Origin of the sequence: Lolliginicoccus lacisalsi (assembly GCF_014841105.1) — a bacterium.
Classification (GTDB): Bacteria; Actinomycetota; Actinomycetes; order Mycobacteriales; family Mycobacteriaceae; genus Lolliginicoccus; species Lolliginicoccus lacisalsi.
The window spans coordinates 1-56,532 of record NZ_JACYWE010000003.1 but is presented as its reverse complement, the minus strand read 5'-3'; the positions used below and the strand labels follow the sequence as shown (position 1 = coordinate 56,532).

The following is a 56,532-nucleotide window of genomic DNA, read 5'->3' as shown; positions in this document are numbered from 1 at the left end:
CGCGCGCGAGGGCTTCGACACCACCATTCTTCTCGACTACACCGTCGGAGTAGCCGCGAGCAGCATCGACACCGCTCTGGAGCAGTTGCGCGGCGAAGGAGTTGCTCTCGACGGACGACCGGGCGCCGCGGCCGGGGTGGCGCGCTGAGCACTGCGCCACCGGCGCGCCCCCGACGGCTTTAGGGACCAGCCCCCGCCACGGGTACCCTCGGTGCGTGCCCGAACCGGCGACCACCTCCACCACCACCCTGCTGCACCATGCCGTCACCGCGCTCGGCGGGACCGAGCGGGACGGCCAGGTACGCATGGCCAACGCCGTCGCCCACGCCATCGACATCGGCGAGCACCTCGCCGTGCAGGCTGGCACCGGAACCGGCAAATCGCTCGCCTACCTCGTCCCCGTCATCGAGCACGCGGTGCGCACCGGCAAGACCGCCATCGTCTCCACCGCCACCATCGCCCTGCAGAAGCAGCTCATCGACCGCGACCTGCCCCGCCTAGTCGAGGCCCTCGCCCCGCACCTCGGCCGCACGCCCGAGTTCGCGATCCTCAAGGGCCGCAACAACTACCTGTGCCTCAACAAGCTGCACAACACCCCAGACGAGCCCGACGACGAGCCCGACGAGCTGTTCGATGCGTTCGCCGTCTCCCGCCTCGGCCGCGACGTCCGCCGCATCCACGACTGGGCCGAGACCACCGACATCGGCGACCGCGAGGAGATCACCCCCGGAGTGATGGACCAGGCGTGGCGGCAGGTCAGCGTCACCTCCCGCGAATGCCTCGGCGCCGCCCGCTGCCCCATCGGCGAGGATTGCTTCGCCGAGCGCGCCCGCGCCCAGGCCGCGCACGTCGACGTTGTCGTCACCAACCACGCGCTCCTCGCGATCGGAGCCCTCTCCGACGCGCAGATCCTCCCCGACCATGATGTGGTCGTCATCGACGAGGCGCACGAGCTCGTCGACCGCGTCACCGGGGCAGCGGCCGCCGAGCTGACCGCCCGCACCATCGTCGCGGCCGTCCGCAAGTGCGCCAAGCTCATCGACGAACGTGATTCCGATCAGTTGCACTCCGCCTCCGACAACCTCGGCGACGTCCTCGACAGCATCCCCGCCGGGCTGTGGGAAACCCTGCCGCATGGCACCGAGTACGCCCTCGCCGCCGTCCGCGACGCCGCCTGGAACGCCCGCACCGCCGTCGGCCCCATGCGATCCGCCGGCAACGCCGAGCCCGAGGCCCTCGGCGCCCGCGCCGCCGCGCTCTCCGCGCTCGACGAGATCCACGACACTGTCGTCCGCATCCTCGAGAACTTCGGCGAGCCCGACGCCGCCAAGCGCCGCGACGTCGTCTGGATCACCGCCGACGACCGCCGCGGAGCCATCCTGCACGTGGCCCCCCTCTCCGTCGCTGGGCTGCTACGCTCCAGCCTCTTCGCCGACGCCACCGTCATCCTCTCCTCCGCCACCCTCGCCATCGGCGGAGCCTTCGACGCCCTCGCCCGTACCTGGGGACTGCCCGTCACCAGCAACACCCCCGGCGAGACCACCCGCGACGCCGACCCGGCGCTGGCCACCGGGAAAGAAGCACCGAGCGACACCCAGGCGCTGCGCTGGTCCAGCCTCGACGCTGGCTCCCCCTTCGACCATGGCCGATCCGGCATCCTCTACGTCGCCAGCCACCTGCCCGCGCCCGGCCGCGACGGACTGCCACCCGCCTACATCGACGAGATCGTTGACCTCATCACCGCGAGCGGCGGACGCGCCCTCGGCCTGTTCTCCTCCATGCGAGCCGCCCGCGAAGCTACCGAGCAAGTCCGCGAACGCATCGACACGCCCGTGCTCTGCCAGGGCGAGAACGCCACCGGCCAGCTCGTCCGCGAGTTCGCCGCCAACGAGGAGACCTCCCTCTTCGGCACCCTGTCCCTCTGGCAGGGCGTCGACGTGCCCGGCCCCTCCCTCTCGCTAGTCATCATGGACCGCATCCCCTTCCCACGCCCCGACGACCCCCTGCGGAGGGCCCGCCAGCGTGCCATCGAGTCCCGCGGCGGCAACGGCTTCATGAGCGTCGCCGCGTCCCACGCCGCGCTGCTGCTCGCCCAGGGAGCCGGGCGGCTACTGCGCTCCGTCGACGACAAGGGCGTCATCGCCATCCTCGATCCGCGCTTCGCCACCGCCCGCTACGGCGGATTCCTGCGCTCCACCCTGCCGCCGTACTGGTCCACGATGGATCGCAGCGTGGCACTCGGTGCGCTCGCCCGAATCCGCGACTCGCGAGGCTAGCTGGGCTAGCTGGGCTAGCTGGGCTAGCTGGGCTAGCTGGGGGCGGCTGGTGGCCACTTCGGCCGCAAAAGCACGGGAAACGGTCAAACGCGATAGAAGCTGACCTGGGATTTCCGCAGCTTCTATCGCGTTTGCAGCCGACGGGCCGACGGGTCGGCGGACGGCGTTTGCAGCAGACGGGCCAGCAGCCCGCCGCGCCCGACGGGCCAGCAGCCCGCCGCGCCCGAGGCCTAGATGCGCACGTTGCGGCCGAGGAAGAACCACAGCAGCGGACCGAGCAGCGGGAACACGAAGATCAGCAGGATCCACACGATCTTGCCCACGCCACTGAGCACGGTGGACGACAACACGCTGACGAGGGCGGCGATGAACAGCACGAGCGCGGCGATCGCCACGACCGCGAGGAGGATTACCAGCCCGATGCTCACCGCGTCGCCGGAGTCGACCTGGGTTGCTTGAGCAAGGATCAGCGTTGTTGTCATGCCCTAGACACTATCGGCGCGGGCGGCTGGTTTCGTCAGCCTCGGGTCGGATCTTGTGCTCATCCTCAAGTAGCAGTCGCCGCCGCTGAGGACGGCCCGGCGCGAGTGCTCGCGAACCGGGCCCTTCGCCCGCAAAAGCACCGGAAACAGCCAAACGCGATAGAAATCGACCAGCGATCTCCGCCGCTTCTATCGCGTTTGCGAGCAGGGGCGGCGCGGAGGGCAAGCGGAGAGCGGAGGGCGAGCGGAGGGCAGGGGCGGAGAGCGGAGAGCGGAGGGCGGCAACAAGCACGCGCGACCAACCGGCAGGCCTACCGCCCCCAGTGAGCGATGACGGTGGCCGATCCGGGCGCGATCTCGGTGAACCCGGCATCGCGCACGACGATGCCCTGCCCCGCCCGGGCGGCTTCGAGAAGCTCTGCCCACCGCGCGGGCCCTGCCTCGATGATGGTGCAACCGTAATCGCGGCGCGCCCATTCCCATGCTTGCTCGGCGGTGAGGGTGGCGCCTAGCAGCATGCTCGCGTGGCCGGCCTGCGCCGCGGCCTTGCCGACGGTCATGCCGAGGGCGGTATTGATCGCAAGGACCGGCTGGGAAGGCCCCAAACGCTTGGTGGCCTCGGGCTCCGGCGGGATGTCAGTGCCGCTGATCTGTAGCTTCTTGATGCGCGGGTCGAGGTCACCGATGCGTCCGGGAACGAGTGCGCGGGCGTGAGCGGTCCCGGCAGTGCTGGTTACACCGGGCACGGATTGCGCGGCATCCCAAGCGGTCCCTCGTGCACGCCGGGCGACCTTGCGGATCCGCGCGCCCATCCAGGCGTGGAGCGGATCATGCCAGGGCCCGCCAAGGCCGGTATCGGGGTGCAGGCATACGGCGATGGCGGAGGCTGCGGCGGCGGCGAGGATCTCGTGCCGGGGTGGTGGATCGGCGCGCGGGATGTGCAGCACCATCTGCATGGCCTGCACCTCGGCGGGGTCGTCGGGGTCGGGCCGATCAATGTGGCGCGCGCGGGGGTGGCAGTGCTCGGCGAGGGCGGCGTGGCGCTCGATGAATCCCGCGTCAATGAATCCGGCGTCGAGGAAGCCAGGGGTGGTCATGGGAGCGGGACGCGCCGGACGACTCCCTCGGCCGCGTCGGCGTGCTCGATCTCGTCGCGGGTGATGCCGAGGATGAACAGGATGGCATCGAGGTAGGGGTGGGTAAGGGATGCGTCGGCGACCTGCTGCAGCGCCGGCTTGGCGTTGAACGCGATGCCCAGCCCGGCGGCCTCGATCATGTCGATGTCGTTGGCGCCGTCACCGACGGCGACGGTCTGCTCGATGGGCACGCCGCGCTGGTCGGCGAATGTCTGCAGCGCGACAGCCTTGGCGGCCCGGTCCACGACGTGACCGACGACGCGCCCGGTGAGGGTGCCCTCGATGATCTCGAGGGTGTTGGCCTCGACGAAGTCGAGCTCGAGCTCGTCGGCGAGGGGCTGGATGACCTGGCGGAACCCTCCGGAGACGACACCGCAGCGGAATCCGAGGCGGCGGAGGGTGCGGATGGTGGTGCGGGCGCCGGGGGTCAGCTCGAGCTGCTGCGAGACTGCCTCGATGACGTTGGCGTCGAGCCCGGCGAGGGCGGCGACGCGCCGGTGCAGGGATTCGGTGAAGTCGATCTCGCCGCGCATGGCCTTCTCGGTGACCGCGCGGACCTCGGCTTCCCGCCCGGCGTGGGCGGCAAGCATCTCGATGCCCTCGCCCTGGATGAGGGTGGAGTCGACGTCGAACACGATGAGCCGCTTGGCGCGGCGAGCGAGACCGCCGCGCTCGACGGCGATATCGACGCCTTCGGCGGCGGAGAGCTCGACGAGGTGGTGGCGGAGGGTGGTGTCGTCGTCGGCGGTGCCGCTGGGGGTGGAGACGTGCAGCTCGAGCCCAGTGAGGGGATAGTCGGCGACGCCCCGGATGGTGTCGATGTTGACGCCGATGCTGGCGAGCTCGCGGGCGATGACCTTGAAGGCGCGGGCGGTGACAGGGCTGCCGAGCACGACGATGGCGTGGGTGGACAGGCTGCGTCGCTCGGTGTGGTCGGCGCCGATCTCGACATCGACGTCGAAGCCGATGGAGGCCATGGCTTGCTCGACCTCGTCCTGGAGCGATTCGGCGTCACCGGGGGTGGTGAGCAGGACCCCGAGGGTGAGGCGGCTACGGATGACGACTTGCTCGACGTCGAGGAGGTTGGTGTCGTGCCGCGAGAGTGCCCCGAAGAGGACGGAGGTGACGCCGGGCTTGTCCCGCCCCGTCACAGTGATCAGGACTGTGGTTTCCCGCGTGGTCACGGTCGTCTCCCCTTTCAGCGCAGTTCGCGCGCCCCTTGCGTGAAGCCTTGCGGTGTTCCACCGCAACGGCCCTGCCAGCGGGCTGTGCAGGCAGGGCCGTTCTGGTGCGAGGTGCTACTTGTCCTCGGGTGTTGCCTTCGGACGGTATGGAGGCGGGGCGTGGCGGTCAGCTTCGATGAGCTCGTTGGCCTTGTGTCCGTGGCCAGGGCCGACGTGCGCCTCGTCGCGCATCCGCTCGATCATGTGCGGGTAGTGCAGCTCGAAGGCGGGGCGCTCGGACCGGATGCGGGGCAGCTCGGTGAAGTTGTGGCGCGGCGGCGGGCAGGTGGTGGCCCACTCGAGGGAGTTGCCGTAGCCCCACGGATCGTCGACGGTGACGACATCGCCGTAGCGGGCGCTCTTGAAGACGTTCCAGATGAACGGCAGGGTCGAGGCTCCGAGGATGAACGCGCCCACGGTGGAGATGGTGTTGAGCGTGGTGAAGCCGTCGCCGGGCAGGTAGTCGGCGTAGCGGCGGGGCATGCCCTCGTTGCCGACCCAGTGCTGCACGAGGAACGTGGCAGGGAACCCGATGAAGGTGGTCCAGAAGTGCCACTTGCCGAGGCGCTCGTCGAGCATGCGCCCGGTCATCTTCGGGAACCAGAAGTAGATGCCGGCGTAGGTGGCGAACACGATGGTGCCGAAGAGCACGTAGTGGAAGTGCGCGACGACGAAGTAGCTGTCAGAGACGTGGAAGTCCATGGGCGGGCTGGCGAGCAGCACGCCGGAGAGGCCACCGAAGAGGAAGGTGACGAGGAAGCCGACGCTGAACAGCATGGGCGTCTCGAATGTCAGGTGACCTCTCCACATGGTGCCGATCCAGTTGAAGAACTTCACGCCGGTGGGCACCGCGATGAGGAACGTCATGAAGCTGAAGAACGGCAGCAGGACCGCGCCGGTGGCGTACATGTGGTGCGCCCACACCGCGATCGACAGCGCCGCGATGGCCAGCGTGGCGTACACGAGGCCGGTGTAGCCGAAGATCGGCTTGCGGGAGAAGACGGGGAAGATCTCGGAGACGATGCCAAAGAAGGGCAGCGCGATGATGTACACCTCTGGGTGGCCGAAGAACCAGAACAAGTGTTGCCAGAGGAGCACACCACCATTTGCCGGGTCATATATGTTCGCCCCCAGCTGCCGGTCGGCTAGCAGGCCCGCGAGGGCCGCGGTGAGCAGCGGGAAGGCGAGCAGGATCAGCACGCTGGTGACGAGGATGTTCCAGGTGAAGATGGGCATGCGGAACATCGTCATGCCGGGCGCGCGCAGGCAGATCACGGTGGTGATCATGTTGACCGCGCCCAGGATGGTGCCGAGGCCACCGACCGCGAGGCCGGCGATCCAGAGGTCACCGCCGGGGCCCGGCGAGTGCAGCGAGTTCGACAGCGGGGTGTAGGCGGTCCAGCCGAAGTCGGCGGCACCACCGGGGTGAAGAACCCGCTCACGACGATGAGAGCGCCGAGGGTGTACAGCCAGTAGCCGAACGCGTTGAGGCGCGGGAACGCGACGTCGGGCGAGCCGATCTGCAGCGGCAGGATGTAGTTGGCGAACCCGAAGACGATGGGCGTCGCGTAGAGCAGCAGCATCACGGTGCCGTGCATGGTGAAGAGCTGGTTGAACTGCTCGTTCGACAGGAACTGTAGTCCTGGAACGGCCAGTTCGGCGCGCATCAGCAGCGCCATGACCCCGCCCACGAGGAAGAAGAAGAACGACGTGGTGAGGTACATGAGGCCGATCAGCTTGTGGTCGGTCGTCGTGAAGATGTCATAGATCAGGGAGCCCTTCGGCCCCTGCCTGGGCGGATACGGCCTGTCTAGGACTGGCTTGGGCGCAACGGCGGTCACTGATCCTCCTGACTGCGGCGTCCAAGACCCGGGCTCTTGTCGGGCGAGGGACTATTGGCTGTCGCTACCAGAGAATCCTAGACCGTCGAGATCCGAGTGTGTGCACCGGTCCTACTCTTTGTCGTAAATGGTGCCGGGCTGGTGCCCCGCTGCGTGTTCCGGGGGGCGGATCGCACCAGGATACCGTCGGCTGGCGGCGGCGCGGAACGGGCGTGGACCGATGCTGCCGACGCTCGATTCGCGTACACGTACTCCCCCGGCGCGGGCCGGATCGGTGTTGGGTGACCCCCGGCGGTTTCCCGCCGCTCCGAACTCGTCAGGAAGATTGCTCATGCCCCATCGCACGCTACGCCGCAGCTCCGCGCTCGCCCTTGCCCTCGTCGGACTCGCCGTGCTCGCGGGATGCGGCTCCCCCGCGCCCACCACCGAGCAGGATCCCGCCAGCGACGCTGGCTTCCCGCGCTCCGTCGAGCACTTCCGCGGCTCGACCGACATCCCCGCGCGCCCGGCACGCATCGCCGCCCTCGACTCCTCCTACGCCGATGCGGTGCTTCTCCTCGACGCTCAGCTCGTCGCCCACACCGACTATCGCGGCGAGGGCCTGCCTGAGTACCTCGGGGACGATCGCGAGCGGGTCGCTGCCGACGCGACCTCGATCGGGGAGCTCTCCGATCCGAGCCTCGAGCAGCTCGCCGCCGTCGCGCCCGACCTCATCATCTCCGCCGAGGTCCGCCACGGCGAGCTCTACGAGCAGATGTCGAGCATCGCTCCCACGGTGTTCTCCCAATCCACCGGACCGACGTGGAAGGACAACATCCGGCTGCTCGGCGAGGCGATCGGGAAGGAGGATCTCGCCGATGCCGAGCTGACCGCCTACGAGGAGCGCGCCCGGAAGGTGGGCGAAGCGATCAACGCCAAGCATGACAACCCCGTCGTCTCGATCATCCGGTTCGCCGGCGAGCCGACCGCGCGCCTATACCGCACCTCGTCGTTCAGCGGCATCGTCCTGGAGGACGCCGGGATCGCGCGGCCGGATTCGCAGCTCGCCGACCCGAGCGATCCCTCGAGCATCATGAACTCGATCAGCCCGGAGAACCTGAACCTCGCCGAGGGCGATGTGATCATCGTGTCCACCTACGAGCCCGATGACGACGCCGATGCCCGCACGGTGCGCGAGTCGGCCGAGGCTTTCACGGGCAACCCCCTGTGGCAGACGATGGAGGGGCGGCGCGTCAGCGTGCGCGACGAGATCTGGATGATGCCGGTGAGCGTGCAGGGAGCGCACGCGATCCTCGATGATCTCGCGGAGATCTTCGACGTGGACCCGTACCGGGAGGACTGAAGCCGGGCGCGGAGCGGGGCGCCACCACGGTCCCCGCTCCCCCGCCGCCGGGCTAGCGGCGCGCGTACTCGAGGAACCGGTACCGGATGCCCGTCCGGGAAATGCTCCATCCCTCGGCGGGCTCCGCGGCGACGACATGCCATTCCGCACCGATGGTCGGCGCGAACGCATCGCCCTCGACGTCGAGATCGATCTCAGTGACGTGCAGGCCCGTGATGCCGTGCCCGGCGTCCTGCTCGAGCGCCTGGGCATAGATCTGCGCGCCACCCATGACCCATGCATCGGGATAGCGGCTCGCGGCGGCCTCGAGCGAGCCGGCTACGTGCGCCCCCTCGGCCGCCCACGCTGGATCACGGGTGACGACGATGTTGGCGCGGCCGGGCAGGGGACGGAACCGCTCGGGCAGGGAGTCCCAGGTGCGCCGGCCCATGATCACCGGGTGCCCCCGGGTCAGCTCCCGGAAGCGCTGCATGTCCTCGGGGACGTGCCAGGGGATGGCGCCGCCCGCGCCGATCGCGCCGTCCCGTGCCTGGGCCCAGATCAACCGCATGCCGCTCCCCTAGACCGCGACCGGCGCCTTGATGCCCGGATGGTGCTGGTACCCGTCCACGATGAAGTCGTCGAACTCGTAGCCGAAGAGCGTCGCCGGCTTGCGGGCGAACCGCAGCCGCGGGTACGGGAACGGCTCCCGGGCGAGCTGGGTGCGCACCTGCTCGACGTGGTTGTCATAGATGTGGCAGTCCCCGCCGGTCCACACGAACTCCCCGGGCTCGAGGCCCAGCTGATGGGCGACCATCTCGGTGAGCAGCGCATAGCTAGCGATGTTGAACGGCACGCCGAGGAACATGTCCGCCGAGCGCTGGTAGAGCTGGCAGGACAGCGCCCCGTCGGCGACGTGGAACTGGAAGAACGCGTGGCAGGGCGGGAGGGCCATGTCCTCGAGCTCGCCGACGTTCCAGGCCGAGACGATATGGCGCCGCGAGTCCGGGTTGTCCCGCAGCGAGTCCATCACCCGGGACATCTGGTCGATGTGCCGGCCGTCGGCGGCGGGCCAGGAGCGCCACTGCACGCCATACACGGGCCCGAGATCGCCGTCCTCGCGCGCCCACTCGTCCCAGATGCTTACCCCATGCTCCTGCAGCCAACCGACGTTGGCGTCGCCGCGGAGGAACCACAGGAGCTCATAGGCGACGGAACGGAAGTGGACCCGCTTGGTCGTGATGAGCGGGAAACCCGCCTTGAGGTCGAAGCGGATCTGGCGGCCGAACACGCTGCGCGTTCCCGTTCCGGTGCGATCGCTCTTGGCGACTCCATGCTCGAGGACGTCACGGAGCAGATCCTCGTAGGGCGTGGGGATGGCGGTTGGTGCAGGCACGGCACCACAGTATCGGAATCGCGGTATCGGACGGCAAACTAAGCTGTGCCCCGTGGCCATTCCTGAGTTCATCCTCCAGCTCCGGCAGCATGTGGGCACGTCGCTGCTATGGCTGACCGGAGTCAGCGCCGTGGTGCGCAACGAGCACGGCGAGATCCTGCTGGCCCGCCGCGCCGATAGCGGCGAGTGGGCGGTGATCTCCGGCATCCTCGAGCCCGGCGAGGAAGCAGGCCCCGCCATGGCGCGCGAGGTCGCCGAGGAAGCTGGCATCGAGGTCGTCCTCGAGCGCATCACCAGCGTCACGACAAGTCCCGTCATCACCTACCCCAACGGCGATCAGGCACAGTACGTCGATATCTGCTTCATCGCCAGGCACGCCGCGGGAACCCCGCGCCCGGCCGACGGGGAGAACACCGATATCGGCTGGTTCCCGCCCGATCGCTTGCCCCCTGATCTCGCAGCGACCTCCCGCGAGCGCATCAGGCTGGCGCTCTCCACCGGTCCGGAGACATGGTTCCAGGAACCGCGGTAGCATTTTGGCAGAAAAGAAATAGCACCGTTTCCTTGAGAACGCTCCGGCCTCAAAGCGCGGCCATTCGGCCGTTTTGCCCTACTATCCCTCCGTGCGCCTAGACGCATACGAATTGCTTTCACCAGACCCGATCCTGGCGCCATCGAGACCAGCGATCCGCACGAGGGAGACGTTGACATGATTACCCCGGAAGAGCTCGAGAAGCTCCTCGACCCCGTGCCCGAGACGATGCTCGGAACGCTCCGCGACCGCGCGCTGGAGGCCGAGCGCCCCGGCGCGAAGCTGAAGGATCCGGTAGCAGTGCAGGTGTTCCGCAGCCTGGACTACGACTGGGAGAAGTTCGGCGCGACGGCACAGCCGAACTGGATGCGGGCGCTCACCTTCGACCGGGTCTCGCGCGAGTTCCTCGCCAAGCATCCCGCGGGCACGATCGTGTCGCTCGGCGACGGCCTCGATACGGGGTTCTTCCGCATCGACAACGGCACGGTGCGCTGGGTCTCCGTGGACGTGGCCCCGGTCGTCCACCTGCGCGACCGGCTCATCCCCGCCAATGACCGGCTCGTCAACGTCCCCGTCTCCGCCTTCGACCTCGCATGGATGGACCACGTCACCGATCCCGGGGACGGTGTGCTGATCCTTGCCCAGGGCGTGTTCCAGTACTTCACCGAGGACGATGTCACCGGGCTGCTCCAGGCTTGCGGGGAGCGCTTCCCCGGCAGCGAGGCCACCTTCGATGTGGTGCCGGAGTGGTTCGGCCGCAAGACCCGCAAGGGCTGGAAGAAGCGCGACGACTACCAGATCCCGGCGATGTACTTCGCTTTGGACCCGCATGACCTGGATCTGCTGCGCACCAAGGTGCCCGCGGTCGCGAAGGTTCGCACCGAGCGCATGGTGCCGGGGCACGGCGTCTTCGGCCCCGCGACGATGAAGCTCATCTACTCGATCGGGAAGCTGCGCAACGCGTGGCCAGCTATTGCCCGAGTGACATTCAGCGGCTAGCGCTGGAGGTTCCCGGGCTGCTGGGCGTGGATGTTCCAGCGGTGCCGCGACGGCAGGTGATGCTCCCCCATCCCCAGGTGCTCGGGCGCGCCGGCATCGAGCTGGCTCGCCCGGGCACCGAACGCCCGGGCCCAGGGCGCGGCCGAAAGGCCATGCGCGAGCACGCTCAGCATCACCGTGGTGGTGGCAACGAGCAGGATCGTCGCGGCGTTCGCGATTCCCGCCTGCTCCACCACGAGCAGCGCGAAGAGGATCGAGGCCAGCCCGCGCGGGCCGAACCAGCCCAGGAACAGCACCGATTCGAGGCGCAGGCCCGATCCGGCAAGGGCTATCGCCACCGCGAGCGGGCGGACGAGGAGCAGGCTCGCCATCGCGAGCGCGAAGGCCCGCCACTCGACCTCGCCGAGCTGATCGCCCGCGACAACAGCGGCGAACACCGTGAACGTGATGATCGTGAGCAGCTCGCCCTCGCGCGACGCGAAGTCATCCACATGGCGGCACTCGCGGCGCGCGACAGTACCGAACGCGAGGCCCGCCATGAAGGCGGCGATGAACCCATTCCCGCCCACGTACTCCGCACCGGCATACGTGGCCGCCGCCAGCCCCACCACAGCAAGCCGCTGGTAGGTGGAGGTGACCCAGCCAGCGGACGACGCGCGCTGCAGCAACCAGCCACCGCCCGCGCCGATCGCGATGCCCGCCAGCACTCCCCAGCCCACCTGGGCGGCAGCGAACTGCGCCCAGTCCGTGGTGGTGCCCTGCGCGCTCTGCCCGGCCAGCGCCACGAGCACCAGCACCACGGGCAGCGCGATCCCGTCGTTGAGCCCGCTCTCGACGTTGAGGGTCTGGCGGATGCGCACGGGGACCTGTTCATCACTGACCACGGCCGCGCCGAGCGCGGCGTCAGTAGGCGCGAGGATCGCAGCGAGCAGCGCGGCCTGCCACACGGTGAACTCGTTGAACAGCAGGAGGGCGACGCCCGTGCCGAGCAGGATCATCACCGGCAGCCCGATGCCGAGCAGCCGCAGCGGCAGGGAGTACTCGCGGCGCAGCACCGCGAGGTTGATGCGCGCGGCATCGGTGAACAGCACCAGGACGAGGGTGGCCTCCGCGAGCACCCGGATGGCCTCGTGGTCCGCGGCCTCGTCGATCGCGCCGATGCCCGTTGCCCCCATCGCGAGGCCCGCAGCGACAAAGAAGATGGGAGCGGTGATCGGTGTGCCGCGCAACCGCCCCGAGACCAGGCCGAACAGAACGATCAGCGCAGCGATCAGTAGGACGGCGGTCACCGGTTGCTCCTCGTTCCGGCTGGACTAGAAGTCCCAGTCGTCGTCCTCGGTGTTGACTGCCTTGCCGATGACATAGGAGCTGCCGGAGCCCGAGAAGAAGCCGTGGTTCTCGTCGGCGTTCGGCGACAGCGCCGAGAGGATCGCCGGATTAACATCCGTCTCGTCCTTCGGGAACAGCGGCTCGTAGCCAAGGTTCATCAGCGCCTTGTTGGCGTTGTAGCGCAGGAACTTCTTGACATCCTCGGTGAGGCCCACTCCGTCGTAGAGATCCTGGGTGTACTCGACCTCGTTGTCATACAGCTCGAACAGCAGCTCGAAGGTGTAGTCCTTGAGCTCCTGGCGACGCTCGGGGCTCACGAGCTCAAGGCCCCGCTGGTACTTGTAGCCGATGTAGTAGCCATGCACGGCCTCATCACGGATGATCAGCCGGATCATGTCCGCGGTGTTGGTGAGCTTCGCCCGCGACGACCAGTACATGGGCAGGTAGAAGCCGGAGTAGAAGAGGAACGACTCGAGCAGCGTGGAGGCGACCTTGCGCTTCAGCGGATCATCGCCACGGTAGTAGTCCATGACGATCCGCGCCTTGCGCTGCAGGTTCGTGTTCTCCTCCGACCAGCGGAACGCATCATCGATATCGCGGGTGGAGCACAACGTGGAGAAGATCTGCGAGTAGCTCTTCGCATGCACCGACTCCATGAACGCCACGTTCGTCAGCACGGCCTCCTCGTGCGGCGTCAACGCATCCGGGATCAGCGATACCGCCCCGACCGTGCCCTGGATCGTGTCGAGCAACGTCAGGCCGGTGAACACCCGCATCGTCAATTGCTTCTCGAAATCCGTGAGCGTGCCCCAGGAAGGGATGTCATTGGACACCGGCACCTTCTCCGGCAGCCAGAAGTTGCCGGTGAGGCGATCCCACACCTCGGCGTCCTTCTCATCGGGCACGCGGTTCCAGTTGATGGCCGAGACCCGGCTCACGAGCTTGATCGGAGCACCGCCGGCGGGGCTGTGTGCATCAGAAAGAGCCGTCATGATCCCCTACTCCCAATAAGACTTGAACCTCGAACCAACTGGCCCCGCGCGGCGCGGGCGCCCGGACCATCGAGGCTACCCGCGAAGACTACCCGCGCGCCGGGCTCTGCTCAATCGTGCCACGCATGCCCGCGCCCCTATCCTGGTGCCATGGGCGAGCACGGAAGCAGCCGCGTCCGCGTGGACGCATGGCTATGGGCAGTACGGATCACCAAGACCCGCTCCCAGGCCGCGACATCCTGCCGCGGCGGCCACGTCCGGGTCAACGGAGCGTCGGCGAAGGCAGCGCAGCTCATCGGGCCCGGCGACGAGGTGCGGGTATGGCACCACGGGACGCTGCGCGTCCTCGAAGTGGTGGTGCCGCTCGCCAAGCGCGTGGGGGCCCCGGTCGCGCAGCGCGCCTACCTCGATCGCAGTCCCGCTCCCCCGCCGCGGGAAGTCCTCGCCTCGGTGCCGCGGCGGGATCGGGGCGCGGGCAGGCCCACCAAGCGGGAACGCCGCCAGCTCGACCGGTTGCGCGCGATGCCAGGAGACGAGCTGGATTCCGGGTGACCCCGCTGGCTGGCCGGGTGGCGGTGCTGGGCGGCCGCGCTGGGGCCGTGCCACCGCAAAAGCACTGGAAACCGGTAAACGCGATAGAAGCCGACCTGGTTTTTCCGGCGCTTCTATCGCGTTTGCTGCCACAGCGGCACCGGGCCACAGCGGCGCCGAGCCACGGCGGCGCCGAGCCACAGCGGCGCCGAGCGACAGCGGCACCGGGACCAAAGCGGCACCGGGACCAAAGCGGCACCGGGGCGCCGGGCGCCGCGACCGCCAAGACCGCCAGTGGCTATCCCGGGGTGTCGCGGGTTGCGGGCTCCGGCGCGCCGGACCCCTGGAGCCGTGACAGGCGCGCGGCCCGGTGCGCCGGGGCATGCTCGGGCTTTTCCTTCTTCTCGGGCGAGAGCGGCAGGGTCACCGCGAGCACGATCACGGCAAGGTAGATGGACTTGTTGGCGACCCAGGGCGAGAAGAGAATGTCCCAGAAGGACTGGGCGCACACCAGCATCACCACGATGGAGTATTGGCCGCGCATGCGGATGAAGCCCAGCGCGAGGGTCACGAGCAGGGCGATGGGGAACAGCACGGCGAGGACGCCGCCCTGGATCCAGGTCTCGAAGAAGATCGAGTGGATCGAGATGCGCCCGCCGGGCCTGACCCAGTACTGCATGTAGTCGTCGGGGCTGGACATGCCGAGGTATTCGGCCAGGCGCACGCCGGCGTAGATGGTGTTCCATCCGAGGGCTTGCTCGCTGCCCCAGCCGAGGATAGGACGCTCGAGGATCGCCGCGATAGCCAGCGGCGGCTCGGTGCGGCCGTCGAGCAGGGCGAATCCTCCGCCATCGCTCTGCGCGAGCGTCTTGAGCCGCACGGATTCACCGAAGACGCCGGAGAGGATCAGGCTCGGCATGATGGTGCCGAAGCCGAGGAGGCCGAGGACGCCGATCCAGACGCGGGTCCGGGTGAGGCCCTTGCGGCTGCTGCGGAGGAAGTCGAAGAGGGCGACGCCGAAGCAGATCAGCGCATAGGCCCGGCTGTTGAGGTACATGCCGTAGATGCCGAACCCGACGAGGGCGAAGGTCACGGCGTAGCGGGAGACGTTGAGCCGGCGCAGCAGGTAGAGCACCAGCATGGTGGCAGGGAACGCGATGCCGAACTTCCAGAGGGACTCGACGCTCTCCGCGGTGCGGGCATTGCCGACGACGACGTAGTAGGCGACTGTTCCCAGGGAGAGCCAGGCGAGCAGGTGCACGGCCTCGTCGGAGGTGCGCACGATGCCACTGAGCCCGATGACCATGACGGCGAAGACCAGGAAGTGCTGCAGGGCGACAATGGGAAAGCGGGTGTCATGCCAGACCGCGGAGGAAGCGAGGGCAACGAAGCCAAGCAGGGCGGCGAAGATGCACATGCGGGCGAGTGGGTGCCGGGGCAGGCGGGTCTGCATCAGCGCGAGGACTGTCACCGGGATGACCGCAAGCGGGGTTCCCATCCCCACGATGGGCACGTTGGCGAGAAGGCCGATGATGCGGCGGGGCCTTCGCTTGCCCGGGTCCTTCTCGGGCGGGACGGCGAGGATTCGCTCAGGCCCGGGGGCACTCTCCTCGCACGACGCGGCTTGCCGGCAGCTCGGGAGGATACCGCGCTGCATCAGCCGTTGTAGCCGTTTTGCCACGTTTGCCGGAATCGATGAATGTCAATCCTGTTGTACACCAACACTTCCGGCAAACCGGACTGGGCTTGCTTCCCGCTTCAACTAAAGAGGGCAAAAGACCCACATCGCCACGCTATTGTCGTCGTGTGACCGACAATCCGCTGCGCATCCTGCTGCTGGGGCTGCACTACGCCCCCGAGCAGTCAGGCAATGGCCCCTACACCGCGGGGCTCGCGGCAGCGCTCGCCGCTCGTGGACATCATGTCACTGTTCGCACCGGCTATCCGCACTATCCCGCGTGGCGCATCACCGAGGGCTACGCCGGCCGTCGCATGACCGAGCACCTCGACGGCGTGACCGTGGAGCGTTTCCGGCCGCACATCCCGGACCCGCTCGATCCGCTCGACCGGGCCCGGATGGAGGCCAGCTTCGGCCTCGCCTCGAGCCTGGGCCGCTGGCATCGGCCCGATGTGATCCTCTGTGTCAGCCCGGCCCTGCTCGCCACGGCCGTGAATGTCGCCCGGGCACGGGCGACGCCACGCCGGCCCGCTATCGGCGTCTGGGTGCAGGACCTCTACGGGCTCGGCGCGCGGGAGACCGGGACCGGTGGCGGGCGCGCAGCTCGCGCGCTGGGCGCCATCGAGGCCCGTACGCTCCGCTCAGCTGACGGGGTCGCCGCGATCCACCAGCGCATGCGCGATCACATGGTGCGGGACCTGGGCGTCGACGGCGACCGGGTGCGAGTGATCCGCAACTGGACTCACCTGGTCCCCATGGAGCTCCCGCCCCGCAGCGAGGCACGCGCCGAGCTGGGGTGGGATCCCGGCGAGATCATCGCGCTCCATGCCGGGAACATGGGTGCCAAGCAGGGGCTCGACAACGTCATCGAGGCAGCGCGCGCGGCACTGCGGACCGCGCCGCGACTGCGATTCGTGCTGCTCGGCGATGGCAACCAGCGCCCCCGGCTCGAGCAGCTCGCCGAGGGAATGCCCAACGTGACGTTCGTGCGGCCCCTGCCGGAGCGCGGGTTCCGGCTGGCGATGGCCGCGGCCGATGTGCTGGTGCTCAATGAGCTGCCGGGGCTATCGGACATGGCGGTGCCCAGCAAGCTCACCTCGTACTTCACCACGGGCCGCCCCGTGGTCGCCGCCACCGACGCCGCGAGCGTCACCGCGGACGAGATCCGCGCATCGGCGGCGGGCATCCAGGTCGATCCGACCGATCCCGCGGCGCTCGCCCGTGCCATCGTCGAGCTCGCCACCGATGCGCGGCGCGCCAGCAGCCTGGGCAAGGCAGGGCAGGAGTTCTGCCGCCGGGAGCTCTCGCAGGAGCACGCCATCGACCAATACGAGGGCTGGCTGCGCGATCTCGTCGCCCGGCGCCGCCCAAGCCACCCTGATCTGACCGGGCCGACCGCCCCCCACCTGCGAGGAGCAGAATGACCAAGCGCGCACTCATCACCGGAATCACGGGCCAGGATGGCTCCTACCTCGCCGAGCTGCTGCTGGGCAAGGGGTACGAGGTGCACGGACTGATCCGGCGCGCCTCCACGTTCAACCCCTCGCGGATCGACCATCTCTACCAGGATCCGCACGATCCCGACGCGCGCATGTTCCTGCACTATGGCGACCTCAGCGATGGCGCGCGCCTCGTCACCCTGTTGTCGAGCATCAATCCCGCTGAGGTGTACAACCTGGCCGCGCAGTCGCACGTGCGGGTGAGCTTCGACGAGCCCGAGCACACCGGCGATACCACCGGCATCGGCGCGATCCGCCTGCTCGAGGCCGTGCGGCTCGCCGGCGTCGACTGTCGCTACTACCAGGCTTCGAGCTCGGAGATGTTCGGGGCATCGCCGCCACCGCAGAACGAGGACACCCTGTTCTATCCCCGGTCGCCGTACGGCGCGGCGAAGGTCTATGCCTATTGGGTGACGAAGAACTACCGCGAGGCATACGGGTTGTTCGCGGTCAACGGGATCCTGTTCAACCATGAGTCACCTCGTCGCGGCGAGACGTTCGTGACCCGAAAGATCACCCGGGCGGTCGCGCGCATCGCGGACGGCCGCGAGAAGTACATCTACATGGGCAACCTCGATGCCGTCCGCGACTGGGGGTACGCGCCCGAGTACGTAGAAGGAATGTGGCGCATGCTCCAGGCCGATGAGCCCGACGACTTCGTCCTCGCCACGGGCGGCAACCACACGGTGCGGGACTTCCTTGTCGAGGCCTTCACCCACGCGGGGCTGAACTGGGAGGACCATGTGCGGTTCGACGAGCGCTACCTGCGCCCCACCGAGGTCGACGCGCTCGTCGGCGATGCGAGCAAGGCGCAGCGCATCCTGGACTGGACGCCGCGGGTGCACACCCCGGAGCTCGCCCGGATCATGGTCGATGCCGATATCGAGGCGCTCAAGCACGAGGGCAGCCACTGGATCGATCACCCCCGGCTGCCCGGATATGGAGCGTGATGCATGAGCGCGATTGATTTCACACCGGGCCCCCTGGATCGCGATGCCCCCTTCTACGTGGCCGGGCACCGTGGGATGGTCGGTTCCGCGGTATGGCGGGCGCTCGAGTCCGCGGGCTTCACGAACCTGATCGGCCGCACCTCCTCCGAGCTCGACCTGCGCGATCGCGGCGCGGTGCTCGACTTCTTCGCCGAGGCCCGGCCCCGCTACGTGGTGCTCGCCGCGGCGAAGGTCGGCGGCATCCTGGCCAATGACACGTATCCGGCGGACTTCCTGTCCGAGAACATGCAGATCCAGGTCAATGTGATGGACGCCGCGGTCCTGCAGCGGGTGGAGCGGCTCGAGTTCCTCGGCTCGTCGTGCATCTATCCCAAGCTCGCGCCGCAGCCGATCAAGGAGGAGTACCTGCTCACCGGGCATCTCGAGCCCACCAATGATGCGTACGCCATCGCGAAGATCGCCGGGATCATGCAAGTACAGGCAGTCCGCCGCCAGCATGGCCTGCCGTGGATCTCGGCGATGCCGACGAACCTGTATGGCCCTGGGGACAACTTCTCCCCCACGGGGTCCCATGTGCTGCCCGCGCTGATCCGCCGCTACGAGGAAGCGCGCGAGAGCGGCACGACGACCGTCCAGAACTGGGGCACGGGCACGCCGCGGCGCGAGTTCCTGCACGTCGATGATCTTGCTACCGCGGTGCTGCACCTGCTCGAGCACTACGACGGCCCCTCGCAGGTCAACGTCGGGACCGGCAAGGACGCCACGATCAAGGAGATCGCGCACCTCGTGGCCGAGACCGTGGGCTACTCGGGCGAGATCACGTGGGACACCTCGAAGCCGGATGGCACGCCGCGCAAGCTCCTCGACGTCGGCCTGCTCACCGGTTCCGGGTGGGAGCCCCGGATCCCGCTGCGCGAGGGCATCGCTGACGCGGTGGCCTGGTATCGGGAGCACCGGGCCGAGGCCCGGGCATGATCCGCGCTGCCTGCCGCCACGCAATCATCAATCACTAGTTGTCGCCGTCACGACGGCTCGAAGGGTTTGGGTCATGGAGCTTCAGGACTTCCTGCGGATTCTCAAGGCACGATGGCGCATCGTCGCCTCCTCCGCAGCGGCGACAACGCTCGCGGCGATCATCTTCTCCGTGCTGAGCCCCTCGATCTATGCATCGACGTCTCAGCTGTTCGTCTCCACCTCGGGCGTCTCGAGCGCCGCGGAGGTGTATCAAGGCGGTCGGTTCTCCCAGGAGCGGGTCAGCTCGTACCGTCAGCTGATCATGGGCGAGACACTGGCCCGCCGCACCATCGATGAGCTCGGGCTCGATGTCGACCCCACCTACTTCGCCAACCGCGTCTCGGCGACATCGGCCCCGGAGACGGTGCTGATCGATATCACGGTGCGCGACGAGGACCCGGAGCTTGCCCGCGACATCGCCGATACGCTCGCCTCCGAGTTCACCGCGATGGTGGCTGAGCTCGAGTCCCCCGAGGAGGGTGGTCCGCCGCCCGCTCGGGTGACCGTGGTGGAGGCAGCCACGGTCGCGGACGCGCCGATCGCTCCCAAGCGGCTGGCGAACATCGCTCTGGGCTTCGCGGTCGGCCTGCTGGTCGGCATCGGCCTCGCGGTGCTGCGGGATCGCCTCGACAACACCATCAAGGACCGGCAGACGCTCGAGGAGGTCGGTGAGATCGCGCTCGTGGGCACGCTGCCGTTCGAGAAGGACCGGGAGAAGTACCCAGCGATCAACTTCTCCGACACCCGCTCCACGGGAGCAGAGGCGTACCGCTCGCTGCGCACGAACCTCAAGTTCCTCAACATCGACGATGCGCCGCAGGTCATCACCATCACCAGTTGCTTGCCGGGCGAGGGCAAGACCACCACCGCGGCGAACATCGCCCTCGTGCTCGCCGAGGCGGGCCATTCGGTGTGCTTGCTCGAGGGGGACCTCCGGCGCCCCCGCATCACGAAGTATCTCGGCCTCGTGCAGGCGGTGGGGTTCACCACTGTCCTCGCCGGGCAGGCCTCGCTCGAGGAGGTGCTCCAGCCCACCTCCGTCAACGGGGTCTTCGTGATCGGTTCCGGCTCGATCCCCCCGAACCCGAGCGAGCTGCTGAGCTCCAGCCATGCCCGGCACATCATCGATGAGCTGCGCGCGCAGTTCGACTACGTGGTCATCGACGCGCCCCCGCTGCTGCCGGTCAGTGATGCCGCCGTGCTGGCGAAGATGAGCGATGGGGCGCTGATGGTGGTGCGCCACGGCAAGACGAAGCGGGAGGAGCTCCGGCGGGCGCTGATCGACCTCGACAAGGTCGGCGCGACGATCCTCGGGACCGTCCTGACGATGATCCCGCAGAACGCGACCTCGGGCTATGAGTACGCCTACTACTACGAGTCCGATTCGTCCCTCCCGCAGCAAAGCCGCGCCTACCGTGCGCGCGACACGGCAGAGTAGGGGGAACAACCGACAAACCGGTCGGGCGGATGTGTGACATTCCATAGCGCTGGACCGATACATGAAGAGGACCCCGCACCACCAACCCCGCACGGAGGCACGCAATGACAGCGCAGGAGAACCTGGGCATCGTGGTCAGCACCGACGGTGTTCACTCCGCGCTTGTCGGCGCCGACGACGAGACCGAGTACCGCCACCGCGCCCTCGGCCGGGACAACGCGCACGATCTCGGCGATATAGTCTCGTCGCTGATCGGGATCATGCGGATCCGCGCCGCGACGCGCAACGCCACCGTGGGCCGGGTCATCATCGCCTGCATGACCAGCGGGCAGGAGCAGACCATCAACACGGTGCTCTCCGCGCACGGCGTCACGGCGTTCCAGTTCATCCGCGTGGACGAGGCGATGTGGGCCTACGCGCGCATGCATACCGACGTGCGGGGCGCGCCCCGCGCGCTCATGATCATGGCCACCGACGATGGCTGCGCCACGGCACTGTATGACGGCTTCACGGGCAAGCGCGTGACCATGTCGCTCGATACGCAGCTCACGACCACCGCCATCGACGAGCACATGCGGGACCTGCTCCTGGAGAAGGCCCCCTACCTGCGCATCAGCACCGCTCGAGCAGCCCAGTTGCGCGCGGAGCTCGACGAGCGCGACGTCGCCGAGCACACCCAGGGCGACACGACCGTGCCGGTGACGAGGGCCGAGCGCGACCAGCTCATCGATGATCAGGTCACCATGGCGCTGACCCGCATCGACGCGCTGCTCGAGAAGTCCAGCAGCACGCCCGATGTGGTGTGCATGTTCGGCACTGGGGTCTTCTTCGACCCGATGGCCGAGCGGGCCAGGGAGCATTTCTCCGGAGAGGTGGTGGTGCCGCATGATCATCGCACTGCCGCCGCCCTCGGCGCGCTGCACTTCCTCGCCCCTTGGACCCCACCACGGCCGCCCGCTCCGCCGGAGCCGCCCGCGCCGCCCGCGTCGCCGCCCTCCGAGGCAGCACTGGCAGCGCCCCGCGCCCATGCCGCCGCGAGCACGGCCCCCGCATCGCCCGCGGAACGGAAGCCAACCCCCACGCCCCCGCCCCGCGCTCCGGCGCCCGCGCAGCGGGCCGTCCCGGACACCCGCCTCGTCCTGCCGGCCACGGCTCTCCCAACATCCACGCATCCGCTCGCCGCGGGCAAGGAGATCGTAGAGATCCGGACCGCCGCGAAATCCCGTCGCAAGCGGCGCCGGGCGCGGCATCGCGCCCCGAGCACGGTCTCCCCTGCCGCCATCGCGGGAACAGTAGTGCTCGGACTGTTCCTGGGTGCCGTGATCTTCCTGCTCTGGACCCTGCTGTTCGCCTAGGCGCAGCCCATCGCTGGCCCACCGCGACCCCTCACGCCTGCTCGAGCGTGCTGCGGGTGGTCCGCACCGCGGGGCCCGGCTCCCGGACCGCGTCCGCCAGCGAGCCATAGCCGCGAAAAGCCGTTTCGGTGATCGACATGGCACCCCTGGGCGTGAGCACGCCGATCTCCTGCCGCTCGCCGCGATCAATGGTGCACCGCTGCACCACGACGCCCCGGTTGCCGCCGCTCGATTGATCATGGATGCCGAAAGCGTTGTCCACGACCTCGCACTCCGAGACGACCGCGCCCGAGCAATCGTCGACGATGACGATGCCCGCCGCGCCGTTGCCCCGCACCACGCATCGCGTCACCACGGCTCCCTCGCACAACCCCAGCCCGTGGCGCCCGGCTGATTCGAGGACGCTGTCGCGCACCTGGGTGCCGCGGGCAACGCCCGCCTGCAGCTTGCACGCGGTGTCGCCGCTGCCGGTGCTGGAGCAGCGATCGATAATCGTATCGACGGACCGGATCTGGAAGCCTGGCGCCTCGCGCCCCCCGCCGATGGCCTCGCAGCGCTCGAACCGGATCCGGTGCCCATAGGGGTGGGTGTCCCAGATCGCGAGGCTGCGGGAATCCCCCGTGCCGCGGCCGGTGACCTGGACCTCGCGCGGGCCGCCCCACTGCTCCCGGCGGCCCCCCGGGGCCTCGCGCTCATCGGCGAGCGTGGTGAACAGGTGGCGGCACTCGCCGCCGCTGACGTCCACCTGCACGTGGGCGCTGGCTCCGCTGATGGCCACCCCATATCCCCGGTGATCGTCGCGGTTGGGCAGGGACCGGACCGTGGCCCTCACTCGGGCATGCAGGCTGTTGAGCACATGGATGCCGCCCGCGGCCTGCCCGACATCGACGTCGATCACCCCGTGCAGCGAGTCACGGAGCAGGACCGCGCGGCAGGAGAGCTCGGTGGGGCTCGTGGCGGTGACGGTCATTCCCTCGAGCACGGGCTGGTGCACCGGCGTCACCCGGAACGCGCGCGCGCTGTCATCGCGGAGGTGATCCCAGGCGAGCGGGGTGTCGAGGTCGAGCGTGGTCCCGGAACGGCCCACCACGCGGTGGTACTCGCCGGCGAGGCCCTCCTGGCTCGTGCCCACGGTCCGGGGGCCGGTGACGATGCCGCGGCTCTCGACGCCCACGATGTCGCCAGGCCGCACCTGCGCGGCGAGCCCGCCAGGAACCACGAGGGTGCTGCTGCCCGCGCGATGATCCACGCGCATGCGGTGCGCGCGCCCACGAGCGCCCGTGGCCGTGAGGAGCGCGCGCATATCGGCCGCGACGGTCAACGTGGTGCGATCACCAGCCAGCCGGATCCCGCGGGTCTCGATCGGGCTCCGGCACAAGTACTCGCCCGGGTCCCCCGGCGGCAGCTCGACGGTGCTGGCCCCGTCGTGATGGGCCGCGGCGATGACGAGCTGGATCAGGCTGGCGGCGTCGTCGGCCGCGAGCAGGGAGCGCCGCGGGATCCGGTATCGATCCGGTGATCGCGCCAGGGACCGCCAGGGCGAGAGCGCGGGCCCGTCCCCGGCAAGCAGGGCGGCTCCCCCGGCCGCCAGCGCGCCCAGCACCGCACGGCGGCCCACGACGTGGTTCGCGCGCGCTTCGTTGCCTGCCACCCCGCGAGCCTAGCGGCGGGCGCGCCGGGCCGGGGACCGCTTCGGGCTAGTACGCGCCGTCACCGTTGATGACCGTACGGACCGTGCGCCACATGATGACGATGTCCTGCATCATCGACCAGTTCTCCACGTAGGAGAGGTCAAGCCGTACCCGGTCGTCGTCGGATAGCCCGGAGCGGCCAGAGACCTGCCATAGGCCTGTCATTCCGGGGCGGACGAGTATGCGCCGCTCGACATAGCCCGGGATGTGCTCGCCCTCCCCCTTGACCAGCGGGCGGGGACCGACGAGGCTCATCTCGCCGCGGAGCACGTTGAACAACTGGGGCAGCTCGTCGATGCTGGTGCGACGGATGAACCGTCCGATCGGGGTGATGCGCGGGTCGTTCTCGGCCTTGAAGAAGGTGTCGTCCTCCTTGCCGCATGCGGCGCGGGCCTCGTCGAGCAGCGTGTCGGCGTGGGGCACCATCGAGCGGAACTTCCACATGCGCAGTTCCTCGCCGGACTTGCCCACACGCACCTGTCGATAGAAGACGGGGCCGCGATCATGCAGCTTGATGGCGAGGGCGACGACGATCATCACGGGCGCGAAGAGCATCAGCGCGGCGAGCGCGCCACAGCGGTCGAACAATGCCTTCTTGATGCGCGTCGCGCCCTCGTACTGGGGCTCCTCGACATGCAGGAGGGGCATGCCCGCGACGGGCCTTATCTTCAGCCGGGGGCCGGCGACGTCGATCACGCCGGGATGGACGACGAGGTCGACTCCATGCTCCTGGAGCTGCCAGGCCAGGTCACGGAGTCGCTGGGGGCCGATCTGCTCGGTGGCAGTGACCGCGACGGTATTGGCCCGGGTGGCGCGCACTGCCTCGATGACGGTGTCCTGGTCCCCCAGGATGGGGATGGATTCGCCATGAACGGTGATCCGCTGGTCGACGGGGCCCTCGTAGTCCGGGATGCAGACCCCGGCAACGCGGTAGCCGAGGGCGGGCTGGCGCCGGAACCCGGTCATCATCTCCAGCGCGGCCTGGCCCCCGCCCAGGACGATGACGGTCGTCGAGCAGTGCCCGTGGGCGCGGGCGCTGCTGAGCCAGCGACGCGCGAGCCAGCGGGAGGACAGGAGGCCCAGAAGCCCGAGAGGGAGGGCGATGGCGAGGTAGCCGCGAGCGATCTCGAGCCTCAGGAGCAGCGCGATGATGGCGACGAGGCCGAAGACCATGAGGGTCGATTGGATGATGCGCTGGTATTCCTCCCCACCAGTCCCGATGATCCGCACATCGCGGGCACCGAGCAGCGCGAGCGAGGCGCTCCAGGCGAGCACGAGGAAGACCGAGACCGCGGTATAGCCGAGGATGTTGGGGATCGGGTAGACCGGCCCGCCCTGCACGCCGAAGCGCACGATCTGGGCGATGGCCACCGCGGCGAGGATGACGAAGGTATCAGTGAAGCGAAGGAGCGCACGAAACCAGAAGGACCAATGCCGGGCTTGCGGGAGCGGCGGGGCGGCGGGGCTTGGGGTGGCGGGGCGCGGGGTTGCTGGCGCCGGGAGCCGGTTCTCCGTGGCGCGGGGATTCGCCCCCGCGGGGAAGGAACCCTTGATAACCGTCATGGATGTCCGTCCGTAGGAATTTCATGCTGGTCTCGTGCCGGCAGGATGCCTCGTGCTCCGCAGAGGGTGCACGGGCGCTGTCGGCCGATGCTGGCGCCGTGGAGTCCCCGACCGTTGCCCAAGGGCAAGCCTTGTGTTCCGCGCTGTCCGGATCACCCCTGGAAGGGGCGTCGGACTTGCCCGGTTCGCGTTGTTGAAAACGGTAGCAAAGGCTGTCAACAGTTCAACAAAGCGTCAGCGTGCAAGAAATTGCTGGCCAAATGCCGGTCCGTCTCGCCCGAATCGCCGCTTTGGCGCAAATGTGCTGCAAGAGAAGGCGAGCAGCCATCTGCGGAGGCCAGGGGCTTGCGGCTTGCTCCGAATAATGTGATTTGGCTCACATTTGTGATGTACGCGTGATCAACGCCAAGCAATGGGAAGCCCCCACATTCGGTCGGCCATTGATGCAGACACGATGAAAGTCTCGAGAGCGCGTCAAAGCCGTTGCCATGAAGCCACGAATCCCCAGCCTGTCCCTGATCCCGCCTACGGTCCAAGTCGAAACCCGACAAGTAACCGAAAGGCCGCAACGTGGTCCGCAGAACACCTAGCCGACGCGCCTTCCTTCGCCTCGGCGGCGTATCCCTCGCCGCGGCGGCGCTCGCCCCCCATGCGTTCGGCTCAACGGCGTTCACTGATCCTCGACCGGCGCGGCTGGCGTCGCGCCCCGGCTCGATCACCTTGCTCTCCAGCTTGGGCAATCGCTACATCGTCGACCGCGCCACCCTGCTCGCCGCCCCGGACGCCTCCTCCGTGATCCAGGACGCGATCGATGCCGCTGCTGCTGACGGCATTCCCACCGTCGAGCTCCCGCCCGGAGACCCGGACGACTACGCCTGCCACTCCGCGGTCCACCTCAAGGGCCGCTCGCTCATCGGGGTAGGCACCACCCTCACGGTCGGCTCGGCGATCCCCGCCCGAGCGCTGCTCAACGCCAGCGGAATCACTGGCGGCAGCAAGCCCTCGCTGAATGAGGACCACGGTAGTGGCAGCACCCGCATCCGGATTCCTGACGAGCTCAGGGGCTCCATGGCCGCCGGAACCGTCCTGGGCATCGAGGCGCGCGTCCAGACCACAGGGCCAGCGACCACGGGTACCGGCCAGCAAGGCTGGGCCTTCGAGATGCACCAGGTGGATCGGGTCCGCGGACCATTCGCGTATCTGGATGAGCCCTTGATCTGGGACTACCCCGTTGCTGCGGGCGCGCGCGCCTTCATCATCCAGCCGGTCAGCGACTTCGCCATCGAGGGAATCCGCATCACCGCCACCGACGCGCACTCCCAGCCGATCCGTGGCGTGCTCGTCCGCGAAGCCATCCGCCCGACCATCGATGTGGCGCTGCTCGACGCCGGGGGCGGCGTGCTCGTCCTCAACTCGATGCACTCGACGATCCGCGCCCAGGTCGACGCGCTGCCCCGCTACTACGACGAGTTCGGCTACGGGGTCGTCATCGCTGGCGCCAGTGCCTACGCCACCGCCGAGGTCAACGGTGGCAACTGCCGGCACCTCTTCAGCACCCTCGCCGACGAGCGGCCCAGCCCCACCGGAGGCGCCAACGAGCAGTGGGGCGACCCCCGTCACCTCGTGGTGCGCGGCTCGGGCTGGGCGGGCCCCGACAGCCTGGCGGTCTGGGACACCCACCCCTATGGGTACGACATCACCTTCGATCGATGCGACGCGCACGGGGGCGGCAGCGACGCGGCAGGATTCCAGATCCGCAACCGCAATGTCGCCCTCTCCCAGTGCAGCTCGACCTCCGCCGGCAACGTCGCCGCGCGACTCGCCCCGGGGCAGGCCTCCGGCGTCCGCATCACGGGCGGCTCGTTCACCGGCGCCGCCCGGGCCGGCATCGGGCTCGCCGCCGGATGCAGCGTTTCCGGCGCGACCATCCGCGGCAACGGCGAGGCAGGCATCATCGTCAACGACGAGTCGACGCAGGCGACGGTCGCCAACTCCCTCATCGAGAGCAATGCCGGCTTTGGCGTCCAGGACCAATCGAGCGGCGAGCACACCGGCGTCCTCCTCGAGGGCAACACGATCCCCTACAGCGACACCCAGCACCTCGGCGTGCTGCTGCCCCAGAGCGACATGATCATCCGGGAGAACCACTTCCGCGGCTTCGCGAGCGTCGATGCCGCCATCCACCAACCCGGACCAAACGTTCAAATCGTCAACAACACCGCTGGCGCGTAGTACGTTTACCCACAGCCAGAAGGTTCGCATTCCCACCTCGAGCCGGAGAACCACACCATGCTCACCCCCCTCCACGCCCTGCTCTCACTGCTCCTGCGGGTGCCCCGCGCTGCCCGCAAGCGGCTGAGCGACTTCCGGTGGTCGCGCACCCTCATGGAATTCGGCCCCGGAGCCCAGATCGGCCCGAGCTCGATCATCTACAACGCCGAACACGTATCGCTCGGCGCCAACGCCGTCATCGGCGACTTCGTGCACATCTGGGGCGGCGGCGGCGTCTCCATCGGCGAGGACACCATGATCGGCGCCACCACCGTCATCACCTCCCAGTCGCATGACGCGCGCGCCACGAGCAAAGGCCTCCTCTACCGGGAGACCCACAGCAAGGCGCCCGTGGTGATCGGCAAGAACGTCTTCCTCGGCTCCAACGTGACCGTGCTGCCCGGAATCCGGGTCGGCGACAACGCCATCATCGGCGCCGGCGCCGTCCTCACCAAGGACGTGCCCGACAACGCCATCGTGATGGGCGTCCCGGCCCGCGTCGTCGGCTCCATCCTCGACGATCCCGCCGAGCGGGCCTAGCTCCCGGTTCCAGCCCGCAGCCCTTAGCCACTGGAGGCATCACATGGCCCGCCCCCCGCGAGTCCAGCACGGCATCTACCTGCCCGTGGTACCCCGGTACCGGCAGGCCTGCGTGGACGTCATCGACGAGCAGCTTGGCGATACCGTCACCCACTGGGCCGGCGACGCCCACATCACGGAGACCGTTCGCACCGGCACCGTCTCCCCCAACCTCGTCGAAGTGCGCAACCACTTCCTGCTCGGCCGCAAGGTCCTCTGGCAGTGGGGCCACTTCGGGGAGGCCATCTCTGCCGAGGTACTGGTCGTGGACCTCAACCCGCGCGATCTCAGCGCCTGGTTCTTCCTCGTTGCCCGCCGTCTGTTGCGCCGCCGCACCGTGGCGTGGGGGCACCTTTTCCCCCGCGCCGGTCGCAGCTCCCCCACGGCCCGGGTACGACGAGTCATGCGCCGCCTCGCGCAGGGCACCATCATCTACGACTACGCCAGCGTGGACTTCGCGAAGTCCGAGCTTCCCGGCCAGCCCGTCTGGGTCGCGCCCAACGCCCTCTACCGGCAAGCCGACCTCGCCCCGATCGACACGAGCGCTCGACGCCACCGCATCCTCTACGTCGGCCGCCTCGTCACCGAGAAATCCATCGACCGGCTGCTCGCCGGGTTCGCGCGGTCCGGGCTCGCTGATCGAGGCGCCACCCTCACCATCGTCGGCGACGGCCCGGAGAAGCCCGCGCTCGCCAAGCTCGCCGCCGAACTCGGCATCACCGCCGCCACCGAGTTCCTCCCCGGCGTGTACGACGCGACCGCGCTGCGGACCCTCTACGCCGAAACGATCTGCAGCGTCTCCCCCGGCTACGCGGGCCTCTCCATCACCCAGAGCCTCGGGTTCGGCGTCCCGATCGTGGTCTCGGAGAACGAGCTGCACGCCCCCGAGATCGAGCTCGATCGCACCGGCGGCGTCCTCTACTACGACGCCACCACCGACGATGGACTCGCCACCGCGCTCGTTCGCGCCCACGACAATCCCGACCAGATCAACGGCGAGGACCTCCGCGCCTACGTCCACGACCGTTACTCCGCCGAAGCGATGGCCGCAGGCGTCATCGCCGCACTGCGAGGAGCAGACCCCCAATGAGCACACCCGGTTCCCGGCCCGCCGTCACACCCATGACGGTCGAGCGGTTCGAAGCCATCCTCAAGAGGCAATCCCGCCTCCCCGCCGCGCTCCAGCAACGAATGCGCGCGATGATCCGCCGCTCCGCCATCTCCGGCAAGGTCACCCACGGCCACCAGTTCTGGCCGAGCCGCGGCTGCACCATCTTCGCCACCCACAGCCTCGAGATCGGCCACTTCGTCAAGATCGGCCCCGATACGCGCATCGAGGTCAACGGCACCATCGGCTCCTTCAGCGGCATCTCGCACCACTCCGTCGTCGTCGGCCGCCGCGACCACTCCCTCGACGCAGTGGGCATGCCCGTGCCCGCCACTCCCTGGATCGGCGACCGCGACCTCACACCCGACGACATCCTCACCATCGGCATCGACGTCTACGTCGGCGCCGGATCGACCGTGCTCAGCGGTGTCACCATCGGTGATGGGGCAGTCGTCGCGGCCGGATCGGTCGTCATCAAGGACGTGCCGCCCTTCGCCGTCGTCGCCGGCAGTCCCGCCCGCGAGGTAGGCCGCCGGTTCCCCACCGAGCAGGACGAGCGCGACCACCTCGAGGCACTCCACATCCTGATCGACGAGATCGAGCAACTCCGCGCCGCCGGGAAGATCTGACCGAACCACCATGGCACCCCGACCGCGCCCCCTGCTCGTCGAGCGCACCCACCACGGCCACCGGCTGATGTACATCGCGCTGCTCGCCACGGCCGCCCACGAGCGAGGCGGCCGCGCGACCGTGCTGCTGCACCCGGAAGCACCCAACTCCACCGAGTACCGCATCCACCTCGCGCCGATCGAGGACCGGATCGACGTCCGCACCGCCCCCGCGATCACCGTCGCGGGCATTCTCGACGCTGCGCGGGAGCACCATTGCGACCGCATCGTGGTGCCTGACGCCGATACCCTGCTGCCCGGATTCCTCCGCCACGGCTGGCGCCCGCTCCCCGTGCCCGCTGCCCTGCTCGTCATGCGCCCCGAGAGCCAGGGCGGCGCCCGCTCCGCGGTCGCGTCCGCGGTGAAGCGCACCATCATGGCCGTGCTGAGGAAGCGGCCCAGCACCACCATCTACACCCTCGCGAGCGCCCTGCGGCCCGCCGGCCCGAACGAGGTCAGCGACCCCGCCATCATCGACGCCAGCGACACGTCCATCGCCGATCTCCGCGCGCTCGCCGGCCTCGACAACGACCGCTTCTGGTTCGCCGTGATCGGTGCCATAACCGGCCGCAAGAACGTCGACCTCGTGCTCGATGCCCTCGCCCATCTCGACCACCACCACACCGGCCTGCTCATCGCCGGACGGATCAGCAGCGACATCGCGGATTCGCTCGCCCGCGCCATCACCACGGCCCGCGGATCAGGCGCCCGCATAGCCGTGGTGGATGACTTTCTCGAGAACGAACAGGTCGACGCCGCCGTGGCCGCCGTCGATTGCGTCGTGCTCGCCCATTCCAACGAGGGATCGAGCGGCATCCTCTCCAAGGCCACCCGCGCGGGCACCCGTGTGCTCGGCGCCGGGGCGCGGTCCCTGCGCCAGGACGTCGCCATCATCGGTACCGGCGCGCGCTGGTGCCCGCTCGACGTGGATTCGCTGCGCGCGACGATGGCGGCGATGCTGGAGGAGCCCGCGCCTACCGTCCTCGCCAGCGACGGCGCCCGCGACTTCCTCGACAAGCTCCTCGGGTAGGTTCGCGGTCGGCTCGCGGTCGGCGGCTCGCGGTCGGCGGCTTTCCGGCAAAAGCACCGGAAACGGGCAAACGCGATGGAAAGCGCGGCGGCTTTTCCGTGGTTTCTATCGCGTTTGCGGCCAAAGGCGGCCGCGTTTGCGCCCAACGGCGGCCGCGGCCGCGAGCGCCCAACAGTGGTCGCTACGCGCCCGGGCCGCGGCGCGCCGGGAGCACGCGGGCCGGCACGCCCACCGCGACCGCGCCAGCAGGCACCGCCTGCAGTACCACCGCGTTCGCGCCCACTGCGGCACCATCGCCGACCTCGACCCCCCCGAGCACCTTGCAGCCCGCCCCGAGCAGCACTCCATCGCCGATGCGCGGCGCTCGCGGCGGCGCCCCGTCCGAGCCGATCGCCTCCCCCACCGTGACCTGCTGCAGGATCGTGGCGTTGGCGCCGATGACCGCGCGGCCGCTGATCACGATGCCGTTCGGATGCTGCATCATCACCCCTGGCCCGATCCGGCAACCAGGCACGAAGTCCGCCCCGGTTAGCAGCAGCGTCACCTGCCGCAGCAGCTTGCGCCATCCGCCGGATCGCGACAGCGCGGAGTTCTCCTGCGCGCGCAGCAGCAAGGATGCCCGCGCGCCTGGATTGGACATCAGGATCTTCATCGACCGCAGCGGCGAGAGCTGGTGCCCGTCCGCGTAGCGGGCCAGGTCGGCGGAGAGGTGGGCGGCGAACTCAGCCACGTTCGGTTCCTCCATGCTCGGTGGGCGCGGTGCGGGCGTCCGCGATGCTAAAGGCGGCGACTCCCAGGACACTGCCGATCAGCGGCACCGTCCACAGCCAGGCTGCCCCGGCGAGGCCGCCGACGAGCCAGAGGAAGCCGAGGTTCAGGATGGTCGTGACGATCACGATGGTGGCGCCGAGCCCCGCGCGATGGCGCGCGATCAGCCGGCCATAGTTGACCTGCGCGATGGCCGCGGCGCCCGACATCACCGTGAACGCCGCCACGAGCGAGACGACATGATCGAAACCCTCGCCCAGCGCCCGGCCAACGACCCAACCGAGCGGGAGCGCCAGCGCGGCGAGCAGCACCGCGTACAGGGCCGAGGCGATATAGGCCTGCTTCGTCACGGCCCGCACCCGGGCCTGGTCCGCGGTCGAGATGCGCGGCACGAGAATCGTCTGGATGCCGATGGGCACGATCGCGAGCGGGCTTGTCACCCGCACCGCCACCGCGTACACGCCGGCGACCGCTGGCCCGAGCACCACACCTGCTATCGCGGGCTGGAGCTGCGGCAGGCTCGAGGCGATCCCCGAGAACCAGAACCCCATTGCTTTCTCCCGCACCACGCGATACGTCGCGGGCCTGCTCGTGGAAGCGGCCGCGAGGACGAGGCCCACCAGTCCGCTCAGCGCGGTACCGGCTACGAAGGCAGTGATGATCGCCCCGGGCTCGATGGCCAGCGCCACCAGCAGCACCGCCAGCGGCAGGGCGCGCTGCGCGAGGATCACGATCACTGCCCGGCCGTCACGAGTGAGCCCGGCGAGCGCGGACTGGAGGAAATCGACATAGTTGTCGAGCACCGCGACCGCCGCGCCGAGCAAAACGATCATGCTGAAGGGCAGTCCGAGCAGCGCGATGCCCCCGGCGGCGAGGGCCGCGCCGATCGGGATCGTGGCGGTCCGGACGTGGAGGAAGGCACCCGCCACGCCGGTGGGATCCTCATGCCCGTTGACCGTGAGCACACGGTTGGCCAGGCCCAGGCCCGCGATGGCAGCGCCGACGTAGCCCGCGGCCATGCCCTGGGCGAACCAGCCGAAATCCGTGGCACCGACCTGCCGCGCGATGACGAAGAAGGCAAGCGCCTGGAGCAGCGCGCCGAGGAACCGCGAGAGCACGCGCGACGCGAGCGCCTTCGCCATGCGGTTGGCCATGTTCGGGTTCCTGTCGTCTCGCGACCTGGCGATGCCAGGCCCAGGGGCTTATCGGACGAACCAGACGATCCTAGGCACAAACCCAGTGGTTGGATCGCCACATTCGGAGACTAGGCCTGCCCCGGCTCGCCAACGCGGCCCCCGCGAACTGCCCCACCGCGTACGATCAGCGCCATGCGGGTGTTGTTCGTCTGTACCGGGAACATCTGCCGATCACCCCTCGCCGAGCGCTACGCAACCCACTGGGCCGAGCAGCACGGCGCTGATATCGAGGCGACCAGCGTCGGCACGCACGCCCTGGTTGGCTATTCCATGGATCCCGAGGCCGCGAGCGCGCTCGCCGCCCTGGGCGGCACCCCGGATGGCTTCACCGCCCGCGCGCTGACTCTCGCGGACGCGCGAAACGCGGACCTGATCCTCGTGATGGAGCGCGCGCATCGTGATCGAGTCCTTGCCACCGCCCCCGCCGCGACGCTCCGCACGTTCACCTTGTCCGAGGCAGCGCTCATCGCCACGGAGGTCCACGTCCGGACGATCCGCGAGCTAGCCGTCGCCCGCACCCGCGTGCCCCGCGCAGTGGACGCGCCCGACATCCTTGATCCATACCGGCAGGGCCCCGCGCTGCACCGCCGGATCGCGGAGGAGATCGCGGCGAAGGTGGATATCGTTCTCGGCATGCTCGCGCCGAGCACAACCGATTCCCCCAAAACACCCACATCCTGATGCAATACTGAGTGCCAATCGCCCAGCCGCACGGAGATAGGCACAACCTATGGCTTCCGCACGATCCCTCGCCCCCGACGCCCTGAGCGGGCGATGATCCGTTCGCGCAAGGGACTAGCGATCCTCGCCATTGCTCTCATCGTGTCGGCCATGGCCGGCGCGCTCATCGCGCGGTTCGCGCTGGATCGCGCGCTCGGCGGCTTCGAACGCATCGACGGTGTCTTCGCTGACCTCGACGAGGAATCCCGGCCGCCCGGACCCCCGGCCAACACGGACGACGATGCCCCCACGTTCTTCCTCATCATGGGGACCGATGCGCGCGCGGCAGGGCCGACCACCGGCGACTCCGCCACTGCGAGCGAGGGAAGCGCCCGCACGGACACGATCATGCTCGCGAGGGTCGATGGGAGCAGCGATCGCACGCACCTGGTCAGCATTCCCCGCGATAGCTGGGTCGATGTGCCCGGGCATGGCATGAACAAGATCAACGCGGCCTATGCATTCGGGGGCCCGTCCTTGCTCATCCAGACCGTCGAGCAGCTCACTGGTATTCGCCTCGATCACTTCGCCATCGTGGACTTCTTCGGCTTCGAGGCCGTCACCGACGCGCTGGGCGGGGTGACCGTCACCGTGCCCTTCGATACGACCTACCACGGTCGCGAGTTCCGCGCCGGGCCCCAGCGCATGGACGGCGAGGAAGCCCTCGCCTACGTGCGGCAGCGCGAGAACCTGCCGCGCGGTGATTTTGATCGGGTCCAGCTCCAGCAGTCCTACCTCGCCGGCATGCTCCGCAGCGTCAAGGAGGACGTGTCACTCATCGACTTCACCACGGCGCGGCGCTTCATCGATGCGGTGCAGGAATCGGTCACCCTTGATGACACGCTGACCACCCCGCGGATGCTCCAGCTTGCCTGGCAGCTGCGGGGCATCGATACCAGTTCCCTGGTCTTCCTCACCGCCCCGTACTCCGGCACGGGCTTCGAGGGCGACCAGAGCGTGGTCTACTTCGACCTGGACGCGGCCAATGGCCTGTGGACCGGACTGGTCGAGGGCACGGTCGATGCGCGCCTCGGCGACTACCAGCAGTTCCTCTACACCAGCAACTAGGACGTGCTATCCGAGCTGTTCGCGGCGCTCGATCAGGCGAACGCGTAGTCGTCGATCGGGAAGGTATGGGCGTCGCGTCGCGCCCCGATCACTGAGCTGGGGCGCAGCAATGTTGCCTCGCCGTGCGGGTCGAAGTAGTAGCTGCGGCTGCCCTCGCACGAGCCCAGCTGGAAGACCGATCGACCCAGCCGGCCGCTCATGGTGCCCAGGAATTCCGCGTTGGCCCGCTCGGTGACCTCGACGGTGCGCGCCGCGCGGCGCTCGATCTCCTGGAAGACGCGGCGAAGATGCACCATCTGCGCCTCGATGGTCCAGAAGTACGACAGTCCGGTGTAGCTGTAAGGGCTGTGCAGGCAGAAGAAGTTAGGGAACTTCGGCACGGCCATGCCCTCGTAGGCCTGGAACCTGGTCTCGCGCCAGAACTCGCCCAGGCTTTGGCCATCGCGGCCGATCACCTCGATCGCGGGAAAGTTCTTCTCCCACAGCGAGAATCCCGTAGCCAGCACGAGGGTGTCGATCTCGTGCACCGTCCCGTCGGCCATCTCGATGCCGTCCGGAAGCACCCGGCGGATCGAGGTGGACTCCAGCGTGACGTTGGATCGCGCGAAGGTCGGGAAGTACGCATTGGAGAAGGTGGGCCGCTTGCACCCGAACGAGTACCCCGGTGTGAGCGCGGCGCGGGTCCTGCGATCGCGCACCTGGGCGAACATGTGTGCCTTGGCCAGCAGCGCGGCGAGATCATTGAACCGGTGGCCGTACTTGTAGTTGAGCACGCCCACGGTGTTGAGCGCTTCCAGCGCGACCGAGTTGGCGAATCGAGCAGCGCGCTGGGTGATCGGGAGCGCGCCGAACATGGTGCGCACGGGCCCTGGCACCGCGAAATCAATCTTCGGCACCACCCAGATCGGCGTGCGCTGGAACACCGTGAGGTGCCCGGCTACCTTGGCTAGCTCCGGTACGAGCTGCACACCGGTGGCGCCGGTGCCAATCACGCCGATCCGCCGCCCCTCGAGATCCGCCTCATCGTCCCACTTGGCGCTGTGGATCACGGTGCCAGCGAAGTCCTCGATGCCCTCGATGTCAGGCAGCTTGGGCTGGCTGAGGAACCCGGTAGCGGTGATGAGGTACCTGGTTCGGAGGGTCTCTCCGCTCGCCAGGGCGACTTCCCACTCGGCCGCGTCCGCGTCCCAGGTCGCGCCGGTCACTTCGACACCGAATCGCATGAGGCGGCGCAGGTCGTACTTGTTGGCGACATGGCTCGCGTAGGCCTTGAGCTCCGAGCCGGGCGCGAACAGGCGCGACCAGTTCGGATTGGGCTCGAACGAGTACGAGTAGGTGACTGAGGCGATGTCGACAGCGAGGCCCGGGTAGCGGTTGACGTGCCATGTTCCGCCCAGGTCATCCTCGCGCTCGAGGATGACGATGTCGTCGATCCCCATCTTGCCCAGCTCGATCGCGGCACCCATGCCGCCGAATCCGGCTCCCACGATGATCACGTCATGCGCCATGGATACCGATGGTATTCGAGTACAGGTGGATTGCAACGTATAGCCGGGCTGGGGCGATGAGCTGGGACGACGCGACGGCAGCTTTCGGCGGAAACCCCTACACGAGCACGACGCGCTCGCCCCACGCGAGGATCGTTGCCATGCTGGCCCGGAGGTCCCGGGGCAGCGTCTCGCCGGTCGCGCTCGCCCAGGCCTGCTCGAGACGACGTGCCGCGTCGTCGGTGGACTGGCCGGAGCAGTAGGGGCGCAGACGGTCCAGCACTGGTTGCATGCGTTCCTTGAACTCGGTCGTGCCAGCGATGGTGATGTGGCGCTGGAAGCCGGGGCCACGGTCGGTGCGGCCGGTGACGGGGCTGCGGTACGGGCTACTGGGATGCTGCGAGCCGGGGCAGTGCGCGGCTGCGGGCCGGGTGATCGCGGTGGTCACGGGTTGGCATTCCTTTCGCATGGATATGCCCCATGCCGGCCCCGTCCTATTGCTGACGGGACCGTGCTCGCTTACCCTGATGTTCTCTGAATGGGTCCTGGCGCGCGCTGGGGCCGTGGGCCCGGCTGTTGCAGCAGCCGGGCCCTGTTCATGTGTGCGGGCGTTCTCTGTGCGGTGGCCCTGTGCCCGCTGCCTGGGTTGCAGCCCTGGCAGCGGGCTGGACCGGGATCCCGAGCGTTGACGTAGGGTCACGCGGATAGGTCTACAGGATCGGTCTGACAATTCCGTGGGCGCTACAACATGCAGCTCACGCAGCCCTCGACCTCGGTGCCCTCGAGCGCCATCTGGCGGAGCCGGATGTAGTAGAGCGTCTTGATGCCCTTGCGCCAGGCGTAGATCTGCGCCTTGTTGAGGTCACGAGTGGTGGCGGTGTCCTTGAAGAACAGCGTCAGCGACAGGCCCTGGTCCACGTGCTGGGTGGCCGCCGCGTAGGTGTCGATGATCTTCTCGTAGCCGATCTCGTACGCATCCTGGAAGTACTCCAGGTTGTCGTTCGTCATGTACGGCGCCGGGTAGTAGACGCGCCCGATCTTGCCTTCCTTGCGGATCTCGATCTTCGAGGCGATCGGGTGGATCGACGACGTGGAGTGATTGATGTAGCTGATCGAGCCCGTCGGCGGCACGGCCTGCAGGTTCTGGTTGTAGATGCCGTGCTCCTGCACTGCTGCCTTGAGCTCGGTCCAGTCCTCCTGTGTGGGGATGTGAATGCCGGCGTTCTCGAACAGTTGCTGCACCCGCGCGGTCCGTGGTGCCCACTCCTGCTCGGTGTACTTGTCGAAGAACTCGCCGGAGGCGTACTTGGACTCCGGGAAGCCCTTGAAGTAGCTGCCGCGCTCGATCGCGATGCGGTTGGAGGCACGCAGCGCGTGGAAGAGCACCGTATAGAAGTAGATGTTGGTGAAGTCGATGCCCTCGTCGGACCCGTACTGGATGTACTCGCGGGCGAGGTAGCCGTGCAGGTTCATCTGGCCGAGGCCGATGGCGTGCGACTCGTTGTTGCCATGCTCGATGGAGGGCACCGAGTTGATGTGCGTCTGGTCGGACACTGCGGTGAGCCCCCGGATCGCGGTCTCGACGGTCGCTCCGAGATCGGGCGAGTCCATCGTCTTCGCGATGTTGAGGCTGCCGAGGTTGCAGGAGATGTCCTTGCCGATCTCCGCGTAGGACAGGTCCTCGTTGAATCGGCTCGGCGTGCTGACCTGCAAGATCTCGCTGCACAAGTTGGAGTGCGTGATCTTGCCCTTGATCGGGTTGGCCCGGTTCACGGTGTCCTCGAACATGATGTACGGGTAGCCGGATTCGAACTGGAGCTCGGCGATGGTCTGGAAGAACTCGCGCGCCTTGATCTTGGTCTTGCGGATGCGCCGATCGTCGACCATCTCGTAGTACTTCTCGGTGACGTCGATGTCCGCGAAGGGCATTCCGTAGACGCGTTCGACGTCGTAGGGCGAGAAGAGGTACATGTCCTCGTTCTTCTTGGCGAGGTGGAAGGTGATGTCGGGGATCACCACGCCGAGAGAGAGCGTCTTGATGCGGATCTTCTCGTCGGCGTTCTCGCGCTTGGTGTCGAGGAACCGGTAGATGTCGGGGTGGTGGGCATGCAGGTACACCGCGCCCGCGCCCTGCCGCGCGCCGAGCTGGTTGGCGTAGGAGAACGAGTCCTCGAGCAGCTTCATCACCGGGATGACGCCGGAGGACTGGTTCTCGATCTTCTTGATCGGCGCGCCATACTCGCGGATGTTGCTGAGCAGCAGCGCCACTCCCCCGCCGCGCTTGGACAGCTGCAGCGCCGAGTTGATGGAGCGACCGATCGACTCCATGTTGTCCTCGATGCGCAAGAGGAAGCAATTGTGCACGACCGTGCCGTGGATCGAATAGGTGTGGGTTCCCTTGACGTGCAGGTTGTACACCGTCTCGGGAGCTTCCTGAGTGCGCACGATCTCGCGGATGCCGTAGACGTGCCGCCCGTGCACGACCTGGTATGTCGTGCGCTGCGTGCCCTTCCGGCCGACATAGTTGTGCAGGTTCTTGCCAACCTCGAAGATGAACTCCTCGTTGGTTCCAGGCAGTCCTGGGACGAAGAGCTGGCCAGTGATGTTCCCCGCTTGGTTGACGTACCGGCGGACCGTGGACATGATCCCCAGGCGACGGTGGATCAGTTGGATCTGGTCCACTAGCTCGGGGTTGACCAGGTCCAGCATCATCCCGCCAGTGGTGCAGCAACCGTCGCCCCGGAAGATCCCGGCGAGCAGACCGCGCTGGAAGTCCTCGTCAGCGGTGAGGACGTCGTGGGCCAGTCGCTTCGTGCTATATCCCGTACCGGCGAGGGAGAGCATCAGTGACGCGACGACCTTGCTGTTGCAGATCATGCGGACGGACTGGTCCGAGAGGCTCTTGTTGACCGATAAGTCGGCTGCGAACACGCGCTTGAAGGCGCCCGCGAGTTCTTCGTGGTACTCGGTCTCGTGGGCCCCGAGGGTGAAGTGAACACCGTTCGGGAGCACGCCCTCGCTGTTGGAGCGCTTGGAGACGTGTCCCTCTGCCACGTACCAGCCGAGGATGAGGCCCAGATCGTAGGACTCCTCCACGTATCGGTTGACCGAGATGAATCGCATGTGGTGGCGCTGCGTGTTCCGGTGCTTCGCGTCGGTGTTCACCTTTTGGATCAGGCCGTCGACTTCTTCGTACGTGCCTTCCCCGGTGTGCTCCATCAGGTCATGCACGCGGCGGGCACGCCCCTCGAGGGGTGCTGCGGTGACGATGAAGTCCGAGGGGTGCACGTCCTGAGCGGCGAGCCAGACGAATCCGTTGAACGGGTCCGCGCCATCGCCCTCGATCAAGGTCTCGACGTCCCGCGTGGTCCATACGAGGACCGGATGCTCGGGAGTGCAACGAATGGGCTCCTTGTGCCCGAAGTGCGAGAGCGACACCAGCTCCTGATCGTTCGGGTTCTCGATGAGCTCCTCTACCTCGGCAAAGGTCCCGTCATGGGAGAGCACACGGTCTCCGGGGCGCAACGTCTCGATCGCGCGCGGACCTTCGATGGTGTCCACCGGGGTTCCTGCGGGGAAGCACGAAACCGGCTCGCCGCGCTGCTTCTTTCCTGCGTTGAGGAAGGTGGGGGTGGCGGGCTGGAAGCGGCCGGAGATCATCTCGTCCACGAGGTGCTCGGCGAGGGTGGTATCGCCCGCGGCGAGCGACAGCGCGACCATGCAGACACGATCCTCGAAGCGCTCGAGGTAGCGCTTGCCGTCGAAGGTCTTGAGGGTGTAGCTGGTGTAGTACTTGAACGCGCCAACGAAGGTCGGGAACCGGAACTTCTTCTTGTACGCGCGCTGGAACAGTGACTTGACGAAGTCCCGCTCGTACTGGTCAAGGACCTCGGGCTCGTAGTAGTCCTTCTCCACGAGATAGTCGAGCTTCTCGTCGAGGTCGTGGAAGAACACGGTGTTCTGGTTGACATGCTGCAGGAAGTACTGCCGGGCCGCGGCGGTGTCAGCCTCGAACTGGATCTTGCCGTCCGGGCTGTACAGGTTCAGCATGGCGTTGAGCGCGTGGTAGTCGAGCTCGGGCTCGTCCTGGCGCACTGGGGCCGGGGTCATGGGTGTGGTGATTGTCGGTGCCAAAACTGTTCCAATCCCTCGCGGACGCGGTGCACGTCCTCCGCTGTGCCCATCAGCTCGAAGCGGTACAGGTAGGGCACCTGGCACTTCCTCGAGATGATGTCCCCGGCGACGCCGAAGGCATCGCCGAAGTTGGTGTTTCCCGCAGCGATGACGCCGCGGATGAGTTTCCGATTATGCGGGTTGTTGAGAAACCGGATAACCGGCTTAGGCACAGCCCCCAGGTGACGGCCTTGCGCGTCCTTTCCGCCCGCATAAGTGGGGAGGATCAGGACATAGGGTTCGTCCACCTCAAGAACTTCGCCTTCACTGTGAGTGGGGATCCGGAAAGCAGGAAGGTCGAGCTTCTTCACGAAACGGTGCGTATTCTCCGAAACACTGGAGAAGTAAACAATATTTGCCATTGCTGTCACCGCCGCGTAATTCTAGCCCGACCTCCTGCGCGCTTCCCGGCACTCGATCCCCGCCAGGGCGTCAGCGTGCCATACAGATCACGCGACGCCTGGCTAGCGTCATGCCGCGACGGCAGAGAGCTCTTTGATCCGATCGGGCCGGAAGCCCGCCCAGTGGTTATCGCCAGCGACCACCACAGGGGCCTGCAGGTAGCCGAGCGCCATGACGAAGTCACGCGCGCCGCCGTCCTCGGTGATGTCAATGACCTCATACTCGAGGCCCGCCTTGTCGAGGGCGCGGTAGGTCGCGTTGCACTGCACGCATGCGGGCTTGGTGTAGACAGTGATGCTCATCTGCTGCCGACCTCTTTCATCTCAGCACCCACGGTCACGGTGCTTGCTCCAGTGTCATCAGCCCGCCTTACAGCGGACAAAAGCCGGCCCGGGACCGGCTGAGCGGCACCTTCCGAGGCCTCCGATCGGCTTCCCCTCCGACCGCCACCCTTGGGGGTGCTGCTCTGTCGTAGACACTACACCTAGTGTCTGACACTGCAAGCGAATCGCATATCTTGTAATGACAAACCTGATATTCCCAGGTCGCAACCCCGCATCCAGGTCGAGGCTGGCGTGTCGCCACGCCGGGTGTCCCAGATGTTGCGACGAGGTGAATGACACGGGTGTGATTCGCTCCCGGCCGCCCGCTCCCGGGCCCCTCCCGAGCGCCACGCCGCGTGACCTGGCCACACTCCCGGCAGCATGCTTCCGGGCCGCCTCGTGGCGCGCGGGCATCCGCCGCCAGATGCCCTCAGCGCGCCCTCGCGAGCTACGAGCCAGAGAGCCATGGCGCAGCAGGAGGCCCGCTGCATCGCACGATCGAGCATGCGATGCAGCGGGCCTCATCCGCTTACTGGACCGGGCGCCTGTGCCGCGCTCGCGACGGACGGGATCCGCCCCGCCGCCCTCCAGGGCCGCGCCGGAAGGATCGCCTGGATCGCGAATACCAGGCGATGACTACCACATCAGGATTTCAGGTGCTCGCGAACTTCCTTGATTTCCGCCACTCCACGATCGCCGCCCTCGGGCTCATGCTTGCGGAATTGCTGGACGTGATCGAGATACCGGTCACAGAGCTCGACGGCCTTGTCCTTCTCCCCCTGGCGCTCGTAGATATCGGCAGCCAAATGGGTATAGATGCGGGGCATCGCCCAGCCAGCGATCTTTGTTGATTCCTCGGCCGCGGAGATAATCTCCAGCAGCAGCGGCAGTGCCTCGTCGTCCGACATTTTCTTGATCTCGGGGATCCAGTCGCAGTGATGGCGGCCGCGCACCACTTCCGCTGCTCGGGCACGCTCGAGCCGGGCATGTGTTTCGTCGCTGCTGTCGAACATCGTTCTCCTCTTGTCGATCTGCTGAGCAAGACATGGGCCGCTCGGGACCACCGGCCGAAGGCACGACCGCTGCCCCCAGCCCACTATCCCGCAACACTATGTCGTGGATCACATCGCTCGATGCAACATCAGCATATCCATGTTCCACGCCACACGCATCGACCTCGAGTGGCGGACTCGTACGCGAGAAGGGAGGATCCACAGGGGAATACACGCTGTCACGAATACCGGGAGGCCCCAGCATGGCAGGCACGAACGCCCTCGAGATCGAGGGGCTCGCCAAGTCCTACGGCCAGCAACCAGCAGTCCGCTCGATCACGCTCGACGTGCCCGCAGGATCGTTCTTCGGCCTCGTCGGCCCCAACGGGGCGGGCAAGACCACCACGCTGGCCATGTGCACGGGCTTGCTGCGCCCCGACATCGGACAGGCGCGCGTGTTCGGCCACGACACATGGCGGGACCCAGTGGCCGCGAAGTCACTGACGGGCGTGCTCCCGGACGGGCTCACGCTCATCGACCGGCTCACCGGCGCGGAGCTCCTGCGCTTCCAGGGACTCCTGCGCGGCATGGATCCAGCCGTCGTCGACGAGCGGGCCATAGAGCTTCTTGAGGTGCTCGGGCTCGCCGATGCGCGCGACAAGCTCATCGCCGACTACTCGGCAGGCATGACCAAGAAGATCGGCCTTGCCGCGGCAATGCTGCACGCGCCCCGGCTGCTCGTGCTCGATGAACCGTTCGAGGCCGTCGATCCCGTGTCCTCGGCCACGATCCGCCGCATCCTGCTGCGCTATGTGGCCGGGGGCGGCACCGTCATCCTCTCCAGCCACGTGATGGCCACTGTGGAGCAATTGTGCAGCCATGTCGCCATCATGGTCCACGGATCGATCGCCGCGCGAGGCCCCATCGACGAGGTACGCGGAACGGAGACCCTCGAGGACGTGTTCGTCCGTCTTGTCGGTGGCCGCAGTGATGATGAGGGGGAGCTGCAATGGCTGCGCTAGACCAATCCGCGCCAGGACGACCCGCGCGGGAACGGCCTGGGCTGGCGCAGTCCGAGCTGGCGCGGACGGTGCTGCGGATGCGGTGGACGATGGCGCGCCACCAGCTCACCGGCAGTGCGCTCGTGGTGAAGGTGCTTGCCGGGCTTCTCGGGGTGGTGGTCGCCCTGGCCTCCCTGGCGGTGGGGCTCGTCTCGCTCGATCGGCCCGGCGCCGACCATGACCTCCTCGCGCTGCTCGCGATCGGGTGGGGCCTGGCGTGGATCTTCGCGCCGATGGTCGCCGGCATCTCCGGCGGCGGGCTGCGCCCCGTGCACTTCGCGCTCCTGCCGCTGCCCACCCGGCCGCTTGCCCGGGCGATGCTCGCCACCTCACTGCTGACCGTCCCGGCCGCCCTGGCGATCGTGGGCCTCGCGGGCCCCATCGTGCACGCGTTGCGCCATGCCCCGCTCGCCCTCGTCATCGCGGTGCCCGCCGTCGCGCTGCAGGCCTTGCTCATCGTCGGGCTCTCGCGCCTGGTGATGCTGCTGCTCGCGGGTACTGCCTCCAGCCGCCGGGCCCGCGACGCGGCGATGGTCCTCACCGTTGCCCTCGGAGCCGTCCTGTGGTTGCTGTACATGGGCCTGCAGCTCATCGTTCCGCTCGTCGTCGACGGCAATCCCGCGTGGTTGGGCACGGCACTGCGGTCCGTCCCGTTCAGCTGGGCGGCGACGGCCTCGGCGCTCGCCGAGTCGGGCCAGTGGGTGCCGGCGATCGGCATGGTCCTGGCCCTCGCTGCCCTGATCGCGCTGCTCGCTGCGGCCTGGACTCCCCTGTTCGCGCGCCAGCTTCGATGGCCCGAGCAAGGTGGTGGGGAGACAGCCAAGCAAGGCGCCTCGCGGCTCGCCCGCGCGTCGACCCCGATCGCGGCGGCAGCGCGCAAGGAGCTGGCCCTGTCGTGGCGTGATCCGCGCCGCAAGGCCCTCATGCTGATCGTGCCCGTGTTCCTGCTTGTCATCTTCGCCGGACCGTCGATCTCCGAGACGTTCGCGATGTACCTGGCGACGTCCGCGTTCATCCTCACGGTCCTGCTGGTGAGCGGCTGGCTCAATCTCTATGGGCTCGATGGCCCGTCGCTGTGGCAGGTGCTCGTGTTGCCCAACGGGGCGCGGGTGGACGTGCGCGGCAAGCAACTGGCGTGGCTCCTGCTGTCCGCGCCCCTCCTGCTCGGCACGATCATCGCGCGCTACGTGTTCTTCGGTCGCGGCGCCGAGGCTCTGGCTTTTGATGCTGGTTCCATGCTCCTCGCGCTCGGCACGGGCTCCGCCATCGTAGTGGTGGCCTCCGCTGCCGCGCCGTATCCGGTGCCGTCGGCCAAGCAGGGCAATCCGTTCTCCACGCGTGGCTCGTTCAACGGGCCCGCGCTGGTGTCCGGGTTCGTTGCCATCGCCATGGTGGTGGCGGTCTTCGTGGCGATGCTCGCCCTGACGGCGCCCGGTGGCTGGCTAGCGTGGCTGCTGGCCGTTCCGGCTGGTGGAGCAGCGGGTGCCGCGGCGTGGTTCTACGGGGGGCGCCTCGCGGCGCGCGTGCTCGATGACCGTGGACCGGAGATCCTGGGGATCGTGCGCAAGGAGCCGTGAGCGGGAGGCCGGGGCCAGCAAGCTGCGACCAGGCAGCACCGCCCACAAGTTTCACGCATCAGTAAAAAGTGATATCATCATGGCATCAAATGCTCGGAAAGGAGCCTTTCATGCCTGAATCACGCACGGCGCTCGACAGCCCAGCAGGCGCCCCGGTCATCCCCGCCCCCTCGATCAGCGAGCGGGAGGCCACCAACATCAACGGGTGGCCAGTCCTCGGCGGCGGCATCGTCGGCGTCCTCGCCGGAGTGGCGATCCTCCTCGGCGGCATCGCGCTCGGCCAGGACTCGGCAGCGCCAGGGATCGCGCTGGCGGTCGCCGGGATCCTCGTCATCATCGCCTCGATCTTCGTCCTCGTGGGCCTGACGCTCGTCGAGCCCAATGAGGCGCGCGTGCTGCAGGTGCTCGGAGGCAACTACAGCGGCTCGGTGCGCATCCCGGGCCTGCGCTGGGTAAATCCATTGACGCAGCGGCAGCGGGTATCGGTGCGCATCCGCAACCACGAGACCACCAAGTCCAAGGTCAACGATGTGGATGGCAACCCCATCGAGATCTCGGCCGTGGTGGTGTGGCAGGTCAAGGACACCGCCCGGGCAGTCTTCGCGGTCGATGACTTCGTCGAGTTCGTCGCGTTCCAGACCGAGGCCGCGGTCCGGCATATCGCCGGCAGCTATCCATACGATTCATCGGGCCAGCTCTCGCTGCGGGAGAACGCGGACGCGATCAACGCGAAGCTCGCCGAGGAGATCGCCGCGCGCGTCACCTCGGCCGGGGTGGAGGTCATCGAGTCCCGCATCACGAGGCTCTCCTACGCTCCGGAGATCGCCCAGGCCATGCTGCGCCGCCAGCAGGCGGGCGCGGTCATCGCGGCCCGGCAGCTCATCGTGGAGGGAGCCGTCACGGTGGTCCAGCAGGCGCTCGCCCGCCTCGAGGCGGATTCGGTCGTCGAGCTCGACGAGGAGCGCAAGGCTGCCATGGTCTCGAACCTGCTCGTGGTGCTGTGCGGGGATCGTGACGCACAGCCCGTGGTGAACACCGGCTCGCTGTACCAGTAGCCATGGAGCGGAAGAAGATCCTGCTGCGGCTCGATCCCGCCGTCCACGATGCGATCGCGAAGTGGGCGGCGGACGAGCTGCGCAGCACCAACGCGCACATCGAGTACCTGCTGCGCGGCGCACTGCGCGAGGCTGGGCGGGAACCGCGCGATGCGCGGCCCATCACTCGCCCCGGGCGGCCGCGGCGGGAGGAGCAGGCCTAGGCCGCGCGCCGCTACCGGGAGCAGCGCGTTTCAATCGCCGGTGAAGTCGGGGTTCTGCGCGAGGAATGCCTCGGTGCGCACGGAGAGCTTCGAGGTGGTTCCCGCGTTGGGCAAGCTCGCGCGGAGATTGACAACAGTATTGAACGCTCCCATCGGGCCGGCCCCGCTCACGGAGGGGACGGGGAAGCCGGTGGCGGCGACGTTGACATTGCTGATGCCGATGACGCTGCTGGGAATGCCCTTGCGGATGAGGCCGGGAATGTTCTCGGCACCGTCGATGCGTTGCATGCGCACGATGAGCGGCTTGGCGTGGGTGCCGATGTAGCAATCGCCGCCCACGAACGGGTTGTGGACGTGGACGCGAAGGAAGAGCGTGAGGTCGAAGGCCATGAGGTCATTGATGACCAGCGGCTTTACCGCCTCAACGCGGGAGGTGACGGCACCCATCGTGCCAAGGACCCGGGATACGGCATTGAGGCCGGTGACGCCACCGGGGACCTCGAGGAACTCTCCGTAGATGCCGTGGCTGCCGTCGGACGGCGGGATGAACTTCCCGTCCGTGACCCCGCCGCTGATCTTGAGCCCGCCATCGCTGATGGGCACGACAAAGTCCCCGCTGCGGAACTCCCCGCCGCGGATGAGCACGGTGAGGCAGTGCTGGGCACGTGGCGTTGTTGCCACGAATCCGGGGAAAGCGCCCTTGGCGCCGGGAAGTGTACTCACCGGGTGGTCTCCTCGCTCAAGCGCCCGCGCGCGGTTTCGGGGATCAGAGAACTCCTGGTCCTTGTCTACCGCACGCGGGCGCTTGGCGAGGCGTGGTTGGGTCAAACGTGAACAACAGCCGGCCTTCTCGAGCCAGGTGCTTCACGTGGCCTCAGCCCTGGCGAGCCTTGAAGCGTGGCTCCTTCTTGTTGATGACGTACACCTTGCCGCGCCGCCGGACGACCTGGGCGCCGGGCTTCTGCTTGAGCGCGCGCAATGACTTACGAACCTTCATGGGGATCCCTCTTCCGCTTAGCGATGTCGGCTGACACTATATCGGCCACGGAAGGGTCCCGGCTATGCCGCAACCGCTACCGCGTTCGCGAGCTCGGTGACGACCTCGCGGATCTGCTCCACGAGCTCGGCGTCGTCCGCAGGCCCGTGCTCGGCGAAGCGCTGGTAGGCACCGCCGATGGAGAGGGTAAGGTTCTCGACCACTCGGGCGCCCGCCACTCCGGCCGACCTGCGGGCATCGTCATGAGCCCACTTCCCGCCGTACTGTCCTGCCGAGATTCCCGCCACGGCGACGGGCTTGTCCTTGATGGCTCCCTCGCCGAACGGGCGGGAGGCCCAGTCAATGGCATTCTTCAGTACAGCGGGCAAGGTGCCATTGTACTCGGGGGTGACAAGAAGTACCGCATCGGCGGCTCCCACGGATTCGCGGAGCGCCGCGGCGGCGGCGGGGATGCCCGTGGGGCTGTCGAGGTCCTCGGAGTAGAATGGCACGGACTCGAGCCCTTCCACGATGGTGACGGCGGTGGAGCCTGGAGCGTTCTCGGCGGCGATCCTGGCGAGCTGGTGGTTCAGCGATCCGTCGCGGACGCTTCCGACAAGGACGGCGATGGTGGTCGAGGCGGTCATGGCTTCCTCCGGGAGGCTGGGAGTGGTGGCTGCGGGGAGGATCGCTGGGATCCTTCGAACCGTTCAACCGGACCGCAGTCCGATTACTTCCGGAGCATGCCCGGATGTGTGGCGAATCACACTCGACGGATCCGGATACCATGGCCAGGTGGATGCGCTCCCCTTGCTGCCCGAGCCCCGGCCCCGCCCCGGCCCAGACCCCGGGGGCGAGCGCTCCGATGCCGCCCGCAATCGCCAGCGCATCCTCGACAGCGCGCGGAGCCTCCTCGCCGAGGGTGGCGCGGACAGCCTCACCATGGACTGCCTCGCCCAGGCCGCGGGCGTCGGCAAGGGCACCATCTTCCGCCGGTTCGGCAGCCGCTCCGGGCTCTTGCAGGCATTGCTCGACGCCGAGGAGCAAGTGCTCCAGCGCGGCTTTCTTGCTGGCCCGCCTCCGCTGGGCCCGGGCGCTCCCCCAGAGCAGCGGCTCGTGGCCTTCGGCGCGGCCCGCATCGAGTTCCTGCGGCGGCACGGCGAGCTGCAGCGTGCCGCCGACCGCGACCCAGCGAACCTGTTCGGTTCCCCGCCACGCCGCCTCGATCACACCCACCTCGCGTACCTGCTGCGCGAGCTGGCGATCGCGCCGGAGCCCGCCGGCCTGGCCACCTCGCTGCTCGCCATCCTCAGCGCACCCGTTGTGCTGCACCAGGTTCACGTCCAGCAGCAGGCGTTCGAGCAGGTCATCGAGAACTGGACCTTCCTGGTCCATCAGCTCTGCCGATCCTCCAATTCGTCATGTGACACCGCCAACATCTCTTTGCCGGGGCAATAAAACCTGCCCTTTGCTGGCTTAACATCGAAGCATGGCTGACAATCGCGAGCTCTACCACGACCCCCGCATCACCCTGATGGGCCTGTTCGCCGAGACCTACGCCGCCCTCACCGACCACACCGCGGCACAGCTCGCCAGCCACCAGCTAGCCCCCGCCGAGTTCGAGGCCCTCCTGCGACTCAGCCGCAACCAGGATCACCGCCTGCGCATGTCCGACCTCGCAGCGCAAGCAGGCCTCACCAACAGTGGCGCGACCCGGCTCGTCGACCGTCTCGAGGGCCGCGGCCTCGTCGCCCGGGAAACCAATCCCGACGACCGCCGCGGCACCACCGCCGCGCTCACCCCGGCAGGCCTCGCGCACTTGCTCGGCACGCTCCCCGGGCACCTTGGCATCGTCGAGCAGCGCTTCCTCGACGGCATCCCCGCCGAGCAGCGCGACACGTTCTTCACCACTCTCCGCGCGCTGCGCGATCACCTGCGCCCTGAAGCCGAGCGCGGCGCGCACTAGAGTTATGCCATGAGCGATCTGCGGCAGCACATCCAGGACGAACTCACCGTCGCCCCCGCCATCGACCCCGCCAGCGAGATCGAGCGACGGGTCGCCTTCCTCAGGGACTACGCGCTCCACACGGGCACGCGCGGCTTCGTCCTCGGCATCAGCGGCGGCCAGGACAGCGCGCTCGCCGGCAAGCTCTGCCAGCTCGCCGCCGAGCACCTGCGCGCGGGCGGCCACGAGGCCCGCTTCATCGCGGTCCGGCTACCGTACGGCACCCAGTCCGACGAGCAGGACGCCCAGACCGCGCTCGCGTTCATCGCCCCGGACGAGTCGATCACCGTCAACGTCAAGCCCGCCGCCGACGCCGCGAGCGCCGAATGCTCCGTCGCGATCGCCAACGTGCCGGGCGGGTCCGCCGGGATCAGCGACTTCGTGCGCGGCAACATCAAGGCACGCGAGCGCATGATCGCCCAGTACGCCATCGCCGGGCAGCTGCGGATGCTCGTTGTCGGCACCGATCACGCGGCCGAGGCCGTCACCGGATTCTTCACCAAGTTCGGCGACGGCGGCGTCGACCTCACGCCCCTGACCGGGCTGACCAAGCGCCAGGGCCGGCAACTGCTCGAGCAGCTCGGCTCCCCCGAGAGCATCTGGAAGAAGGTCCCCACCGCCGACCTCGAGGATGGCAGGCCCGCCCTGCCCGACGAGGCCGCGCTCGGCATGACCTACGACGAGATCGACGACTACCTCGAGGGCAAGGACGTCGCGGAGGAGATCGCCGAGCGCCTCGAGGGCATGTTCCTCGCCACCCGTCACAAGCGCACGGTGCCCGTCACCCCCGCCGACACCTGGTGGCGCTGACCCCGGGTTCAGGCAGCGCGCAGGAACGCCAGTGACCGTTGCGCGCACTCCGCGGCCCGGGCCATCGGGATGTCATGCCCGGCACCAGCCATGATGTGCAGCTCGCTGGCCGGGAGCGACCGGGCGATCAGCGCGGTATGCCCTGCCCGGACGATGTCGTGCTCCCCCGCCATCACGAGGACGGGAACCTCCGCGCGGCGCAGGCGGACCGGATCGATCCGCGGATGATCCGTCATCAGCGCGAGCCTGCGGACGGACCGGCGCACGCACGGCAGCCTCCGCGACACCACACCGAGCAGCATCTTCTGCACCACCATCGAGGCGCGCGCCCAGGGGTGGAGGCCTGCCGGATCGAGGTTCGCGCCGACAACCACCGCGGAACGGACCCGTTGTGGATGGTCGAGAAGCATCTGCAGGATGATGTTGCCGCCATCGCTGTAGCCGAAGAACCGGGCCGATCGCGCGCCCTCCGCATCGAGCACGGCGCAAACGTCCCTCGCGAGCAGCGGGAAGTCCCAGGGCTCGGATCCTGCCACGGAGCGACCGTGCCCGCGGGTGTCGAGGGCGATCACCCGGAACTGCTCGGAGAACGCCGCGATCTGCGCCTCGAGGGTGGTGTGGTCCTCGCCGTTCCCGTGCAGCACTACCAGCGGCTCGGCGGCTGCGTCACCGCGCACGGCGTAGTGGATGCGAGCGCCACCGGTGTGGACATACCTGCTCGCGGCAGCGCTGTCCGGGTCCGTCGGCTCGCGCGCGGCGAGCGGGGAAGGCTTCATCGGGGCGGTGCTCCTTTCGCTGCGTCCAGTATTGCGGGCGGTTTCGCCTGGGTCGCGGTGTTGCCTACAGTGTCGTTGTGAACGACGGATTGTGGCCACTCCCCACGTCGATGGCATCCGCCTCTCCGGAGCCGGTTCCTGCTGATGATGGCCTGGCGCTGTTCGCGACGTCGGATCTCGTCCCGGCCGGGGGCGGGCCCGCCGTCGTGATGCCGGATGATGACGCGCTCCACCTCGTGGTGGCGGCGTTGCGGGGCGCGGATCCCGGTGGCGAGAGGCTTGCTGCGGGGTTTCGATCCACGTTCGACCAGTTGTACGACGGGCAGCATACCGGCCGCTATCGCTGGGACCAGTTGTACAAGACCGAGAAGACGCACTTCGGCACGTTGATCGAGAGCAATCTGCGGCGGGAGTTCCGCGACGTTCTCGAGGACGGGGCACTGCTGGACTATCGGATCCAGGGACTGGATGTGGATTGCAAGTTCTCGCAGCGCATGGGCGGGTGGATGCTGCCGCCCGAGGCACTGGGGCACCTGGTGCTGGTGTGCACGGCCAGTGATGAGGACGGAACGTGGAGCCTGGGAGTCGCGCGGGCGATGCCAGGGCTGTGCCGCACGAGCGTGAACCGCGATGGGAAAACGACATTCACCCCGGCCGGGGTGGCCTCGGTGGTGTGGTTGTTCCACGACGCGGAGTTGCCCCCGAATGTGTTGCTGCGGGTGGATCGGCAGATCGTGGACCGGATCTTCGCGGCGCGCACGGGGCAGCGCCGGGTCAACGAGTTGTTCCGACTGGTCACTGGGCGCCGCATCGGTCGCAACACGGTGGCGACCGTGGCGGAGCAGGATGACTACATGAAAAGGGTGCGCGCCAATGGCGGGGCACGCTCGACCTTGCAGGCCGAGGGCATCGTCATCGCGGGCGGCGACTACCAGGCCCACCGGCAGATCGCGGCGGATCTCGGAGCGGTCGTGCCGCGCCCTGGCGAGTTCGTCAGCTTCCCGCTGGTCCCCTCCGGGCCCGGGGACATCCTGCCGTCCGTGGTGCTGGAGGGGCAGCGCTGGCGGCTGGCCCGACCCGGGGAGCCACCTGCGGTCCCCGCGCCCACGCTGCCCCATGCGCGCGCGTCCTAGCTGACCGCGCGCAAGTGCCTCGCCGTGGCGGTGCTGCGGGATCGCGTGGCGGGCTTCGCGGCGAGCATGCGATTGATGGATCCGCAGATCGCCGCAGCCACGGGCGGGGGAAACGCGTTGCCGATCTGCCGGTAGGCGGCAGTCTTGCGCCCCGAGAACTTCCACTCGGGCGGGAAGCCCTGCAGCGCGGCCACCATGTCCAGGGTGAGCCGGGGAACATGATCGGCCGGAGTGTCCTCGTCGGGCAAGGCATCGGCGATGCCCCGACCGTCGACGCCAAGCGCCAGCCACGAGGCGCGTGCCCGCGTCGGCCCCAGGTCAGGACCGCCGTGCTTGCGCGAACCCCCGACAATGGTTGGCCCGATCCCCTTCGCCTGCTTCGCCCACTGCTGCGCGCCGGACCAGCCCTTGCTCGCCATGATCGGGTACAGCGCCTCCCCCACCGTGGGTGGCGTTCCCTGGGCGCCCGGCCACGCTAATCGCTTCATGTAGCGGCGCTTCGCGGCCACCAGGATGAACCGTGGGCGCAACTGCGCCACCCCGAACTCCGAGGAGTTCAGGACCTGCCAGTCCGCGTCGTAGCCGAGCGAGTCGAGCTTCTCCAGGATGGACAGCCGGTACGGCGCGAAGCGCGCTGTCGATAGGCCCCGCACGTTCTCCAGCATCACTGCGGCCGGGCGGGCTTGCGCGACAAGGCGCAGCGCCTCCGGAAACAGATCACGCTCGTCGTCGGCGCCGAGTTGCTGGCCCGCGATGGAGAACGGCGGGCACGGCACACCGCCGGCCAGCAAGTCGATGCCGCGATACTCCCGCCCCTTGATCTCGCGCACATCACCCTCATGCACCGCCCAGCCTGGCCGGTTCATGCGCAGGGTGGCGCAAGGCTCCGGCTCAAGCTCCACCGCGAGCTCATGCGCGAACCCTGCCTGCTCCAGGCCCAGTGACTGGCCCCCTGCTCCCGCGCAGATCTCCAAGCAGGTCAACTGCTCAGCCACCGTGGCACCTCCACCGCTCGTCCCATGCTTGCTCCTCCCCGGCGAACCGGGGACTAATCGGAGTGCACAGTACGTTACCGGTCTGCCATCTTTAGTCCGAGCCGTTGCCGGGGCATGTCCGCCAGCGGGCCGGCTCAGATTCGTTTAGCTTCCAGGCCGCTTAGCGGACATGATGGAGCATGCACATCTCGACAATCGATCACCCTCGTGGAAGGGAAGCTCCACCAGAATGAGCTGGATGCGGAAGCTGGGCCGCGGATCCGGTGGCACACAAGCCACCATCGACACCGCAGCGACCCCGGCCATCCTCCCACTGCAGCCCATCGACCTCACCGATGACGCTGCCGTCACCGAAGCGCTCGACCTCGCGGTCCGCGTGGGCTCCGTGCTGCTCGACTCGGGCACCGGCGCCATCGACACGCAATGGCAGACACAATTCGTAGCGTCGACGTATGGCCTCGAGCAATGCGAGGTAGACGTCACGTACAACTCGATCATCATCACCGCGCACCGGGGCCCGACATTGCCGCCCGCCACCACCATGCGCGTGGTGCACCATCGCTCCCTCGACTTCACCCGGCTCGCCGCGGTCGATCACCTCATCCGGCAGATGCGCAACCGGCTGCTCACCCCGGCGCAGGCGCACCGCATCCTCGATACGATCGTCTCCGCACCGCACCCCTATCCCCGCTGGGTGGCGACCGCGGCCTGGGCGGGGATGGCCGCATCCGTCGCTGTCCTGCTCGGCGCGGGCCCCATCGTCGCTTTCGCATCGTTCCTCACGACCATCGCGATCTATCGCACGAACCTCTACCTGAACCGGCTCGGGCTGCCCTTGTTCTACCAGCAGGTGGTCGGCGGCATGATCGCTACGATCCCCGCCCCGGTCATGTACTCGCTCCAGGACGTGCTCGGCATCACCGTGCTCCCCTCCCAGATCGTCGCGACCGGGATCGTCGTGCTGCTCTCCGGGCTCTCCCTGGTGGGCTCCGTGCAGGACGCCATCACTGGCGCGCCGATCACCGCGTCCGCCCGCCTGCTCGAGGTCGTCATGATGACCGGCGGCATCATCACCGGGGTTGCCCTGACACTGCAGATCACCCAGCAGATCGGGATCCAGCTGCCCATGGTCGACGCCAGCTTCATGCAAGGCTTCATCCGGCTGCCGGTCCAGGTCGTCGCCGCCGCTGCCGCCGCGATGTTCTTCGCGCTCGCCAGCTACGCCGAGCTCCGGGCGCTCACCGCGGCCGCGTTCGGCGGAGGAGCCGGGATGCTGACGTTCCTGCTGGTGCTCAGCGCATCAGCAGGCAACGTCGCCGCCGGTGGCACCGCCGCCATCCTCGTGGGCTTCGCCGGTGGCCTCATGGCGCGGCGCGCCCTCACGCCTCCGCTCGTTGTCGCCGTCGCGGGCATCACTCCCCTGCTCCCCGGCCTCTCGGTCTATCGTGGCCTGTACAACCTCATCGCCGACGATCGCGTCGCTGGCCTCACCAATCTCGGCAACGCGTTCGCCATCGGCGTGGCGCTCGCCGCGGGCGTCGTCCTCGGCGAATGGGGAGCACGGACCCTGCGTCGCCCCGAGATCACGTTGCGACCCACGCCGGTCGCCACCCGGTTCCTGCCCAAGCCCTGGCAACGCCCCCCCCCCTAGGCGCGCTCCCCGGCGCGCATCGACGAGCGGAGACCCCCGTTGACCACCACGCCCATCACCCATAGCACTGTCCGCAACGGCGCCATCGAGCTCGCCGTGCAGGAACAGGGAAACCCCAGCGGCGAGACCCTGGTCCTGGTCCACGGCTGGCCCGACACCCACGAGCTATGGCATCACGTCGTGCCGCTGCTCGCCGACACCTTTCGCATCATCAGCTACGACACCCGGGGGGCGGGCGCCTCCACCGTTCCGACGCGCCTCGCCGACTACCGGCTCCCCCTGCTCGCTGACGACTTCTTCCACGTCATCGATGCCGTCAGCCCGACCGAGAAGGTGCATGTGCTCGCCCACGACTGGGGCGGGATCGAAGTATGGGAGGCGGTCGCATCGCTCCGCGCCGCCGAGCGCATCGCGAGCTTCACCGTCACCTCCGGACCAAACCTCGACGTCCTCGGTTCCTGGGCGCACGAGACCCTCTCCCGGCCCACGCCCCGCAACCTGTCGGGGCCGCTCAAGCAGGTCATCGCCTCCTACTACACAGGCCTGTTCCAGCTCCCGAAGCTGCCCGAGTTCGTCCTCCGGCGCGGGCTCGCGCAGCGGTGGGCCCGATTCCTCGGCGTTTTCGACGGCCTCGATCCCGCCCAGGTGCGCACGGCCAGCACCCTCCCGGACGACATGGCCAACGGCGTCAACCGCTACCGCGCCAACATCGCCCCCAAGCTCCGCCGCCCCGAGCCCCGCACCATCAGCATTCCCGTGCAGGCCGTCATCAACCAGCGCGACCGGGCAGTCCTGCGTGGCCACTACGAGCACTACGACCGATTCGTCCCGCGCCTCACCCGCACCCCGCTCGACTCCGGCCACTGGGCACCGTTCTCCCACCCCGCCGAGCTTGCCGCCGCCACGCGCGACTTCGCCGCCCAGCACCCCGCGCGGCCTGGCAGCACGCCGCCAGCCCGCGAACACCAGGCAGGCCACGGGGATTCGTGAGAGTTCCTCCGGACGAACCACCCCAATCCGGCACCACTCCGATCGTGATCGTGGCACGCTGGAGGTGTTGCCGTCCGCAGAGAGGTAGACAATGACCGCAATCCTGGGCAAAACCAAGCCCGACACCAGCAATGGAGAATCCACCTCGCTCGCCGACCGGGCGAAGCAGGCAGGATCCGTGGCCGCCAACCCCCCCGTGCAGCTATCGCTGATCGCCGCGCGCAAGCTCCGCAAGTCCGGCAAGAATGAGATCGACACCGCGCCCAAGGCGAGCAAGGCGAAGAAGCCGCGGCGGTCCCGCAAGGTCCGCGCCGCGCAGATCTTGATCGGCACCGCTGGCGCTGTCGGTCTCGCCGGGCTGGCCGCATACATGGCCAAGCACTGGGACGAGCTTTCCGATGGCGGGCCCGAGATGCCCAAGATCTCCCTCGGCTACGACTCCCAGACGTAGGCTCTGGATAGACGCCTGTGGCCCCCATCCTCGCGGTGGGGGCCGCTTGCGTTTCCCGGGGAGATTCGCGGGGGCGTGGGCGGGTCGGCCGCGGCCGGACTCCCAACCCCACGCGATCGTGAAAACCCAGCCACATCCCGCGTGGCCAGATCTTCACGATCGGAGCGCCCCCCACCGGGCAGCGCTAGCTACAACTCCGCCGCGTCGATCATCGGCCCGAGGTCCACATCGCGCGCCGCCGCGATATGCGGCTTCTGGATCTCCTGCCGGATATACCGGGCGACGAAGCGCTGCACCTCCGACTCCATGCCTGAAACGAGCTGGAGCACGCTCGACGCCACCCCCTCGGCGCGCAGCGCCACCGTCACGTCCGATCGCGAAGGCGGATCGATCTCGACGACCACCCGCAACGGCGCCGCGGCATGAGCCGTCAAGCGCAGGTCCGCGCGCACATCCGCCCGGAAGCGATGCACCGTCCCCGTCAAGCGCACCACGAACCGCAAGTCCACGGGGATGCTCAGCACGAAGCGCAGCGGCTCGGTATCCGACACCCGCTCCACCACGGGATCGCGCACCACCCCGTGCGCCGTCACCTTCGCGATCCGCCCCGGCCCAGCGCCGATCGGCCCGAACTCGATCGGGGCGCCCGTCAAGCTCGACACCGCCTCGAGGATCCGCTCGCGCGAGCTCGCCCGCTGGAAGAACGCCAGCGCGAACTCGTCGTATGCCACGTACCCGGAACCCTGCGCACGACCCTGTGCGCCCGCTTCACCAGCCATTCTTCAAACCTAGCGTGAACCCCGGCCCGCTGCCCCGGA

At 68.3% G+C, this 56,532-nt stretch carries 52 protein-coding genes and 4 pseudogenes (1 of these 56 only partly in view); 29 read left to right on the top strand and 27 right to left on the bottom strand.

The features are described 5' to 3' along the window. Window positions 1-148: the end of an isochorismatase family protein gene (locus HT102_RS05975; protein ID WP_192038513.1), read on the top strand. Its footprint begins 473 nt before the window's first position; only the last 148 of its 621 coding nucleotides appear in the window; its start codon lies beyond the left edge, outside the window; the stop codon is at window positions 146-148. 67 nt (window positions 149-215) lie between these two features. Then, window positions 216-2,276, top strand: coding sequence for an ATP-dependent DNA helicase (locus HT102_RS05970; RefSeq protein ID WP_333473311.1), 2,061 nt, complete (start codon window positions 216-218; stop codon window positions 2,274-2,276). Between the two features lie 230 nt (window positions 2,277-2,506). Here HT102_RS05970 and HT102_RS05965 read toward each other — a convergent pair whose 3' ends face one another. The 4 genes and pseudogenes from HT102_RS05965 to ctaD all read right to left on the bottom strand — a co-directional run bounded on the left by HT102_RS05965 (window position 2,507) and on the right by ctaD (window position 6,958). Further along, window positions 2,507-2,758, bottom strand: a complete 252-nt coding sequence (locus tag HT102_RS05965; protein WP_192038512.1) for a PLDc N-terminal domain-containing protein — start codon at window positions 2,756-2,758, stop codon at window positions 2,507-2,509. A 311-nt stretch (window positions 2,759-3,069) separates the two neighbouring features. Further along, window positions 3,070-3,855 (bottom strand): aminoacyl-tRNA hydrolase, encoded by a 786-nt coding sequence (locus HT102_RS05960; RefSeq protein WP_192038511.1) that lies wholly within the window; start codon window positions 3,853-3,855, stop codon window positions 3,070-3,072. Beyond that, the gene (serB, locus tag HT102_RS05955) at window positions 3,852-5,078 is read right to left on the bottom strand and encodes a phosphoserine phosphatase SerB (protein ID WP_192038510.1); all 1,227 of its coding nucleotides are present in this window, start codon (window positions 5,076-5,078) and stop codon (window positions 3,852-3,854) included. The genes HT102_RS05960 and serB overlap by 4 nt, the downstream gene beginning before the upstream one ends. A gap of 114 nt (window positions 5,079-5,192) precedes the next feature. Continuing rightward, window positions 5,193-6,958 (bottom strand): annotated as a pseudogene (gene ctaD / locus HT102_RS05950) (aa3-type cytochrome oxidase subunit I). Between the two features lie 331 nt (window positions 6,959-7,289). Between ctaD and HT102_RS05945 the strand changes: the two are divergent. Further along, window positions 7,290-8,300, top strand: coding sequence for an ABC transporter substrate-binding protein (locus HT102_RS05945; protein ID WP_192038509.1), 1,011 nt, complete (start codon window positions 7,290-7,292; stop codon window positions 8,298-8,300). A gap of 52 nt (window positions 8,301-8,352) precedes the next feature. Here HT102_RS05945 and HT102_RS05940 read toward each other — a convergent pair whose 3' ends face one another. Together HT102_RS05940 and HT102_RS05935 are read right to left on the bottom strand one after the other, a co-directional pair. Continuing rightward, window positions 8,353-8,850, bottom strand: a complete 498-nt coding sequence (locus HT102_RS05940) for a dihydrofolate reductase (protein ID WP_192038508.1) — start codon at window positions 8,848-8,850, stop codon at window positions 8,353-8,355. Window positions 8,851-8,859: 9 nt separating this feature from the next. Beyond that, a complete protein-coding gene (locus tag HT102_RS05935) occupies window positions 8,860-9,657 on the bottom strand; it encodes a thymidylate synthase (protein ID WP_333473336.1) in 798 nt (265 codons plus the stop codon). 70 nt (window positions 9,658-9,727) lie between these two features. Between HT102_RS05935 and HT102_RS05930 the strand changes: the two genes are divergently transcribed. Beyond that, entirely contained in the window at window positions 9,728-10,207 is a 480-nt protein-coding gene (locus HT102_RS05930; protein WP_192038506.1) for an NUDIX hydrolase, read from the top strand. A 177-nt stretch (window positions 10,208-10,384) separates the two neighbouring features. Beyond that, the gene (locus tag HT102_RS05925; RefSeq protein WP_192038505.1) at window positions 10,385-11,206 is read left to right on the top strand and encodes a class I SAM-dependent methyltransferase; all 822 of its coding nucleotides are present in this window, start codon (window positions 10,385-10,387) and stop codon (window positions 11,204-11,206) included. Here the strand turns inward: HT102_RS05925 and HT102_RS05920 are convergent. Both HT102_RS05920 and nrdF read right to left on the bottom strand, forming a co-directional pair. After that, the gene (locus HT102_RS05920; RefSeq protein ID WP_192038504.1) at window positions 11,203-12,495 is read right to left on the bottom strand and encodes a cation:proton antiporter; all 1,293 of its coding nucleotides are present in this window, start codon (window positions 12,493-12,495) and stop codon (window positions 11,203-11,205) included. The genes HT102_RS05925 and HT102_RS05920 overlap by 4 nt on opposite strands. 24 nt (window positions 12,496-12,519) lie before the next feature. After that, window positions 12,520-13,527, bottom strand: a complete 1,008-nt coding sequence (gene nrdF / locus HT102_RS05915) for a class 1b ribonucleoside-diphosphate reductase subunit beta (RefSeq protein WP_192038503.1) — start codon at window positions 13,525-13,527, stop codon at window positions 12,520-12,522. A gap of 150 nt (window positions 13,528-13,677) precedes the next feature. Here nrdF and HT102_RS05910 point away from each other — a divergent pair, with 150 nt between their 5' ends. Then, window positions 13,678-14,079 (top strand): RNA-binding S4 domain-containing protein, encoded by a 402-nt coding sequence (locus HT102_RS05910; RefSeq protein WP_192038502.1) that lies wholly within the window; start codon window positions 13,678-13,680, stop codon window positions 14,077-14,079. A gap of 277 nt (window positions 14,080-14,356) precedes the next feature. On the opposite strand, the gene HT102_RS05905 is transcribed toward HT102_RS05910, so the two are convergent. Continuing rightward, on the bottom strand, window positions 14,357-15,715 hold the full coding sequence (locus tag HT102_RS05905) for an O-antigen ligase family protein (protein ID WP_192038501.1): 1,359 nt from the start codon (window positions 15,713-15,715) through the stop codon (window positions 14,357-14,359). A 149-nt stretch (window positions 15,716-15,864) separates the two neighbouring features. Between HT102_RS05905 and HT102_RS05900 the strand changes: the two genes are divergently transcribed. From HT102_RS05900 to HT102_RS05880, 5 genes are all read left to right on the top strand, one after another. Further along, window positions 15,865-17,160: a glycosyltransferase family 4 protein gene (locus HT102_RS05900; protein ID WP_333473310.1), complete on the top strand. Its 1,296-nt coding sequence runs from the start codon at window positions 15,865-15,867 to the stop codon at window positions 17,158-17,160. Continuing rightward, on the top strand, window positions 17,157-18,185 hold the full coding sequence (gmd, locus tag HT102_RS05895; RefSeq protein ID WP_192038500.1) for a GDP-mannose 4,6-dehydratase: 1,029 nt from the start codon (window positions 17,157-17,159) through the stop codon (window positions 18,183-18,185). The genes HT102_RS05900 and gmd overlap by 4 nt, the downstream gene beginning before the upstream one ends. A 3-nt stretch (window positions 18,186-18,188) precedes the next feature. Continuing rightward, complete coding sequence (locus HT102_RS05890; protein ID WP_192038499.1) at window positions 18,189-19,160, top strand: GDP-L-fucose synthase family protein; 972 nt, start codon at window positions 18,189-18,191, stop codon at window positions 19,158-19,160. Window positions 19,161-19,233: 73 nt separating this feature from the next. Continuing rightward, window positions 19,234-20,637: a polysaccharide biosynthesis tyrosine autokinase gene (locus HT102_RS05885; protein ID WP_192038498.1), complete on the top strand. Its 1,404-nt coding sequence runs from the start codon at window positions 19,234-19,236 to the stop codon at window positions 20,635-20,637. A gap of 104 nt (window positions 20,638-20,741) precedes the next feature. Next, window positions 20,742-21,992 carry a hypothetical protein gene (locus tag HT102_RS05880; RefSeq protein ID WP_192038497.1) on the top strand — a complete coding sequence of 417 codons (1,251 nt, stop codon included), beginning with the start codon at window positions 20,742-20,744 and terminating at the stop codon, window positions 21,990-21,992. 31 nt (window positions 21,993-22,023) lie between these two features. Here the strand turns inward: HT102_RS05880 and HT102_RS16265 are convergent, their stop codons facing one another. Together HT102_RS16265 and HT102_RS05870 are read right to left on the bottom strand one after the other, a co-directional pair. Continuing rightward, on the bottom strand, window positions 22,024-23,643 hold the full coding sequence (locus tag HT102_RS16265; protein WP_192038496.1) for a right-handed parallel beta-helix repeat-containing protein: 1,620 nt from the start codon (window positions 23,641-23,643) through the stop codon (window positions 22,024-22,026). Window positions 23,644-23,689: 46 nt separating this feature from the next. Further along, a complete protein-coding gene (locus HT102_RS05870) occupies window positions 23,690-25,246 on the bottom strand; it encodes a sugar transferase (RefSeq protein ID WP_192038495.1) in 1,557 nt (518 codons plus the stop codon). A 570-nt stretch (window positions 25,247-25,816) separates the two neighbouring features. On the opposite strand from HT102_RS05870, the gene HT102_RS05865 reads away from it, so the two are divergent. The 5 genes from HT102_RS05865 to HT102_RS05845 are packed head-to-tail and all read left to right on the top strand — an operon-like array spanning window position 25,817 to window position 30,902. After that, window positions 25,817-27,478, top strand: a complete 1,662-nt coding sequence (locus HT102_RS05865) for a right-handed parallel beta-helix repeat-containing protein (RefSeq protein WP_192038494.1) — start codon at window positions 25,817-25,819, stop codon at window positions 27,476-27,478. Between the two features lie 57 nt (window positions 27,479-27,535). Beyond that, window positions 27,536-28,057, top strand: a complete 522-nt coding sequence (locus HT102_RS05860) for an acyltransferase (RefSeq protein WP_192038493.1) — start codon at window positions 27,536-27,538, stop codon at window positions 28,055-28,057. 43 nt (window positions 28,058-28,100) lie between these two features. Continuing rightward, a complete protein-coding gene (locus HT102_RS05855; protein WP_192038492.1) occupies window positions 28,101-29,186 on the top strand; it encodes a glycosyltransferase family 4 protein in 1,086 nt (361 codons plus the stop codon). Continuing rightward, window positions 29,183-29,833 carry a DapH/DapD/GlmU-related protein gene (locus HT102_RS16130; protein WP_269902745.1) on the top strand — a complete coding sequence of 217 codons (651 nt, stop codon included), beginning with the start codon at window positions 29,183-29,185 and terminating at the stop codon, window positions 29,831-29,833. Before HT102_RS05855 ends, HT102_RS16130 begins: the two co-directional genes overlap by 4 nt. Before the next feature lie 10 nt (window positions 29,834-29,843). After that, on the top strand, window positions 29,844-30,902 hold the full coding sequence (locus HT102_RS05845) for a glycosyltransferase family protein (protein WP_192038491.1): 1,059 nt from the start codon (window positions 29,844-29,846) through the stop codon (window positions 30,900-30,902). Between the two features lie 181 nt (window positions 30,903-31,083). Here the strand turns inward: HT102_RS05845 and HT102_RS05840 are convergent, their stop codons facing one another. Continuing rightward, window positions 31,084-31,632, bottom strand: a complete 549-nt coding sequence (locus tag HT102_RS05840; protein WP_192038490.1) for a serine O-acetyltransferase — start codon at window positions 31,630-31,632, stop codon at window positions 31,084-31,086. Beyond that, window positions 31,625-32,824: a polysaccharide biosynthesis protein gene (locus HT102_RS05835; protein ID WP_192038489.1), complete on the bottom strand. Its 1,200-nt coding sequence runs from the start codon at window positions 32,822-32,824 to the stop codon at window positions 31,625-31,627. Before HT102_RS05835 ends, HT102_RS05840 begins: the two co-directional genes overlap by 8 nt. 174 nt (window positions 32,825-32,998) lie before the next feature. On the opposite strand from HT102_RS05835, the gene HT102_RS05830 reads away from it, so the two are divergent. Then, on the top strand, window positions 32,999-33,547 hold the full coding sequence (locus HT102_RS05830) for an arsenate reductase/protein-tyrosine-phosphatase family protein (RefSeq protein WP_192038488.1): 549 nt from the start codon (window positions 32,999-33,001) through the stop codon (window positions 33,545-33,547). 93 nt (window positions 33,548-33,640) lie between these two features. Next, window positions 33,641-34,654, top strand: a complete 1,014-nt coding sequence (locus HT102_RS05825; protein WP_192038487.1) for an LCP family protein — start codon at window positions 33,641-33,643, stop codon at window positions 34,652-34,654. 32 nt (window positions 34,655-34,686) lie between these two features. Here HT102_RS05825 and HT102_RS05820 read toward each other — a convergent pair whose 3' ends face one another. The 8 genes and pseudogenes from HT102_RS05820 to HT102_RS05795 form a co-directional block, all read right to left on the bottom strand. Then, a complete protein-coding gene (locus HT102_RS05820) occupies window positions 34,687-36,162 on the bottom strand; it encodes a flavin-containing monooxygenase (protein ID WP_192038486.1) in 1,476 nt (491 codons plus the stop codon). A 97-nt stretch (window positions 36,163-36,259) separates the two neighbouring features. Then, window positions 36,260-36,589 carry a hypothetical protein gene (locus HT102_RS05815; protein ID WP_192038485.1) on the bottom strand — a complete coding sequence of 110 codons (330 nt, stop codon included), beginning with the start codon at window positions 36,587-36,589 and terminating at the stop codon, window positions 36,260-36,262. Between the two features lie 293 nt (window positions 36,590-36,882). Further along, window positions 36,883-38,499: pseudogene (gene nrdE / locus HT102_RS16400) on the bottom strand (class 1b ribonucleoside-diphosphate reductase subunit alpha); the annotation flags it as partial. 264 nt (window positions 38,500-38,763) lie between these two features. Further along, a pseudogene (locus HT102_RS16395) lies at window positions 38,764-39,711 on the bottom strand (LAGLIDADG family homing endonuclease); the annotation flags it as partial. 6 nt (window positions 39,712-39,717) lie between these two features. Beyond that, window positions 39,718-40,251: pseudogene (locus tag HT102_RS16390) on the bottom strand (ribonucleotide reductase N-terminal alpha domain-containing protein); the annotation flags it as partial. Next, window positions 40,248-40,676, bottom strand: a complete 429-nt coding sequence (gene nrdI / locus HT102_RS05805) for a class Ib ribonucleoside-diphosphate reductase assembly flavoprotein NrdI (RefSeq protein ID WP_192038807.1) — start codon at window positions 40,674-40,676, stop codon at window positions 40,248-40,250. The gene nrdI and the pseudogene HT102_RS16390, both read right to left, overlap by 4 nt. Before the next feature lie 108 nt (window positions 40,677-40,784). Further along, window positions 40,785-41,018, bottom strand: a complete 234-nt coding sequence (gene nrdH, locus HT102_RS05800; protein WP_192038483.1) for a glutaredoxin-like protein NrdH — start codon at window positions 41,016-41,018, stop codon at window positions 40,785-40,787. Window positions 41,019-41,683: 665 nt separating this feature from the next. Then, window positions 41,684-42,052, bottom strand: coding sequence for a hypothetical protein (locus HT102_RS05795; protein ID WP_192038482.1), 369 nt, complete (start codon window positions 42,050-42,052; stop codon window positions 41,684-41,686). A 242-nt stretch (window positions 42,053-42,294) separates the two neighbouring features. On the opposite strand from HT102_RS05795, the gene HT102_RS05790 reads away from it, so the two are divergent. From HT102_RS05790 to HT102_RS05775, 4 genes are all read left to right on the top strand, one after another. Then, the gene (locus tag HT102_RS05790) at window positions 42,295-43,053 is read left to right on the top strand and encodes an ABC transporter ATP-binding protein (RefSeq protein ID WP_192038481.1); all 759 of its coding nucleotides are present in this window, start codon (window positions 42,295-42,297) and stop codon (window positions 43,051-43,053) included. Next, the gene (locus HT102_RS05785) at window positions 43,041-44,669 is read left to right on the top strand and encodes a hypothetical protein (protein WP_192038480.1); all 1,629 of its coding nucleotides are present in this window, start codon (window positions 43,041-43,043) and stop codon (window positions 44,667-44,669) included. The genes HT102_RS05790 and HT102_RS05785 overlap by 13 nt, the downstream gene beginning before the upstream one ends. Window positions 44,670-44,779: 110 nt before the next feature. Then, complete coding sequence (locus tag HT102_RS05780; protein ID WP_192038479.1) at window positions 44,780-45,724, top strand: SPFH domain-containing protein; 945 nt, start codon at window positions 44,780-44,782, stop codon at window positions 45,722-45,724. A 2-nt stretch (window positions 45,725-45,726) separates the two neighbouring features. Then, window positions 45,727-45,927, top strand: coding sequence for a hypothetical protein (locus tag HT102_RS05775; protein ID WP_192038478.1), 201 nt, complete (start codon window positions 45,727-45,729; stop codon window positions 45,925-45,927). A gap of 30 nt (window positions 45,928-45,957) precedes the next feature. Here the strand turns inward: HT102_RS05775 and HT102_RS05770 are convergent, their stop codons facing one another. The 3 genes from HT102_RS05770 to HT102_RS05760 all read right to left on the bottom strand — a co-directional run bounded on the left by HT102_RS05770 (window position 45,958) and on the right by HT102_RS05760 (window position 47,550). Continuing rightward, on the bottom strand, window positions 45,958-46,650 hold the full coding sequence (locus HT102_RS05770) for a hypothetical protein (RefSeq protein WP_192038477.1): 693 nt from the start codon (window positions 46,648-46,650) through the stop codon (window positions 45,958-45,960). Between the two features lie 151 nt (window positions 46,651-46,801). After that, window positions 46,802-46,924 (bottom strand): type B 50S ribosomal protein L36, encoded by a 123-nt coding sequence (ykgO, locus tag HT102_RS05765; RefSeq protein ID WP_149361194.1) that lies wholly within the window; start codon window positions 46,922-46,924, stop codon window positions 46,802-46,804. Window positions 46,925-46,986: 62 nt separating this feature from the next. Beyond that, complete coding sequence (locus HT102_RS05760; protein ID WP_192038476.1) at window positions 46,987-47,550, bottom strand: NADPH-dependent FMN reductase; 564 nt, start codon at window positions 47,548-47,550, stop codon at window positions 46,987-46,989. A 148-nt stretch (window positions 47,551-47,698) separates the two neighbouring features. On the opposite strand from HT102_RS05760, the gene HT102_RS05755 reads away from it, so the two are divergent. From HT102_RS05755 to nadE, 3 genes are read left to right on the top strand one after another with little or no spacing between them, the layout of a single operon-like run. Continuing rightward, a complete protein-coding gene (locus tag HT102_RS05755; RefSeq protein WP_333473309.1) occupies window positions 47,699-48,361 on the top strand; it encodes a TetR/AcrR family transcriptional regulator in 663 nt (220 codons plus the stop codon). Window positions 48,362-48,392: 31 nt separating this feature from the next. Further along, entirely contained in the window at window positions 48,393-48,869 is a 477-nt protein-coding gene (locus HT102_RS05750; RefSeq protein ID WP_192038475.1) for a MarR family winged helix-turn-helix transcriptional regulator, read from the top strand. Between the two features lie 9 nt (window positions 48,870-48,878). Next, window positions 48,879-49,718, top strand: a complete 840-nt coding sequence (gene nadE / locus HT102_RS05745; protein ID WP_192038474.1) for an ammonia-dependent NAD(+) synthetase — start codon at window positions 48,879-48,881, stop codon at window positions 49,716-49,718. Window positions 49,719-49,726: 8 nt separating this feature from the next. Here the strand turns inward: nadE and HT102_RS05740 are convergent, their stop codons facing one another. Beyond that, a complete protein-coding gene (locus HT102_RS05740; RefSeq protein WP_192038473.1) occupies window positions 49,727-50,494 on the bottom strand; it encodes an alpha/beta fold hydrolase in 768 nt (255 codons plus the stop codon). 77 nt (window positions 50,495-50,571) lie between these two features. Here HT102_RS05740 and HT102_RS05735 point away from each other — a divergent pair, with 77 nt between their 5' ends. Then, the gene (locus tag HT102_RS05735) at window positions 50,572-51,627 is read left to right on the top strand and encodes a NaeI family type II restriction endonuclease (RefSeq protein WP_333473308.1); all 1,056 of its coding nucleotides are present in this window, start codon (window positions 50,572-50,574) and stop codon (window positions 51,625-51,627) included. On the opposite strand, the gene HT102_RS05730 is transcribed toward HT102_RS05735, so the two are convergent. Then, window positions 51,624-52,622 (bottom strand): DNA cytosine methyltransferase, encoded by a 999-nt coding sequence (locus tag HT102_RS05730; RefSeq protein WP_333473307.1) that lies wholly within the window; start codon window positions 52,620-52,622, stop codon window positions 51,624-51,626. The genes HT102_RS05735 and HT102_RS05730 overlap by 4 nt on opposite strands. A gap of 238 nt (window positions 52,623-52,860) precedes the next feature. Here HT102_RS05730 and HT102_RS05725 point away from each other — a divergent pair, with 238 nt between their 5' ends. The 3 genes from HT102_RS05725 (at window position 52,861) to HT102_RS05715 (ending at window position 55,714) form a co-directional block, all read left to right on the top strand. Next, window positions 52,861-54,273 carry a threonine/serine exporter family protein gene (locus HT102_RS05725; protein ID WP_408611312.1) on the top strand — a complete coding sequence of 471 codons (1,413 nt, stop codon included), beginning with the start codon at window positions 52,861-52,863 and terminating at the stop codon, window positions 54,271-54,273. 39 nt (window positions 54,274-54,312) lie between these two features. Next, window positions 54,313-55,263: an alpha/beta fold hydrolase gene (locus tag HT102_RS05720; RefSeq protein WP_192038471.1), complete on the top strand. Its 951-nt coding sequence runs from the start codon at window positions 54,313-54,315 to the stop codon at window positions 55,261-55,263. 91 nt (window positions 55,264-55,354) lie between these two features. Continuing rightward, the gene (locus HT102_RS05715) at window positions 55,355-55,714 is read left to right on the top strand and encodes a hypothetical protein (RefSeq protein ID WP_192038470.1); all 360 of its coding nucleotides are present in this window, start codon (window positions 55,355-55,357) and stop codon (window positions 55,712-55,714) included. Window positions 55,715-55,902: 188 nt separating this feature from the next. Here HT102_RS05715 and HT102_RS05710 read toward each other — a convergent pair whose 3' ends face one another. After that, complete coding sequence (locus tag HT102_RS05710; RefSeq protein WP_192038469.1) at window positions 55,903-56,445, bottom strand: hypothetical protein; 543 nt, start codon at window positions 56,443-56,445, stop codon at window positions 55,903-55,905. Window positions 56,446-56,532: the final 87 nt, after the last annotated feature.

What these genes read in the sequence shown, in the direction of transcription:
- HT102_RS05965 (WP_192038512.1), bottom strand. Translation starts at nt 2,758, where the DNA reads ATGACAACAACGCTGATCCTTGCTCAAGCAACCCAGGTCGACTCCGGC.
- HT102_RS05960 (WP_192038511.1), bottom strand. Translation starts at nt 3,855, where the DNA reads ATGACCACCCCTGGCTTCCTCGACGCCGGATTCATTGACGCGGGATTC.
- HT102_RS05945 (WP_192038509.1), top strand. Translation starts at nt 7,290, where the DNA reads ATGCCCCATCGCACGCTACGCCGCAGCTCCGCGCTCGCCCTTGCCCTC.
- HT102_RS05940 (WP_192038508.1), bottom strand. Translation starts at nt 8,850, where the DNA reads ATGCGGTTGATCTGGGCCCAGGCACGGGACGGCGCGATCGGCGCGGGC.
- HT102_RS05925 (WP_192038505.1), top strand. Translation starts at nt 10,385, where the DNA reads ATGATTACCCCGGAAGAGCTCGAGAAGCTCCTCGACCCCGTGCCCGAG.
- nrdF (WP_192038503.1), bottom strand. Translation starts at nt 13,527, where the DNA reads ATGACGGCTCTTTCTGATGCACACAGCCCCGCCGGCGGTGCTCCGATC.
- HT102_RS05910 (WP_192038502.1), top strand. Translation starts at nt 13,678, where the DNA reads ATGGGCGAGCACGGAAGCAGCCGCGTCCGCGTGGACGCATGGCTATGG.
- HT102_RS05905 (WP_192038501.1), bottom strand. Translation starts at nt 15,715, where the DNA reads ATGCAGCGCGGTATCCTCCCGAGCTGCCGGCAAGCCGCGTCGTGCGAG.
- gmd (WP_192038500.1), top strand. Translation starts at nt 17,157, where the DNA reads ATGACCAAGCGCGCACTCATCACCGGAATCACGGGCCAGGATGGCTCC.
- HT102_RS05890 (WP_192038499.1), top strand. Translation starts at nt 18,189, where the DNA reads ATGAGCGCGATTGATTTCACACCGGGCCCCCTGGATCGCGATGCCCCC.
- HT102_RS05885 (WP_192038498.1), top strand. Translation starts at nt 19,234, where the DNA reads ATGGAGCTTCAGGACTTCCTGCGGATTCTCAAGGCACGATGGCGCATC.
- HT102_RS05880 (WP_192038497.1), top strand. Translation starts at nt 20,742, where the DNA reads ATGACAGCGCAGGAGAACCTGGGCATCGTGGTCAGCACCGACGGTGTT.
- HT102_RS05870 (WP_192038495.1), bottom strand. Translation starts at nt 25,246, where the DNA reads ATGACGGTTATCAAGGGTTCCTTCCCCGCGGGGGCGAATCCCCGCGCC.
- HT102_RS05860 (WP_192038493.1), top strand. Translation starts at nt 27,536, where the DNA reads ATGCTCACCCCCCTCCACGCCCTGCTCTCACTGCTCCTGCGGGTGCCC.
- HT102_RS05855 (WP_192038492.1), top strand. Translation starts at nt 28,101, where the DNA reads ATGGCCCGCCCCCCGCGAGTCCAGCACGGCATCTACCTGCCCGTGGTA.
- HT102_RS16130 (WP_269902745.1), top strand. Translation starts at nt 29,183, where the DNA reads ATGAGCACACCCGGTTCCCGGCCCGCCGTCACACCCATGACGGTCGAG.
- HT102_RS05845 (WP_192038491.1), top strand. Translation starts at nt 29,844, where the DNA reads ATGGCACCCCGACCGCGCCCCCTGCTCGTCGAGCGCACCCACCACGGC.
- HT102_RS05835 (WP_192038489.1), bottom strand. Translation starts at nt 32,824, where the DNA reads ATGGCCAACCGCATGGCGAAGGCGCTCGCGTCGCGCGTGCTCTCGCGG.
- HT102_RS05830 (WP_192038488.1), top strand. Translation starts at nt 32,999, where the DNA reads ATGCGGGTGTTGTTCGTCTGTACCGGGAACATCTGCCGATCACCCCTC.
- HT102_RS05825 (WP_192038487.1), top strand. Translation starts at nt 33,641, where the DNA reads ATGATCCGTTCGCGCAAGGGACTAGCGATCCTCGCCATTGCTCTCATC.
- HT102_RS05820 (WP_192038486.1), bottom strand. Translation starts at nt 36,162, where the DNA reads ATGGCGCATGACGTGATCATCGTGGGAGCCGGATTCGGCGGCATGGGT.
- nrdI (WP_192038807.1), bottom strand. Translation starts at nt 40,676, where the DNA reads ATGGCAAATATTGTTTACTTCTCCAGTGTTTCGGAGAATACGCACCGT.
- nrdH (WP_192038483.1), bottom strand. Translation starts at nt 41,018, where the DNA reads ATGAGCATCACTGTCTACACCAAGCCCGCATGCGTGCAGTGCAACGCG.
- HT102_RS05795 (WP_192038482.1), bottom strand. Translation starts at nt 42,052, where the DNA reads ATGTTCGACAGCAGCGACGAAACACATGCCCGGCTCGAGCGTGCCCGA.
- HT102_RS05790 (WP_192038481.1), top strand. Translation starts at nt 42,295, where the DNA reads ATGGCAGGCACGAACGCCCTCGAGATCGAGGGGCTCGCCAAGTCCTAC.
- HT102_RS05785 (WP_192038480.1), top strand. Translation starts at nt 43,041, where the DNA reads ATGGCTGCGCTAGACCAATCCGCGCCAGGACGACCCGCGCGGGAACGG.
- HT102_RS05780 (WP_192038479.1), top strand. Translation starts at nt 44,780, where the DNA reads ATGCCTGAATCACGCACGGCGCTCGACAGCCCAGCAGGCGCCCCGGTC.
- HT102_RS05775 (WP_192038478.1), top strand. Translation starts at nt 45,727, where the DNA reads ATGGAGCGGAAGAAGATCCTGCTGCGGCTCGATCCCGCCGTCCACGAT.
- ykgO (WP_149361194.1), bottom strand. Translation starts at nt 46,924, where the DNA reads ATGAAGGTTCGTAAGTCATTGCGCGCGCTCAAGCAGAAGCCCGGCGCC.
- HT102_RS05760 (WP_192038476.1), bottom strand. Translation starts at nt 47,550, where the DNA reads ATGACCGCCTCGACCACCATCGCCGTCCTTGTCGGAAGCGTCCGCGAC.
- HT102_RS05750 (WP_192038475.1), top strand. Translation starts at nt 48,393, where the DNA reads ATGGCTGACAATCGCGAGCTCTACCACGACCCCCGCATCACCCTGATG.
- nadE (WP_192038474.1), top strand. Translation starts at nt 48,879, where the DNA reads ATGAGCGATCTGCGGCAGCACATCCAGGACGAACTCACCGTCGCCCCC.
- HT102_RS05740 (WP_192038473.1), bottom strand. Translation starts at nt 50,494, where the DNA reads ATGAAGCCTTCCCCGCTCGCCGCGCGCGAGCCGACGGACCCGGACAGC.
- HT102_RS05725 (WP_408611312.1), top strand. Translation starts at nt 52,861, where the DNA reads ATGCGGAAGCTGGGCCGCGGATCCGGTGGCACACAAGCCACCATCGAC.
- HT102_RS05715 (WP_192038470.1), top strand. Translation starts at nt 55,355, where the DNA reads ATGACCGCAATCCTGGGCAAAACCAAGCCCGACACCAGCAATGGAGAA.